The organism is Microbacterium rhizosphaerae (genome assembly GCF_034120055.1).
Lineage (GTDB): Bacteria > Actinomycetota > Actinomycetes > Actinomycetales > Microbacteriaceae > Microbacterium > Microbacterium rhizosphaerae.
Genome location: NZ_CP139368.1, coordinates 799,121 through 856,791 on the forward strand (window position 1 = coordinate 799,121; position 57,671 = coordinate 856,791).

43 protein-coding genes (2 of these 43 running past the window's edge) are annotated in these 57,671 nt (G+C 70.3%); 21 read left to right on the forward strand and 22 right to left on the reverse strand.

Annotation, left to right across the window (positions count from 1 at the left end):
• Nucleotides 1-5,352: the 3' end of a Calx-beta domain-containing protein gene (locus tag SM116_RS03545; RefSeq protein WP_320943088.1), read on the forward strand. The gene continues 27,684 nt to the left of window position 1, outside the view; the window shows 5,352 of its 33,036 coding nt (coding positions 27,685-33,036); its start codon lies beyond the left edge, outside the window; its stop codon occupies nucleotides 5,350-5,352.
• A complete protein-coding gene (locus SM116_RS03550; protein ID WP_320943089.1) occupies nucleotides 5,349-7,619 on the forward strand; it encodes a LuxR C-terminal-related transcriptional regulator in 2,271 nt (756 codons plus the stop codon). Before SM116_RS03545 ends, SM116_RS03550 begins: the two co-directional genes overlap by 4 nt.
• Nucleotides 7,620-7,666: 47 nt before the next feature.
• On the opposite strand, the gene SM116_RS03555 is transcribed toward SM116_RS03550, so the two are convergent.
• Together SM116_RS03555 and SM116_RS03560 are read right to left on the reverse strand one after the other, a co-directional pair.
• Nucleotides 7,667-8,509, reverse strand: a complete 843-nt coding sequence (locus SM116_RS03555; protein WP_320943090.1) for an LLM class F420-dependent oxidoreductase — start codon at nucleotides 8,507-8,509, stop codon at nucleotides 7,667-7,669.
• Between the two features lie 34 nt (nucleotides 8,510-8,543).
• The gene (locus SM116_RS03560) at nucleotides 8,544-10,256 is read right to left on the reverse strand and encodes a molybdopterin-dependent oxidoreductase (RefSeq protein WP_320943091.1); all 1,713 of its coding nucleotides are present in this window, start codon (nucleotides 10,254-10,256) and stop codon (nucleotides 8,544-8,546) included.
• 228 nt (nucleotides 10,257-10,484) lie between these two features.
• Between SM116_RS03560 and SM116_RS03565 the strand changes: the two genes are divergently transcribed.
• From SM116_RS03565 to SM116_RS03575, 3 genes are read left to right on the forward strand one after another with little or no spacing between them, the layout of a single operon-like run.
• Nucleotides 10,485-12,164, forward strand: a complete 1,680-nt coding sequence (locus SM116_RS03565) for a circularly permuted type 2 ATP-grasp protein (RefSeq protein WP_320943092.1) — start codon at nucleotides 10,485-10,487, stop codon at nucleotides 12,162-12,164.
• Nucleotides 12,158-13,090, forward strand: coding sequence for an alpha-E domain-containing protein (locus SM116_RS03570; RefSeq protein ID WP_320943093.1), 933 nt, complete (start codon nucleotides 12,158-12,160; stop codon nucleotides 13,088-13,090). Before SM116_RS03565 ends, SM116_RS03570 begins: the two co-directional genes overlap by 7 nt.
• A gap of 55 nt (nucleotides 13,091-13,145) precedes the next feature.
• Nucleotides 13,146-13,991 carry a transglutaminase family protein gene (locus SM116_RS03575; protein ID WP_320943094.1) on the forward strand — a complete coding sequence of 282 codons (846 nt, stop codon included), beginning with the start codon at nucleotides 13,146-13,148 and terminating at the stop codon, nucleotides 13,989-13,991.
• A gap of 4 nt (nucleotides 13,992-13,995) precedes the next feature.
• Here the strand turns inward: SM116_RS03575 and SM116_RS03580 are convergent, their stop codons facing one another.
• The 7 genes from SM116_RS03580 to SM116_RS03610 all read right to left on the reverse strand — a co-directional run bounded on the left by SM116_RS03580 (nucleotide 13,996) and on the right by SM116_RS03610 (nucleotide 22,184).
• Complete coding sequence (locus tag SM116_RS03580) at nucleotides 13,996-14,757, reverse strand: hypothetical protein (protein WP_320943095.1); 762 nt, start codon at nucleotides 14,755-14,757, stop codon at nucleotides 13,996-13,998.
• 138 nt (nucleotides 14,758-14,895) lie between these two features.
• Entirely contained in the window at nucleotides 14,896-16,155 is a 1,260-nt protein-coding gene (locus SM116_RS03585; RefSeq protein WP_320944088.1) for an MFS transporter, read from the reverse strand.
• Nucleotides 16,156-16,211: 56 nt separating this feature from the next.
• Nucleotides 16,212-16,646 carry a MarR family winged helix-turn-helix transcriptional regulator gene (locus SM116_RS03590; RefSeq protein WP_320943096.1) on the reverse strand — a complete coding sequence of 145 codons (435 nt, stop codon included), beginning with the start codon at nucleotides 16,644-16,646 and terminating at the stop codon, nucleotides 16,212-16,214.
• Nucleotides 16,647-16,761: 115 nt separating this feature from the next.
• Nucleotides 16,762-18,159, reverse strand: a complete 1,398-nt coding sequence (locus SM116_RS03595; protein WP_320943097.1) for a rhamnulokinase — start codon at nucleotides 18,157-18,159, stop codon at nucleotides 16,762-16,764.
• Between the two features lie 145 nt (nucleotides 18,160-18,304).
• Complete coding sequence (locus SM116_RS03600) at nucleotides 18,305-20,458, reverse strand: bifunctional aldolase/short-chain dehydrogenase (protein ID WP_320944089.1); 2,154 nt, start codon at nucleotides 20,456-20,458, stop codon at nucleotides 18,305-18,307.
• Between the two features lie 165 nt (nucleotides 20,459-20,623).
• Nucleotides 20,624-21,790: an L-rhamnose isomerase gene (rhaI, locus tag SM116_RS03605; protein ID WP_320943098.1), complete on the reverse strand. Its 1,167-nt coding sequence runs from the start codon at nucleotides 21,788-21,790 to the stop codon at nucleotides 20,624-20,626.
• A complete protein-coding gene (locus SM116_RS03610; protein ID WP_320943099.1) occupies nucleotides 21,783-22,184 on the reverse strand; it encodes an L-rhamnose mutarotase in 402 nt (133 codons plus the stop codon). The genes rhaI and SM116_RS03610 overlap by 8 nt, the downstream gene beginning before the upstream one ends.
• A 167-nt stretch (nucleotides 22,185-22,351) precedes the next feature.
• Between SM116_RS03610 and SM116_RS03615 the strand changes: the two genes are divergently transcribed.
• Complete coding sequence (locus tag SM116_RS03615; RefSeq protein ID WP_320943100.1) at nucleotides 22,352-23,134, forward strand: nucleotidyltransferase domain-containing protein; 783 nt, start codon at nucleotides 22,352-22,354, stop codon at nucleotides 23,132-23,134.
• Between the two features lie 24 nt (nucleotides 23,135-23,158).
• Here the strand turns inward: SM116_RS03615 and SM116_RS03620 are convergent, their stop codons facing one another.
• The 3 genes from SM116_RS03620 to SM116_RS03630 all read right to left on the reverse strand — a co-directional run bounded on the left by SM116_RS03620 (nucleotide 23,159) and on the right by SM116_RS03630 (nucleotide 26,397).
• Nucleotides 23,159-23,995: a carbohydrate ABC transporter permease gene (locus SM116_RS03620; protein WP_320944090.1), complete on the reverse strand. Its 837-nt coding sequence runs from the start codon at nucleotides 23,993-23,995 to the stop codon at nucleotides 23,159-23,161.
• 68 nt (nucleotides 23,996-24,063) lie between these two features.
• Nucleotides 24,064-24,996, reverse strand: a complete 933-nt coding sequence (locus tag SM116_RS03625) for a carbohydrate ABC transporter permease (protein WP_320943101.1) — start codon at nucleotides 24,994-24,996, stop codon at nucleotides 24,064-24,066.
• A gap of 72 nt (nucleotides 24,997-25,068) precedes the next feature.
• On the reverse strand, nucleotides 25,069-26,397 hold the full coding sequence (locus tag SM116_RS03630; RefSeq protein WP_320943102.1) for an ABC transporter substrate-binding protein: 1,329 nt from the start codon (nucleotides 26,395-26,397) through the stop codon (nucleotides 25,069-25,071).
• Nucleotides 26,398-26,645: 248 nt separating this feature from the next.
• On the opposite strand from SM116_RS03630, the gene SM116_RS03635 reads away from it, so the two are divergent.
• Both SM116_RS03635 and SM116_RS03640 read left to right on the forward strand, forming a co-directional pair.
• Nucleotides 26,646-29,288: a family 78 glycoside hydrolase catalytic domain gene (locus SM116_RS03635; RefSeq protein WP_320943103.1), complete on the forward strand. Its 2,643-nt coding sequence runs from the start codon at nucleotides 26,646-26,648 to the stop codon at nucleotides 29,286-29,288.
• A 51-nt stretch (nucleotides 29,289-29,339) separates the two neighbouring features.
• Nucleotides 29,340-30,341, forward strand: a complete 1,002-nt coding sequence (locus SM116_RS03640) for a LacI family DNA-binding transcriptional regulator (protein ID WP_320943104.1) — start codon at nucleotides 29,340-29,342, stop codon at nucleotides 30,339-30,341.
• Nucleotides 30,342-30,345: 4 nt separating this feature from the next.
• On the opposite strand, the gene SM116_RS03645 is transcribed toward SM116_RS03640, so the two are convergent.
• On the reverse strand, nucleotides 30,346-31,392 hold the full coding sequence (locus SM116_RS03645) for a LacI family DNA-binding transcriptional regulator (protein WP_320943105.1): 1,047 nt from the start codon (nucleotides 31,390-31,392) through the stop codon (nucleotides 30,346-30,348).
• 138 nt (nucleotides 31,393-31,530) lie between these two features.
• Between SM116_RS03645 and SM116_RS03650 the strand changes: the two genes are divergently transcribed.
• Nucleotides 31,531-32,553: a LacI family DNA-binding transcriptional regulator gene (locus tag SM116_RS03650; protein WP_320943106.1), complete on the forward strand. Its 1,023-nt coding sequence runs from the start codon at nucleotides 31,531-31,533 to the stop codon at nucleotides 32,551-32,553.
• Between the two features lie 7 nt (nucleotides 32,554-32,560).
• Here the strand turns inward: SM116_RS03650 and SM116_RS03655 are convergent, their stop codons facing one another.
• Entirely contained in the window at nucleotides 32,561-32,836 is a 276-nt protein-coding gene (locus SM116_RS03655; protein ID WP_320943107.1) for an alpha-L-rhamnosidase C-terminal domain-containing protein, read from the reverse strand.
• An 88-nt stretch (nucleotides 32,837-32,924) separates the two neighbouring features.
• On the opposite strand from SM116_RS03655, the gene SM116_RS03660 reads away from it, so the two are divergent.
• A complete protein-coding gene (locus SM116_RS03660; protein WP_320943108.1) occupies nucleotides 32,925-35,177 on the forward strand; it encodes a family 78 glycoside hydrolase catalytic domain in 2,253 nt (750 codons plus the stop codon).
• Between the two features lie 75 nt (nucleotides 35,178-35,252).
• On the opposite strand, the gene SM116_RS03665 is transcribed toward SM116_RS03660, so the two are convergent.
• Nucleotides 35,253-36,461: a sialidase family protein gene (locus SM116_RS03665; RefSeq protein WP_320943109.1), complete on the reverse strand. Its 1,209-nt coding sequence runs from the start codon at nucleotides 36,459-36,461 to the stop codon at nucleotides 35,253-35,255.
• A 501-nt stretch (nucleotides 36,462-36,962) separates the two neighbouring features.
• Between SM116_RS03665 and SM116_RS03670 the strand changes: the two genes are divergently transcribed.
• Both SM116_RS03670 and SM116_RS03675 read left to right on the forward strand, forming a co-directional pair.
• Nucleotides 36,963-37,886 (forward strand): aldo/keto reductase, encoded by a 924-nt coding sequence (locus SM116_RS03670; protein ID WP_320943110.1) that lies wholly within the window; start codon nucleotides 36,963-36,965, stop codon nucleotides 37,884-37,886.
• A complete protein-coding gene (locus SM116_RS03675; RefSeq protein WP_320943111.1) occupies nucleotides 37,883-40,891 on the forward strand; it encodes a glycoside hydrolase family 2 TIM barrel-domain containing protein in 3,009 nt (1,002 codons plus the stop codon). Before SM116_RS03670 ends, SM116_RS03675 begins: the two co-directional genes overlap by 4 nt.
• Nucleotides 40,892-41,008: 117 nt before the next feature.
• Here the strand turns inward: SM116_RS03675 and SM116_RS03680 are convergent, their stop codons facing one another.
• From SM116_RS03680 to SM116_RS03695, 4 genes are all read right to left on the reverse strand, one after another.
• The gene (locus SM116_RS03680) at nucleotides 41,009-42,514 is read right to left on the reverse strand and encodes an HNH endonuclease signature motif containing protein (RefSeq protein ID WP_320943112.1); all 1,506 of its coding nucleotides are present in this window, start codon (nucleotides 42,512-42,514) and stop codon (nucleotides 41,009-41,011) included.
• Between the two features lie 147 nt (nucleotides 42,515-42,661).
• The gene (locus SM116_RS03685; protein ID WP_320943113.1) at nucleotides 42,662-43,960 is read right to left on the reverse strand and encodes a four-carbon acid sugar kinase family protein; all 1,299 of its coding nucleotides are present in this window, start codon (nucleotides 43,958-43,960) and stop codon (nucleotides 42,662-42,664) included.
• The gene (locus SM116_RS03690) at nucleotides 43,953-45,236 is read right to left on the reverse strand and encodes a RuBisCO large subunit C-terminal-like domain-containing protein (protein WP_320943114.1); all 1,284 of its coding nucleotides are present in this window, start codon (nucleotides 45,234-45,236) and stop codon (nucleotides 43,953-43,955) included. The genes SM116_RS03685 and SM116_RS03690 overlap by 8 nt, the downstream gene beginning before the upstream one ends.
• Nucleotides 45,215-47,203, reverse strand: a complete 1,989-nt coding sequence (locus tag SM116_RS03695) for a glycoside hydrolase family 127 protein (protein WP_320943115.1) — start codon at nucleotides 47,201-47,203, stop codon at nucleotides 45,215-45,217. The genes SM116_RS03690 and SM116_RS03695 overlap by 22 nt, the downstream gene beginning before the upstream one ends.
• A 237-nt stretch (nucleotides 47,204-47,440) precedes the next feature.
• On the opposite strand from SM116_RS03695, the gene SM116_RS03700 reads away from it, so the two are divergent.
• The 5 genes from SM116_RS03700 (at nucleotide 47,441) to SM116_RS03720 (ending at nucleotide 51,995) form a co-directional block, all read left to right on the forward strand.
• The gene (locus tag SM116_RS03700) at nucleotides 47,441-48,781 is read left to right on the forward strand and encodes an ABC transporter substrate-binding protein (protein WP_320943116.1); all 1,341 of its coding nucleotides are present in this window, start codon (nucleotides 47,441-47,443) and stop codon (nucleotides 48,779-48,781) included.
• A gap of 72 nt (nucleotides 48,782-48,853) precedes the next feature.
• On the forward strand, nucleotides 48,854-49,735 hold the full coding sequence (locus SM116_RS03705; RefSeq protein ID WP_320943117.1) for a carbohydrate ABC transporter permease: 882 nt from the start codon (nucleotides 48,854-48,856) through the stop codon (nucleotides 49,733-49,735).
• A 1-nt stretch (nucleotide 49,736) separates the two neighbouring features.
• Entirely contained in the window at nucleotides 49,737-50,672 is a 936-nt protein-coding gene (locus SM116_RS03710; RefSeq protein ID WP_320943118.1) for a carbohydrate ABC transporter permease, read from the forward strand.
• A gap of 7 nt (nucleotides 50,673-50,679) precedes the next feature.
• Nucleotides 50,680-51,333 (forward strand): aspartate/glutamate racemase family protein, encoded by a 654-nt coding sequence (locus SM116_RS03715; RefSeq protein WP_320943119.1) that lies wholly within the window; start codon nucleotides 50,680-50,682, stop codon nucleotides 51,331-51,333.
• 89 nt (nucleotides 51,334-51,422) lie between these two features.
• The gene (locus SM116_RS03720; protein ID WP_320943120.1) at nucleotides 51,423-51,995 is read left to right on the forward strand and encodes a VanZ family protein; all 573 of its coding nucleotides are present in this window, start codon (nucleotides 51,423-51,425) and stop codon (nucleotides 51,993-51,995) included.
• A 51-nt stretch (nucleotides 51,996-52,046) separates the two neighbouring features.
• On the opposite strand, the gene SM116_RS03725 is transcribed toward SM116_RS03720, so the two are convergent.
• On the reverse strand, nucleotides 52,047-53,495 hold the full coding sequence (locus tag SM116_RS03725) for a helix-turn-helix transcriptional regulator (protein WP_320943121.1): 1,449 nt from the start codon (nucleotides 53,493-53,495) through the stop codon (nucleotides 52,047-52,049).
• Between the two features lie 106 nt (nucleotides 53,496-53,601).
• Here SM116_RS03725 and SM116_RS03730 point away from each other — a divergent pair, with 106 nt between their 5' ends.
• Both SM116_RS03730 and SM116_RS03735 read left to right on the forward strand, forming a co-directional pair.
• Nucleotides 53,602-54,255, forward strand: coding sequence for a hypothetical protein (locus SM116_RS03730; protein WP_320943122.1), 654 nt, complete (start codon nucleotides 53,602-53,604; stop codon nucleotides 54,253-54,255).
• A gap of 110 nt (nucleotides 54,256-54,365) precedes the next feature.
• Nucleotides 54,366-55,016: a cation diffusion facilitator family transporter gene (locus SM116_RS03735; RefSeq protein ID WP_320943123.1), complete on the forward strand. Its 651-nt coding sequence runs from the start codon at nucleotides 54,366-54,368 to the stop codon at nucleotides 55,014-55,016.
• A 59-nt stretch (nucleotides 55,017-55,075) separates the two neighbouring features.
• Here SM116_RS03735 and SM116_RS03740 read toward each other — a convergent pair whose 3' ends face one another.
• Nucleotides 55,076-55,672, reverse strand: a complete 597-nt coding sequence (locus SM116_RS03740) for a putative immunity protein (protein ID WP_425563295.1) — start codon at nucleotides 55,670-55,672, stop codon at nucleotides 55,076-55,078.
• Nucleotides 55,673-55,734: 62 nt separating this feature from the next.
• Here SM116_RS03740 and SM116_RS03745 point away from each other — a divergent pair, with 62 nt between their 5' ends.
• Together SM116_RS03745 and SM116_RS03750 are read left to right on the forward strand one after the other, a co-directional pair.
• Nucleotides 55,735-56,259, forward strand: coding sequence for a cupin domain-containing protein (locus SM116_RS03745; RefSeq protein ID WP_320943124.1), 525 nt, complete (start codon nucleotides 55,735-55,737; stop codon nucleotides 56,257-56,259).
• Between the two features lie 49 nt (nucleotides 56,260-56,308).
• Nucleotides 56,309-56,998: a hypothetical protein gene (locus tag SM116_RS03750; RefSeq protein ID WP_320943125.1), complete on the forward strand. Its 690-nt coding sequence runs from the start codon at nucleotides 56,309-56,311 to the stop codon at nucleotides 56,996-56,998.
• 54 nt (nucleotides 56,999-57,052) lie between these two features.
• On the opposite strand, the gene SM116_RS03755 is transcribed toward SM116_RS03750, so the two are convergent.
• Nucleotides 57,053-57,671 carry the 3' portion of a sugar-binding transcriptional regulator gene (locus tag SM116_RS03755; RefSeq protein ID WP_320943126.1) on the reverse strand. The gene runs 362 nt beyond the window's last position, so only the last 619 of its 981 coding nucleotides appear in the window; the start codon falls outside the window, past its right edge; it ends in the stop codon at nucleotides 57,053-57,055.

Below are 57,671 nucleotides of genomic sequence, written 5' to 3' on the forward strand. Positions count from 1 at the left end.
CCGGGAACCACGGCGCTGCGGATCGTGTCGATCACGGACGACAACGGCACGCCGGGCGATCCGACGGACGACTTCCATCCCGTGTACGTCTCCGGCGACGCCAACAGCAACGGCCTGATCGACCCGGGTGAGACGTGGCTGTACACCTCGGCCGGCGTCGCCGGCGCCCCCACGGCGGCCCTCTCGGGCACCCACGAGAACACCGTGACGGTCACCGCGCTCGAGCCCGTGACGAGCGTGCTCGTCGGCGCCGCCGCGCAGTCGAACTACACGGCATCCCCGGCGGAGCTGCAGCTCGGCAAGGACATCAACGCCGCCAACCCGCTCGCTCCGACGCTCACGGAGCGCGCAGACACGCAGGCCAACGCACCGCACCTGGCCGTCGGCGCCCCCATCGTCTTCACGTACCGCATCACGACCGTCTCGGCCACGGGCCTGACCATCGTCTCCATCACGGACGACAACGGCACCAACGCCGACACGTCGGACGACTGGACTCCGCTGCCGGTGCTCGTCACCTTCCTGGGCCAGCAGTACAACGCCGGCGACACCAACTACAACGGACTGCTGGATGCGGGCGAGACCTGGCTCTACACCTCGCGCGGCGCCGCCGGCGCCCCCACGACCGCCGCAGCCGGCTGGAACGAGAACACCGCGACCGTGGTGGCCACGGACGGCACCGACAGCTACTACGCGTACGACGCGGCGTGGTACTTCGGCACGACGGGCCTCGCGCTCGTCAAGGCCGTGAACGCCGTCGACCCGACGCATCCCACACTCGGCGAGGACGCGAACGCCGCACCGGGGCCGACCGTGGCGCAGGGCTCGACGCTCACGTTCACGTACCTCGTGATCAACTCGAGCGCGGCGCCGATGCTGATCCAGAGCATCGTCGACGACAACGGCACGCCGGCGAACACGGCGGACGACGTCTCGCTCGGCCACGGCATCGTCGCGGTGACGATGACGTGCAACGGCGGTCTCCACAACGTCGGCGACGTCAACTGCAACGGCTCGTTCGACGCGGGTGAGCAGTGGCTGTACCGCTACACGACCACCGCCCTGCTCGATACCCACACCAACACCGCGGTCGTGACGACGCTGACTTCTGCCGGCCGGACGCTCACGGCCACCGACACGGCGAGCTACACGGGTGCCGGCGCGCACGTCACGCTGCACACCGCGGTGAACGCGCTGCACCCGCAGACGCCGACCACCTACGAGGACGCCAACACGGCTCCGGGCGCGTACCTCACGCTGGGCGTGGCGGTCGTCTACACCTACCTCGTGGTCAACGACGGGTTCCTGACGCTGACCAACGTCGTCGTCAGCGATGTGACGAACGGGTTCGCCCCGAAGGCGGTGCTCGGCACGGACGGCGTCCACAACATCGGCGACACGAACAACAACGGTCTCCTCGACCCGGGCGAGTCGTGGCTGTACACCTCGTCCGGCGTCAAGTCGCTGACCGCGCTGACTGGCACCGTGCTCGACACCTCGTCGGTGACCGCCACCCCGGTGCTCGCCGGCGCGGGGAGCGTCTCGGCGACCGACCCGACCTACTACACGGGCACCAAGGTGGGCATCGTCATCCACAAGGCGGTGAATGCGGCCAAGCCGACCGCGCCGACCCTGGCGGAGGATGCGAACGACCCGCTCAACCCGCTGTACGTGCGCGCCGGCGGACCGGTCGTCTTCACCTACCTCGTCTCGACCGCGAACAACGCGACGTTCACGATGGCGTCGCTCACGATCACCGACGACAACGGCACACCGGGCAACCCGGCCGACGACTTCCACCCCACCTACGTCTCGGGCGACAACAACGGCAACGGCGTCCTCGACAAGAACGAGGTGTGGCTGTTCACCTCGTCGAGCATCACGGCGCTGCAGGGGCTGAACTGCAACAACGTCACCATCACGGCGCTCTCCGGCGGCACGACCTACGCGTCACAGGATCTCGCGTGCTACTTCGGCACCGTCGTCGGAGTGGTCGTGAAGAAGGCGACGAACGCCGCCGATCCGCTGCACCCGACGGCGGCTGAAGAGGCCGACACGACGAGCCCCGAGCAGTACCTGCCGATCGGCACGGCGCTCACGTGGACGTACCGGGTGACGAACCCGGGCAACACCCCGATCCGGGTCACCGGCATCGTCGACGACAACGGCACGCCCGGCAACGCCGCCGACGACTTCGCGCCGAAGTATCTGTCCGGCGACACCAACGGGAACGGCCTGCTCGACCCGGGCGAGATCTGGCTGTACACCTCGTCCGGTGTGGTCACCCGCGCCGCCGTGGCCGGCCAGTACGGAAACACCGTGACGGTGACGGCGACCGAACCGCACCTCGGCACGACCACGACCGCGACCGACCTGAGCCACTACTTCGGAGCCATCGACAAGATCGCCATCACGAAGGCCGTCAACGCGAAGGACCCGCTGAACCCCACCGCCTACGAGGACGCGAACTACAAGCCGGGTGTCATTCTGCAGATCGGCAGCGTCGTCACGTGGACCTACCTGGTCACGAACCTCGGCAGCACGCCGCTCGATGTGTGGGAGGTCGCCGACGACAACAACGGAGGCGTTCCGTTCGACGCCGCGCCGGTGATGTCCGCGGACGGCTTCGTGGTCGGAGACGTCAACCACAACGGCGTGCTCGACCCCGGTGAAACGTGGCTGTACTCCGCGACCGGCATCGTGGCGCGCGGCCAGTACACCAACACCGCGACGGTCTACGCCTCCGTGCTGGGAGAGCCCAACCCCGCGTCGACCTGCACGTCCAACCCCGCGGCGAACCTGTGCGCGAGCGACGTCGCGAACCTCTACGGCACGGACGCCGGCATCCAGGTCGTGAAGACGCTCAACGGCCAGGTCTCCCGCGACCCGGGCACCCCGATCCTCATCGCCCGCGGCGCGACCGGCACGTACACGTATCAGGTGAGCACGACCACGAGCACGCCCCTCACGAACATCACGGTCGTCGACGACAACGGCACTCCCGGGAACACGGCGGACGACTTCGTGCCGACCCCGGTGCTGTCGGGCGGCTTCAACGTCGGCGACGCGAACCACGACAACGTGCTCGACCCCGGTGAGGTCTGGATCTTCACCGCGACCCACACGGCGGCGTATGGTCCGTTCGTCAATGTGGTCCGGGTGAGCGGCACCTCGGCCGGCGGCACCGTGTGGGACGACGACCTCAACTACTCGCTCGGCGTCGTGCCCGGCGTGAAGATCGTCAAGGCCATCGACGCGCTCGACCCCTGGCACCCGACATCCATCGAGGATGCGAACACCCAGCCCGCCCGCGAGCTCCTCGTCGGCACGACCGCCGTGTGGACCTACCTCGTCACGAACACCGGCAATGCGCCGGTGAGCATCACGAGCATCACCGACGACAACGGCACCCCCAACAACACGGCGGACGACTTCCTCGCGCTGGCGGTGACGGATGCTGCGCACCCGTGCAACGTCGGCGACACCAACGGCAACTGCCTGCTCGACCTCACCGAGACGTGGCTGTTCAGTGCCACCACCACGGTTCAGGCCGGTGCCTACCTCAACACAGCGACGGTCCGCGCGATCCAGCCGACGACTGGCCAGACCGCGTCGAACACCGATATCGCCGGCTACTACGGCATGACCGGCTCCGGCCAGGGACTCACCCCCGGGTACTGGAAGAACCACCCGACCCTGTGGCCGACCGACAGCAGCGGTCGCCCGATCTTCACCAACGACCAGCTGGTGTCGTCGATCTTCGGACCGATGCCGAGCGCCGACGCGAACGAGACGCTCCTGCAGGCACTCGGCAACGGCGGCGGCGGCGTGGACGCACTGCTGCGCGCCGCGGTCGCCGCGCTCCTGAACACCACGAGCGCCCTGATCGACTACCCGTGGACGGCGAGCACGCTCGTCGCCGCCGTGAACGCCGCGCTCGCGAGCGGCGATGCCACGAGGATCAACAACCTGCAGATCGCCCTCAACGCGTGGAACAACCTCGGCGCCACCCTGACCGCGCCGGGCACGGTCGCCCCCTCGGCGAGCATCGGCAATGCGACGGTCACGCGGCCCACGTCCGGTCAGACGGCGGTGACCCTCACCGTCACGCTGTCCGGATCGGTGCCCGACGGCTCGACGATCGACTGGTCCACCGTGGCCGGCACCGCGACGCCGGGCCTCGACTATGAGATCGGTTCCGGCACGCTGACCTTCAGCGCCGGTCAGACCTCGGCGACCCTGACCGTGTATGTCGACGGCCGCACCGGAGTCTCGGGCAACCTCACCTTCAACGTCGTCCTCTCGAGCCCGGTCGGCATGTCGATCGGCACCGGCACCGGCGTCGTCACCATCGCCGCCGCCGTCGCCCCGACCGTCACGATCACCGCCACCGGCGGCTCGATCGCGGTGCCGACGAAGAAGAAGGGCGCCATCACCGTCACGGTGACGCTCGCGGCCCCGTCGGCCACGACGGTGACCGTGACTCTGAAGACGGTCGACGGCACCGCCAAGGCGGGCACCGACTACCAGTCGCTGACGACGACCCTCACCTTCGCTCCGGGCACGACGAGCCAGACCGTCAGCGTCACGATCCTCGCGCACGCGGCAGGATCGCTCAGCAAGTACTTCACCCTCCAGCTTTCGAACCCGACTCCGTCCGGCGCCACTCTCGTCAACGGGACCGTGACGATCACCGGCACGAGTCTGCTGGCCACGGCGGTGGCGGCACCCCCGACGACCCAGACGCTGGATGCGGCTGCCGCCGCTGCCGTGCTGCGTGAGGCCCGGGCGGCCTGGGTCGCGGCGGGGGCGAAGGCCGCCACCCTCGCTCCGGTGCGACTGGTCGTGACCGACCTGCCGGGCGCGGAGCTCGCGGACACCGTCGGCGACACGATCTATGTGGATGCGACGGCCGCCGGCTGGGGCTGGTCCACAGGCGCCGTCGTCGCGGCGGGACGGATGGACCTCCTCAGCGTCCTCGAGCACGAGCTCGGACACGTGCTGGGCCTCGAGCACGGCGCATCCATCCGCTACGGAGACGTCATGCTGCCGACGCTCGCGCCCGGCGTCCGGCGCGTGCTGCCCGTGGTCGCGGCTCCGGTGCCGGCCGGCTCCGCCCGCACGGCCGTGGCCGTGAACCCGGGGCCCGCGGCGATGGCGCTTCCGCTTCGAAGCGACGCGGTCGCTCTCCCGCAGACGAGCTTCGCCGTCTCTGCGGCATCCGGCAGGCCCGGACCGGCCGTGGGCGCACCTCTCGATGCCCTTCTCCCGGTCGCAGCCGCGATCTGCGCGCTGCTGCTGCTTCTCGCATCCGCCCGGCGTCGTCGCGGAGGTCCGGTGATGCCTTCGTGAGTCTTCTGATCGGCCGCGACGGCGACGTCGCGCGCGTGGAGCAGCTGCTCTTCGGGCCGGCGCCGGTCCCGATCCTGACGATCATCGGACCATCCGGCATCGGCAAGACCCGCTTCGTCCGCGAGGTCGTCGACCGGGCCGCTGTCGCTCGCGAACCCGTCGCGGTGCGCGACGCGCAGGATGACGGGGCGCCCGAGGGGGCGCTCCTCGTCGTGGACGAGCCCGACCTCAGCGTGTCGCGAGCCCGGCAGTTGACGAGCTGCACGCTGCAGCGCCGGCCCGGGGCTCAGGTGATCGTGACCTCCCTGGCCCCGCTGCGCATCCCCAGGGAGCGGCCGTACCGGCTCGAGCGTCTCGCCCCCGAACCGGATGCCGTCGCGCTCTTCACCGAAGCTGTGGCGCCGCAGCGACGTGCCGAGCTCGACCCCGTCCAGGTGGCTGCGCTGTGCGTCGAGTTGGGAGGGCTCCCGCTGGCCGTCCAGGCCGCGGCCGTGCTGTCGGAGGCCGTACCTCCCGAGCATCTGCTGCGACGTCTGAGCGAGGCACGCCTGCTCGACGTGCTCGGAGACGTGGTGCTGCCCGACGACCGCACGCTGCGCGGCGCGATCACGCGCACCTACAACGAGCTGTCGGACGTGGATCAGATCCTGCTGGCGAGCCTGTCCGCCCTGCCGCCGGGCTTCACGGTCGCTGCGGCGGTCGCCGTGCTCGGACGCAGCGAAGGGGCCGTGCTCACCGGGCTCGCGCGATTGACGACAGCGGGCGTGCTCACCCGGTCGGCGACCGGGATCGGCGGTCCGCGCTTCGCCGTTCCGCGCTCCCTGCGCGAGATCTCGCGTGAGACGATGACGGCGCCCCGCGCGGCGCGTACGGCAGCCGTCCGGCATTACCGGGCGCTCGCGATCGACAGCGCGCGACTCTCGGTGGCGGGGGAGGACCTGCGGGCACTGGCTCGCGTCCGCGACGACGAGATGGCGCTGCGCGACTCCGCGGTCCAGCTGTCCACGGTCGGCGACGCGGTCGGAGCGCTCGAGCTCGAGCTCGGGGTCGCTGTCGCGTCGCTGTCGCTCCGCTGGGATGCGGAAGCCTCCGCGCGACTGGAGCGGCGTCGCCAGGCGGCCGCAGACGCGGCCTCGCCGGCGCTCCGGCTGCAGGCGCAGCTGCGCTCGGGGCGGCTGGCCGTGGAGCACGCGGTCGACCTGCCGACGCCACGAGGTCCCCTGATCGGCCGCGCTCTCGACGGGGTCGCCGCGGCGCATGCCCTCGGCGATCCGGTACTCATCGCCCTGGCCGTCGGATTCGCCGTCGAGGCCGTCATGGATGCCGGCGAGCCGTCGGCGGCCGAGCGACTGATCGTCCCGGCACGGGGGCTGGATGCCGATCCTTCCGTGTGCGCCCCGCTGCACGCGTGGGAGGCGGTATTGCAGGCGCTGGATGGACAGACCGACGCCGCTCTCGACACCATGGCGCAGGCCCGCGAGCTGCTCAGGAACCCCGGCTCGTCCCGAGGACTGCTCGCCGCCGAGGTCGGCCTCGCCGCGCACGTGGCTGAGGCGTCGGGTCCGCTCGGCCTGCCCCGCCTGCTGGCGGATGCGCGCCGCCTCGGCGATCGCCACCTCGAGGCGCGGATCCTCACCCTGCTCGCCGGCTCCCTCCTGCATCGGGGCGAGACCGCGGAGGCGGTGCGCGTCGCGCGGGAGGTCTTGCAGCTCGTCGAGTCGCACGGAGGCTCCGGTGCCGCGACGGCGACCGTCGGGGCCCTCGCGACGATCGCGCACGGCGCGGCCGCGGGCGACGAGCTCTTCGCCGCCGTCCGGCTGCAGGAGGCGCTGCGCGGCGCCGCGCCGCGCGCGGCTGCGCTCGCGCTCGGACCCGCCGGCGACCGCATCGACCGTCGGCGCGAGACGCTCACCGCCCGCGACGTCGAGCGAGCGGTCCACGAGGCGTCCGCGTGGACGCTGGCGGATGCCGTCGGCGCGGGTCGCGCGCTGGCTGAGGCGCTCTCTCGTCCCGGCTCCGGTCCCGCGTCCGTCGCCCCCGATGCGTTCTCCGCGACGGGGACCAGCACGCTGACGCCGCGCGAACGGGACGTTCTGATCGAGCTGGCGCGTGGCGCCAGCAACAAGGCGATCGGCGACGCGCTCGGCCTGACGCCGAAGACCGTGATGCATCACTCCCAGGCGATCTACCGCAAGCTGGGCGTGCACACGCGTGCCGAGGCTGCTGTCGTTGCGGTGCGTCAGGGCCTCGTGCCCACCCGCGACTGACTCGTGCCCACCCGCGGCTGACTCGGGTCGGCCGAGACGGAACTCGGTCAGGCGAGTCGCAGCTCGGCGGCGATCGCGCGCAGGGCGGGGAGGGCGTCGTCGCGCGCGGGCACGACCTGCACCGACACGTGGTCCGCCCCGGCGTCCAGATGCTCCCGGATGCGTGCGGCGAGGGCCGCGGCATCCCCCTGTGCGACGATGGCGTCCGTCAGCCGGTCGCTGCCCGGGGGCTCGACGTCCTGCTCGCTGAATCCGCCGCGCCGCATCGTGGTGGTGTAGTTCGACATGCCCAGGTAGCGCGTGAGGAACGTGCGCGCGGACTCGCGGGCCCTCTCCTCGTCGGAGTCGAGCACCACCGTCTGCTCGGGCGCGACGAGCACCCCGTCGCCGAGCGCCTCGCGCTCCTGTGTGCTCTGGGCCGGGATCGTCAGGTACGGATGCGTGCCCGCGCTGCGCTCCGCGGCGAGCCGGAGCATCCGCGGCCCGAGCGCCGAGATCACCCGCCGGTGCGTCGGCACACCGTGCTCATCGAGCACGTCGAGGTAGCGGTTCGTCGCGTCGAGCGGACGCACCCGCTCGGGCGTCGCCTCGCGGTGCCCCGACCCGATGCCGAGCAGGAACCGCCCGGGATGCTTCGCGTCGATGCGGTGGAAGGATGCGGCGACCTCCGCCGCGTCGGCCTTCCAGATGTTCACGACGCCTGTCGCGAGGTGCAGCCGCTCGGTCGCGTCGAGCATCCGCTCCACGGCCTCGAGGTCGGCTCCCGGCGAATAGCCGAGCCACAGCGCGCCATAGCCCAGGCTCTCGATCTCGGACGCGAACGCGGCATCCACCTGCGTGAATCCCCGCCACACGCCCACCGTTCCGAGGGTGTCGCTCCATGTGCTCATCGCGCTCCTTCCGTCGTCGCCGGACGCGGCGCGGTCACACCACCGACACCGCGATCTGATGCCATCCTGACGCACCGTCGGGGGCCGGGGGCGCCTGCGTGCTGGTCTGCTGCTCGCCGGTCGCGCTCGTCGCCCGGCACCGTACGGTGTGCGAGCCGGACGCCGCCGACCACGGCAGCCGCCACTGCACCCACGTGTCGTCCGAGATCGCGGTGGCCAGCTCGGCCTTCTGCCACGGCCCGTCGTCGATCTGCACCTCGACTCCGCTCACACCGACGTGCTGCTGCCAGGCGACGCCGGCGAGCATCACGGTTCCGGCGGTGACCGAGGCGCCGTCGCGCGGCACGTCGATGCGCGACTCGAGCTTGATCGGGCCGCGCTCCGACCAGCCGCGCTGGGTCCAGTACGCGGAGGCATCGGCGAACCTGGTGACCTCGAGGTCCGTCACCCACTTCGTCGCCGACACGTAGCCGTAGAGGCCGGGCACGACCATCCGCACGGGGAAGCCGTGTTCGGCCGGCAGCGGCTCACCGTTCATGCCGACGGCGAGGATCGCGTCCCGCCCGTCGGTGAGCGCTTCGAGCGGGGTGGATGCCGTGAACCCGTCGATCGACGTCGACAGCACCATGTCGGCGCTCGAGGACACGCCGGCGCGGCTCAGCAGGTCGCGGATCGGGTACCCGAGCCACACGGCGTTCGAGATGAGGTTGCCGCCCACGTCGTTCGACACGCACGTGAGGGTCGTCGTGCTCTCCTGCAGCGGCAGCGCGATCAGCTCATCCCACGTGAGCGTCACCTCCTTGTCGACGAGGCCGTGGATGCGCAGCTTCCAGGTGGCGGGGTCGACCTGCGGCACGATGAGCGCCGTGTCGATCCGGTAGAAGTCGGCGTTGGGCGTGATGACGGGGGCCAGACCCGGGATGCGGAAGTCCGCGGTCGCCGGAATCGGCGCGGCGGTCTTCGCGGGCGCGGGCAGCTTCAGCGCGTTGCGCACGGCGGCCACCGAGCGCGAGCCGCCGCGCAGGACCGTGCCGCCCACGCCGGCGAGGATGCCGATCGCCGCCGCCGCGCCCGTCCACAGGAGGAACGTCCGGCGGGATGTCCCGTCATCGGGCCTCGGTCCCGGGGCGCTTCCCTCCGGTCCCCGAGCGCTTCCCTCCGGCCCCCGAGCGCTCCCCTCCGGTCCCCGAGCTTGTCGAGGGGTCGCATCGGGAGGCGGAGTCCGCGGGATCGCGGTCGACCCTACCCGCGACGCCTCGATGGGCTCGGCGAGGGAGGGAGCCGGAGCCACGGGGCGGGCAACAGGGATCCGGCGGAGGCGGATCACCAGCAGCCCGAGCACCCATGCCGCGAGGACGCCCGCCACGGCCGACGGGAGCCACGCGAGCAGGCCCGCGTCCGCACGTGTCAGCGCGGCGAGGACACCGGCGAGCCCGAAGACGAAGACGACCACGCGCCCCCACGGAGGGAAGCGCGCCTCGAGCACTCCCGCCAGGGCGGCGAGCCCCAGGACCACGATCGCGATGCCGGTGAGGAGGGCGGCCTTGTCGTTCGTGCCGAACAGCGAGATCGCGACATCCTTCGCCCACGGCGGCGCGAAGTCGATCAGTGCCGACCCGATCGCGGCGAAGGGGCTCGACGTCGGATCGATGACCGCAGCGACGAGCTCTCCGACGCCGGCGCCCAGCACGACGGACGCCACGCCGGCCACGGCGGCGAGGGGATACGACGGGTGCGAGTCGTCCACCCCGTCAGAGTATGACCGGTGGCTGTGGCTGGGCCCCGAGATTCGGTGACAGACCGGTGACAGGCGCCGATCCCATGGCGGTCGGCGTCGACGTCTCCGCCGGCCCCGCGCCCCTCACGAGGTGGCGCATAGTCGATCCACAGGTTGCGCAGCGGCGAGGAGTCGGTGAAGGTCAGGCGACGGATGCGAAACACCGCCGTCACACGCGCGCCAGTAGGCTCGTTCTCCATGGGTGACCTGTTCGACGGCTACGGCTCCACGCTGGCGCCGCGCAAGACCCCGCAGGGGATGCCCGCGTTCGACGAGATGTTCGGCGAGACCGCCGGAGCGGCCCCCGCGCGCGACGCGTACGAGGAGCTCTATCAGGCCCTCGCACAGATGACGCAGGAGGAGCTGCGCGGCCGCACGGAGTCGCTGGCCAGCTCATATCTCGCGCAGGGCGTGACGTTCGACTTCGCGGGCGAGGAGCGTCCGTTCCCGCTCGACGCCGTGCCCCGCATCATCGAGTACGACGAGTGGTCGCACATCGAGGCGGGCGTCACGCAGCGGGTTCGCGCACTCGAGGCGTTCCTCGACGACGCCTACGGGCGGCAGAACTGCGTGCGCGACGGCGTCGTGCCCGCCCAGCTGATCGCCTCGAGCCAGTACTTCTACCGGCAGGCCGCCGGCATCCACGCCGCCAACGGCGTGCGCATCCAGGTGTCGGGCATCGACCTCATCCGCGACGAGAACGGCGTCATGCGCGTCCTCGAGGACAACGTGCGCGTGCCGAGCGGTGTGAGCTACGTCATCTCGAACCGGCGGGTGATGGCGCAGACGCTCCCCGAGCTGTTCGTCTCGATGCAGGTGCGTCCCGTCGGCGATTACCCGAACAAGCTGCTCGCGGCGCTGAAGGCGTCGGCTCCCGCCGGCATCGAGGAGCCGACCGTCGTGGTCCTCACCCCCGGCGTGTACAACTCCGCGTACTTCGAGCACACGCTGCTCGCCCGCCTGATGGGCGTCGAGCTCGTCGAGGGCCGCGACCTCCTCTGCGTCGGCGGCAAGGTCTTCATGCGCACCACGCGCGGCCCGGTGCGCGTCGACGTCATCTATCGCCGCGTCGACGACGACTTCCTCGACCCACTGCAGTTCCGCGCCGACTCGATGCTCGGCGCCCCGGGACTCATGCTGGCCGCGCGCCTGGGCAACGTCACGATCGCCAACGCGGTCGGCAACGGCGTCGCCGACGACAAGCTGCTGTACACCTACACGCCCGATCTCATCCGGTACTACCTCTCCGAGGAGCCGCTGCTGCAGATCGTCGACACGTGGCGCCTGGAGGATCCCGCCGCGCTCGAGGAGGTGCTCGACCGCCTCGACGAGCTCGTCGTGAAACCGGTCGACGGGTCGGGCGGCAAGGGTCTCGTCGTGGGACCGGATGCGTCGCGCGCCGAGCTCGACGCGCTCCGCACCCGTCTGCTCGCGGATCCGCGCGGCTGGATCGCGCAGCCGGTCGTCATGCTCTCGACGATCCCGACGCTGGTGGAGGACGGGATGCGTCCGCGCCATGCCGACCTCCGCCCCTTCGCCGTGAACGACGGCGACGACATCTGGGTGCTGCCCGGCGGACTCACGCGCGTCGCGCTGCCCGCGGGCCAGCTCGTCGTGAACTCCAGCCAGGGCGGCGGGTCGAAGGACACGTGGGTCGTCGGCGGGATCGCCCCCGCCCACGTCGAGTACGGCCAGGGTCAGGGGCTCGCGGGCCTCGTCGCCGACCAGGCTTCGGTGCCCGGTTCGGAGTCGACGGACGAGGAGGACGCCGGCCATCCGGAGCCCGTGCGGCAGGTCGCCCACTCGCCGCAGGACCAGCCGGCGAAGAACCGTCGCCAGGAGGAGCAGCAGCAGCAGACGCGAGGTGCGTCGTGCTGAGCCGCATCGCGGAGAGCCTGTTCTGGATCGGCCGCTACATCGAGCGCAGCGACGGCACCGCCCGCATCCTCGACGTCCAGCTGCAGCTCCTGCTCGAGGACCCCTGGATCGACGAGGACAGCGCCTGCCGCTCCCTCCTCGCCGTCATGGGCGCGTCCCTGCCCGAGGGCGCGGAGCGCGTCACGCGCGACCAGGTGCTCGCGCGTCTTGCCGTCGACCGGATGACGCCGTCGAGCATCGCGTACTCGCTCACGTCGGCCCGTGAGAACGCGCGCCGCGCGCGCGAGATCCTCTCGACCGAACTGTGGGAGTGCCTGAACACGACGAGCGCCCGGATGCCGCGGCGCCTGCAGATCGACAAGGTGCACGACTTCTTCCACTGGGTGCGCGAGCGCGCCGCACTCGCGGTGGGCATCGTCGACACGTCGACGAGCCGTGACGAGGCGTGGCAGTTCTTCACCCTCGGGCGCGCGATCGAGCGGGCCGACATGACCGCGCGCCTGCTAGCCACCAGGACGCTGACGGAGGCGTCCGGGCCGTCGTGGACCACGATCCTCCGATCGTGCGGCGCCTACGAGGCGTACCTGCGCACCTACCGCGGCACGCCGAGCGCGCGCAATGCCGCGGAGTTCCTCCTGCTCGATCGCCTCTTCCCGCGCTCGATCATCTACTCCATCTCGCAGGCGGAGGGATGCATGAGCGCCATCGACCCCCGTGCCGACCGCGTCGGCCACTCCAACCAGGTGCTGCGGGCGCTCGGGCGCATCCGCAACGACCTCGAGTACCGCCCGCTCGCCGAGATCCTGAGCGAGCTGCCCGCCCACATGGATCAGGTGCAGAAGGTCACCCGCGAGGCGTCCGAGGCCATCCGACAGCGGTTCTTCCCGGCCCAGGCCGAGCCGAGCTGGATCGGAGAGATCTCATGACCCTTGTGCCGGTCGGTGAGCCCGTCGAACCACGCCGACCCGGGAGGCGGGAGCAGTGAAACGCTTGCGGATCGAGCACTCGACCGGCTTCTCGTACCCGGGCGACGTGTCGGCGTCGTACAACGAGGCGCGCATGCTGCCCGGCACGACCGACAGCCAGTTCGTCCTGAGCTCGGCGATCGACGTCGAGCCGTCGACCTCCGTCAACTCGTACGTCGACTATTTCGGCACCCGGGTGACGGCCTTCGACGTCATCGCGCCCCACAGCCTGCTGTCGATCACGGCGCGCTCGCTCGTCGAGGTGCGCCCGCGCCCCATCGAGCACGTCGGCATCACGTGGGAGGGCCTCGCCCGCGAGGCCCAGCGCTCGATCGCCACGGTGGAGCAGATGGCGCAGACGGGCCGCACGCAGCCGCATGAGGAGGTCGTCGAGATCGCGAGGTCGATCGCGTCTCAGCACGTCGACCCCGGCATGGCGGCCCACGAGATCTCGATGGCGATCGGGGATGCCGTGGAGTACATGAGCGGCGTCACCGGCGTGCGCACGACCGCGCACGAGGCGTGGGAGGCGCGCAAGGGCGTGTGCCAGGACATGGCGCACATCGCCATCGGCGCGCTGCGGGCGGTCGGCATCCCGGCCCGCTACGTGTCGGGATACCTGCACCCTCGCCCCAACGCCGAGATCGGCGTCGCCGTCGCCGGCGAGTCGCACGCGTGGATCGAGTGGTTCGCCGGTGAATGGCAGGGGTTCGATCCGACCAACAACATCGAGATCGGCGACCGGCACGTGCTGGTCGGCCGCGGCCGCGACTACGGCGACGTCCCTCCGCTGCGCGGCGTGTACGCCGGCCCGTTCAAGTCCAACCTCAACGTCAAGGTGACGATCACCCGCGAGGCGTAGTCCGTCAGGCGGTCGTCACCGCCGCGAGGTCGGCCTTCAGCTGCGCCATGTTGAAGCCCTCCGGGCTCTTGCCGCTCTTCAGGTACTCCGGCGAGATGTAGGCGTAGCTCTCGTCGTTGTACTTCTGGAGGAAGGCATCCGTCATCGGGTGCTCCTTGCCCCACGTGACGATGACGAGCATCCCGTTGCGACGTGCGACGGCGCTGATGTAGTGACCGCCCTCGATCTTCGAGCCGGGCACGACGTCCCACGGCTGGCCGGCGTTGAACTGGTCCATCGCGCTCTGCGGGAACTCGACTCCGACGCCCACGGCGCCGAACAGGTAGAGAGCCGTCAGGTGCTCCTGAACGTCGCCCGGCGTGAGGGCGAGGTACGCGCCGATCTTGTGATGCTTCCCGTTGGCGTCGACGATGCCGGTCTTGCGGCGGTAGCTCGCCGCCTTGGCCGGGTCGGTGCCCTGGTCGGTCGTGGGGTCGTTCGGGTTGTAGCCGGTGATCGCCGAGTAGTTCTTGATCGCCGCGTCCGTCGACACCGGGATCTCCGTGCTGCCGTTGGCCGTCCAGAGCATCGTCTCGTGCAGGGCACCGGCGATGACGCAGTCGCCGACGGTGTCGTTGCCGAGCATCTCCCACTGCGCGATCGGGGCGTCGTGCCCGAACTCGGGAGGCGGCGTGGGCAGCTGCGGTTTCTCGAGATACGTGGAGAGCTTGAGCTTCACGGCTCCCGGGACTGCGGGGAGCTTGCCGAGTTTGAATGTGCCGGGCATGTCGACCTCCTGCGGTCTGACGGATGGATTCCAACGCAGAGAAGAGGGCGACGCGACCCGCGGTGATACCGGCGGCGGGTGGGGGATGCGGCTGCGACCCCGTCCGGCGCGACCCCGTTGTCGCGTCGGCCGGGTGGCCTACTTCGTGACGACCCGCAGCGGGCGTGTCTCGTCGATCGCGACGCCGAATCGGGTCGAGCTGTCGCGGTGGACACGGCCCGACCACAGCATAGTCGTGAGACCGATCGCGCAGGCGACGAGGCCGGCGGTGGCGCCCAGCTGGATGGCCGCGCGCGGCCCGAAGGTCGTGGCCACCCACCCGGCGATGGGGGCGCCGATGGGCGTCGCGCCCATGAGGATCGCCATGTAGAGGGCGAGCACGCGGCCGCGCAGTTCGGGGTCGGTCGTCGTCTGGACGTAGCCGTTGGCCGTCGTGAGCATCGACACGGTGCTGAAGCCGACGAAGACGAGCATCACGGCGTACAGGCCGTACACCGGCATGAACGAGGAAATCATCGACGCGACGCCGAAGCCGCCGGCGGCGAAGGTCACGACCCGCATCCGGGCGCGCTCGCGCCGGGCGGCCATCAGGGCGCCGGCCAGGGAGCCGATCGCGAGCACCGAGCTGAGGAGCCCGTAGCCGTCGGCCTTCTGGCCGAACTCCAGCGCCATCGTCGACGCGAAGATCGGGAAGTTCATGCCGAACGCTGCGATGAGGAAGACCATGACGAACAGCACGACGAGGTCGCGCCGGCCCGCGACGTAGCGGAAGCCATCCGCCAGGCGCGCGGCGGTGTGACTGCGGATGCGGGGGATGAGCTCCGCCGGGCGGATGACGAGGAGCGCCACGATCATCGCGAGGAACGTCACGGCGTTGACGATGAACATCCAGCCGGTGCCGACGAGGACGATCATGACGCCGCCGACGGCCGGTCCGATGAGACGGGCCATGTTGAAGGATGCGGCGTTCAGCGCCACCGCGTTCGACGCGTTCTCGCGCGAGACGACGTCGGAGACGAAGGCCTGGCGGGCCGGGCCGTCGAAGGCGTTGGCGATGCCGAAGCAGAGGGCGAAGACCCACATGAGCGGCAGGGTCATCACGTGGGTGAGCAGGAGGACGCCGACGGTCACGGCGAGCAGCATGAGCGTCGACTGCGTCACCATGAGCAGCTTGCGACGGTCGAAGCGGTCGGCGACCCAGCCGGTGATGCTCACGAGCACGAGAGGAGGCCCGAACTGCAGCGCCATCGTGACGCCCATCGCCGTGGCGTCGTTGTGCGTCAGCTCGGTGAGGACCACCCAGTCCTGGGCGGTGGCCTGCATCCATCCGCCGATGTTGGAGATCAGCGCGCCGATGATCCAGACGCGGAAGTTGAAGAGCGAGAGCGACCGGAACATGGCGCTCCCGCGCCGGGCTCCGCGCGATGCGGCGGGAGGAGTGGGCGCGGGGACACTCACGCGTCGGCCACCTTCCGCATGATGACGGCCGCTTCGGCGAGGGCTGCGCGCTCCGCGTCGCTCAGCGCAGCGAGAGCCTGCTCGAGCCAGGCGTCGCGGCGGCGGACCGTCTCCTTCACGACGGCGAGACCCTCGGGCGTCAGCTCGATGTTGACCTTGCGCCGGTCGTCGGCGTCGGTGGTGCGGGTGAGGTAGCCGGCTTCCTCGAGGCAGTTGACCGTGCGGTTCATCGAGGGAGCGGTGACCCGCTCGCGCTCGGCCAGCTCGCCGAGGGTATGGATGCCGTGCACCTTCAGCGCGGCGAGGACGGCGAACTGTCCGTCGCTCATGGTGTCGACGGCGCGCTGCGCCCGCAGTCTGCGCGCGAGCCGGAAGGTCGCCATGCGAAGGTCGGCGGCTGTGCTGGTCTGCAGGTCTGTCGTCGCGCTCATACGATGCTTAGCATAGCTCATTAGTCTTGCTAAGTAAAAGTGACGCCGGCTCGCGAGGACGCTGCTCGCCTGTCACCTTCACGGGCTGCAGCCCATGAAGGCGACAGGTGAGCCGTCAGGCGCGCGGCAGGTAGACCTCGGGCTCGTGCGTGCGGGCCACGAGGTCGCGGAGGGCCTCGAGCGATCCACCGACGAAGCCCGCGGCGCGCGCCTGGACGAGCACGTTGCCGAGCGCCGTCGCCTCGACCGGACCGGCGGCGACCGGCAGACCCGAGCGGTCCGCGGTGCGCTGGCAGAGGAGGGCGTTGAGCGCTCCGCCGCCGACGATGTGGATCGAGCGCACGTCCACGCCCCCGATGCGCCCGGCGTCGGCCGCGGCATCCGCGAACGCCTGCGCGAGGGACTCCACGATGCTGCGGGCGTACTGCGCGCGCGTGCGCGGAGCCGGCATCCCATGCTCGGCGAACCACGCGTCGATGCGCGAGACCATGTCGCCCGGCGGCAGGAACCGCGGGTCGTCGACATCGAAGATCGGAGCCTGCACCTCTGCCGCCTCAGCGAGCAGCGACGGCAGGTCGATCGCATGGCCGTCGCGCTGCCACGTGCGGACGGTCTCGCTGAGCACCCACAGACCCATCACGTTGCGCAGCAGGCGGATGCGTCCGTCCACGCCGCCCTCGTTCGTGAAGCCCGCCTCGCGGGCGGCGTCGGACAGCACGGGCCGCTCGACCTCCACGCCGACGAGCCCCCACGTGCCGCACGAGATGTAGGCCGCGGCATCCGGTCGCATCGGAACGGCGACCACCGCGGACGCCGTGTCGTGCGATCCCACCGCGGTGACGGTGGCGCTGCCGCCGAGATCCGCGGTGAGGCCTGCACGCAACGGGCCGAGCGCCTCGCCGGGCGAGATCAGCTCGGGCAGGATGCGGCGAGGGATGCCGAGTGCGGCCACGAGCTCGTCGTCCCATTCGCCGGCGCGCAGCAGCCCGGTCGTCGACGCATTCGTGCGCTCCGCGCGCGCCTCGCCCGTCAGCCAGTACCCGATGAGGTCGGGGATGAGCAGCGCCGAGTCGGCGAAGGCCAGGATGTCGGGATCCTCCGCCGCGAACTGGTACAGCGTGTTGAAGGGCAGGAACTGCAGCCCGTTGCGGGCGAACAGCGCGGGGTGCGGCATCCGCTCGTGTACGCGCGCCACGCCCGCCGCCGTGCGGGGGTCGCGGTAGTGGTACGGCTCGCCAAGGAGGCGCCCGCTGCGCAGGAGCCCGTAGTCGACGGCCCACGCGTCGACGCCGATGCTCGCGATGTCGGCGTTCGCGCGGAAGGCCTCCCGCAGTCCTTCGGTCGCTCCCGCGTAGAGCGAGAGGATGTCCCAGTGCAGTCCGTCCGACGTCTGCACGGGCGTGTTGAGGAACCGTGCGACCTGCTCGGTCTGGAGGGTCTCGGCCCCGACGTGGCCGACGATGACCCGCCCGCTCGTCGCCCCCAGGTCGATCGCCGCGACACTGCCGCTCATCGCGGGCTCCCCGCATGGCTGAGGACCGGCCGTTGAGCGAGCGGAGCGAGACGAAACGTGGAAAGCGCGACCTCGTTTCGACTCGCTGACGCTCGCTCAACGACCCGCGAAGGGGAGACCCGGGATCGCAGCGCAGAGGGACGCATCATCGGAGGAAGGCGGCGGCGACGCCGGAGTCCACGGGGATGTGCAGGCCGGTCGTGCGGCTGAGCTCGGGGCCGGTGAGCACGTACACCGCGTCGGCGACGTTCTCGGGCACGACCTCGCGCTTGAGGATCGTGCGGTTCGCGTAGAACTGACCGAGGTCCTCCTCCTTGACGCCGTACGTCGCGGCGCGGTTCGCACCCCAGCCGGAGGCGAAGATGCCGGAGCCGCGCACGACGCCGTCGGGGTTGATGCCGTTCACGCGCACGCCGTGCTCGCCGAGCTCGACCGCGAGCAGGCGCACCTGGTGGGCCTGATCGGCCTTCGTCGCGGAGTACGCGATGTTGTTCGGGCCGGCGAACACGCTGTTCTTCGACGAGATGTAGATGATGTCGCCGCCCAGGCCCTGCTCGATGAGCGCCTTCGCCGCGGCCTTCGAGACGAGGAAGGAGCCCTTGGCCATGACGTCGTGCTGCAGGTTCCAGTCCTTCTCGGTCGTCTCCAGCAGCGGCTTGGAGAGCGAGAGACCGGCGTTGTTGACGACGAGGTCGACCCCGCCGAACGCGAGGAGCGTGGCGTCGATCGCCGCCTGGACGCCCTCGGCATCGGCCACGTTCGCGGCGACGCCGATCGCCACGTCGGCGCTGCCGAGCTCCGCAGCCGCCGCCTGCGCCTTATCGAGATCGAGGTCGGCGACCACGACGCACGCGCCCTCGGCCGCGAGGCGGGTGGCGATGGCCTTGCCGATGCCCGAGGCGGCGCCGGTGACGAAGGCGATGCGACCCTGGTGGGTCTTCGGCTTCGGCATCCGCTGCAGCTTCGCCTCCTCCAGCGCCCAGTACTCGATGCGGAACTTCTCCGCGTCCGAGATCGGGGTGTAGGTCGACAGTGCCTCGGCGCCGCGCATGACGTTGATCGCGTTGACGTAGAACTCGCCGGCGACGCGGGCGGTCTGCTTGTTCGCGCCGTAGGAGAACATGCCCACACCCGGCACGAGCACGATGAGCGGGTCGGCGCCGCGCATCGCGGGCGATGCCGGTTCGGCGGTCCCTGAACCTGTCGAAGGGGAGCCCGTCGAGGCGTGCGCGTCGTAGTAGGCGGTGTAGGCGGCGCGGTACTGCTCGTGCAGCTCCTTGAGACGGTCGATGGATGCCTCGACCGTCGCCGCGGCGGGCAGGTCGAGGATCATCGGCTTGACCTTGGTGCGCAGGAAGTGGTCGGGGCAGCTCGTGCCGAGCTCGGCCAGGGCCGGCGCCTTCTCGGACGCGAGGAAGTCGAGCACGACGTCGCTGTCGGTGAAGTGGCCGACCATCGGCTTGTCGGTCGACGCGAGTCCGCGGATCGTCGGGGCGAGGGCCGCGGCCTTCGCCCGCCGCTCAGCCTCAGGCAGGGCCTCGAAGCCCGGCCGAACTCCACCGAACGGCTCGGCCTTGCCGTGCTTCTCGATGTATTCGGCCGCGCTGGCGATGATCTGCGTGGAGTTCTGCTCCGCCTCCTGCGACGTCTCGCCCCAGGCCGTGATGCCGTGGCCGCCCAGGATGCATCCGATCGCCTGCGGGTTCTTCGCCTTGATCTCCGCGATGTCGAGGCCGAGCTGGAAGCCGGGGCGCCGCCACGGCACCCACACGACCTTCTCGCCGAAGATCCGCCGCGTGAGCTCCTCGCCATCGGCCGCCGTCGCGATGGCGATGCCCGAGTCGGGATGCAGGTGGTCGACGTGCGCTGCATCCACCAGTCCGTGCATCGCGGTGTCGATCGACGGAGCCGCGCCGCCCTTGCCGAACAGGCAGTAGTCGAACGCCGCGACCATCTCGTCGTCCTTCTCGTGCCACGGGCGGTCGGCGCCTGTGTAGACGTCGACGAGGGCGCGCAACCGGTCCAGGCGCAGGACGGCGAGACCCTCGGGCCTCAGGGTGCCGAGGTCGCCGCCGGAGCCCTTCACCCAGAGCAGCTCGACCGGCTCGCCGGTGACCGGGTCGATCTCGGTGCCCTTGGCGGACGTGTTGCCGCCGGCGTAGTTCGTGTTCCGCGGGTCGGCGCCCAGGCGATTCGACCGGGCGATGAGGTCGGCGGCGGTGGGGTTCGTCATTTCATGGTCCTTGTCATGCGTGCTTCGCCTGTCACGATCTCGGGGTGTCGCCCGTGTTCGTGACAGCTGAACGGTTGCTCTCCTGCTCGCCTGTCACGATCTCGGGGTGTCGCCCGTGTTCGTGACAGCTGAACGGATGCTCTCCTGCTCGCCTGTCATGATCTCGGGGTGTCGCCCGTGTTCGTGACAGGGGAAGCGGGATGCGATGGCGGATGCGATCGCCCGTGCGGGTCACGCGCCCCAGCCCGCCTGGACCCCGCCGACGCGGTCGGCCTCGATCTGCTGCTGGTAGCCGGAGGCGGCGTAGGCGGCCATGGGGTCGGCGGGCAGGCCGCGCGACTCGCGCCACTCGGCGAGGGCCGGGCGCACGTCGGTGTAGAACGCATCCATCAGCACGGCGTTCGCCGCGAGCACGTCGTTCGCCGTCTGCGCGGCCGCGAGCGCCTCGCGGTCGATGAGCAGTGCCCGCGCGGTCATCTCCTGCACGTTCAGCACCGAGCGGATCTGGCCGGGGATCTTGGCCTCGAGGTTGTGGCACTGGTCGAGCATGAAGGCCACGTCGGGGTTGTTCAGGCCGCCCCCGCGGATCACCTGGTCGATGATGCGGAACAGCTGGAACGGGTCGGCCGCGCCGACGATGAGGTCGTCGTCGGCGTAGAAGCGCGAGTTGAAGTCGAACGAGCCGAGCTTCCCCAGGCGCAGCAGCTGCATCACGATGAACTCGATGTTCGTGCCGGGGGCGTGGTGCCCTGTGTCGAGGCACACCATCGCCTTGTCGCCGAGCGCTGCGACCTGCGCGTACGACGTGCCCCAGTCGGGAACGTCGGTGTGGTAGAACGACGGCTCGAAGAACTTGTACTCCAGCACGAGGCGCTGGTGGTCGCCGAGCCGGTCGTAGATGGTGCGCAGCGAGTCCGCGAGGCGATCCTGGCGTGCGCGCAGGTCGTTCTGGCCCGGATAGTTGGAGCCCTCGGCGAGCCAGATCTTCAGGTCGCGCGAGCCGGTGGCATCCATGACGTCGATGCAGGCGAGGTGGTGGTCGATCGCCTTCCGACGGATGCGGTCGTCCTCGTGCGTCAGCGCGCCGAACTTGTAGTCGTCGTCCTGGAAGGTGTTCGAGTTGATCGTCCCGAGACGCACGCCGAGGTCTTCGGCGTGCCTGCGCAGGTCGTCGAACGAGTCGACCATGTCCCACGGGATGTGCAGCGCGACCGACGGGGCGAGGGCCGTGAAACGGTGCACCTGCGCCGCATCCGCGATCTTCTCGTACGGGTCGCGCGGGGTGCCCGCCGTCGGGAAGACCTTGAACCGGGTGCCGGAGTTGCCGAACGCCCAGCTGGGGAGCTCGATGGCCTGCTGCTCCAGTGCAGCGAGGTGGTCGGGGGTGAGGTCAGCCATGTGCGTCGCCTTCTCGTGTGTTCTCGGGGCTCTGGGGGGAGGGGGATGCCGCGGCCAGCTGGTCCGCGAGGTGGAAGATCTCGGTCAGGACCGGAGCATCCTGATCGGGGCGGCCGCCCAGGCCCGCGAAGAACGGGGCCATTTCGGCCTCCCAGCGGGCGGCGACCGCCGAGCTCGCGAGGTAGGCCTGGGCCGCCTCGTCGTCGTCGGTCTCGTAGTAGCCGATGAGCCGTCCCCCGTCGCCGAGGAAGATCGTGTAATTGCGCCGGCCGGCGGTCGCGATCTCGGCCAGCATCTCCGGCCACACCGCGCGGTGCCGCTGGACGTACGCGTCGATCAGGTCGGGCCGGATGCGCAGCTCGAAGCACACGCGCTGCGGTGACGTCGTCGTCATCGGTGTACCTCTCGTGGTTCGTTCGCGGCCTCCGCGGACGTCGCCGTCGTCGCGGAATGAATCGTTTCAACCCTAAACCTCGGCCAACGTTTCGTCAAGCCGCCGTATAACGTCTCCTTCGACGGGCGGGGCGACCGCCCGCGAGCGCGGGGCGCGAGGAGGCGTGGATGGAGCAGCAGCGCAGAGCGCTGGCGGCGTACGTGGATTCGGTGCGCGACGACCCCGAGGTGATCGCGGTCGTGCTCGTCGGCTCCGTGGCCCAGGGCCGCGAGCGCGCCGACTCGGACGTCGACATCTACCTCGTGGTCGCCGACGAGCGCTTCGCGCGCGAGACGTCCGCAGACCGCTTCGCATGGGTGGATCGCCGCGGCCTCGACTACCCCGGCTCGTACATCGACATCAAGCTCGCGAGCCCGTCGTACCTCGAGGCCGCGGCCGAGCGGGGAGACGATCCGACGCGGGCGTCGTTCCAGGGAGCGGAGGTCGCCTTCTCGCGACAGGCTGACATCGCGGCGGTGGTGCGCCGCATCCCACAGCTGTCGGACGAGGCGTGGGACGACCGTGTGCGCTCCTTCGTCGCGCAGGCTCGCCTCTACGGCGGCTACTTCCTGCGCCAGGGCGTCGAGCACGGCGATCCGTTCCTGGTGCGCCACGCGGCCGTCCACCTGACGCTCGCCGCCGCACGCGCCGCGCTCGCGAAGGCTCACGTGCTGATGCAGGGTCCGAAGTACGTGTCGCGGCTCGTCCGCTCGATCCCGACGCCCGACGGGTTCGTCGAGGCGTGGGACCGAGCGGTGAGCGAGCCGGGGACGGCGACGGCCGAGCCGCTGCTGCGCCTGCTCGACGAGTGGCTCGCGGACGGGATGGACGGGGACGAGGCCCTGTCCACCTTCATCCGCGACAACGAGCTCGCGTGGCTCCGCGGCGGGGTGCCCGTCGAGTTCTCCTGACGGTGGCACGGACGGTGGCACGGGTCATCCCTTGACGGCGCCGCTCGTCATGCCTGCGACGATCTGCCGGTTGAAGAAGATGTACATGATCAGCGGGGGGATCGTGATCAGCAGCATGTACATGAACAGCAGGTTGAACTGGCTGACGGACTGGCTCTGGAAGTTGTACAGGCCGAGCTGCAGGGTCGGGGTGTCGCTTCCTGGGAGGAAGTACAGCGGTCCCTGGAAGTCGTTGAACACGAACACCGACTGCACCACGATGACCGTGACGACGACGGGGCGCAGCAGCGGAAGGATCACCTGGAAGAAGAGCCGCATGGAGCCGGCCCCGTCGATGATGGCCGCCTCGTCGAGCTCCCGCGGGATCGTGGCGACGAAGGCGCGGAACAGCAGCACGGCGAACGCGAGACCGAAGGTCGCCTCGATGAGGACCATGCCCGGGATCGTCTTGAACAGCCCGACGCCCTGGAGCACCCAGATCGTGGGCACGACGGCCGGCGGGACGATGAGCGCGGCGAGCACGAAGAAGTTGACCACGGGGTTCCACCGCGACTTCTTGCGCTGCAGCAGGTAGCCCACCATCGCGGCGAGCACGACCATGATCGCGACGCTGAACACCGTGATGACGACGGTGTTGATGAACGCCCACACGACCTGGTAGTCGTTCGTCTGCAGGACGTCGACGAGGTTCTGGAAGAACTGCCACTGCGTCGGGAAGCTGAAGCCCATGAGGCCCGCCTCGCGGGGGTCCTTCGCGGCCTGCAGGACGATGAACGCGAACGGGAGCAGGAAGACCACGAACGACACCAGGATCGCGATGATGCCGATGAGGTATTTCCGCGCGAACCGGCGGGCGGTCATCGGGCGGCGGTCGTTCTTGAACTTCGGCGCGCCTTCGATGTCGGCGGTCGTGATGGCTCGGGTGACGCTCACAGCTCCGCCTCCCTTCTGTTGAGGAACCACGAGACGGGCCACATCACCGCGGTGACGACGACGAACAGGATGACGTTGCCCGCGGTGGACAGGCCGAAGAAGCCCGCCTGGTACTCCTTGTAGATCACCGAGGCGATGACGTCGCTGGAGAAGCCCGGGCCGCCGTTGGTCATGGCCCAGATGAGATCGAACGAGCGCAGCCCGCCGATGAGCGACAGGATGATGACGGTTCCCATGGCCGGGCGGACCAGCGGCAGCGTGATGTTGCGGAACACGGCCCAGGCGTGCGCGCCGTCGACCCGGGCTGCCTCGAAGTACTCGGACGGGATCGCGACGATGCCGGCCATGAAGATGAGGGTCGCGATGCCGACGCCCTTCCAGATGTCGACGCCGGCGATCGTCAGCAGGGCCAGGTTCGGGTCGGTGTACCAGCCGGGCTGCGGCAGGTGCAGGAAGCCGAGCACCGCGTTGACCGGTCCGTGGAACGGGTCGAGCAGCGCCTTGAACGTCAGGCCGACGCCGATCGTCGAGACGAGGACCGGGAAGAACACGACGGCCCGGAGGTAGCCGCGGCCGAGGATCGGGCTCGTCAGCAGCAGCGCGAGGGCGAGGCCGAGGACGACCTTGGCGGCCGAGGTGACGAAGCCGTAGATGAACGTGTTGACGAATGCCTGCGACAGCGCCGGGTCCTGGAAGAACTGGACGAAGTTGTCGAAGCCGATGAACTGCGTGGTGAACAGCGTCCATCGCGTCAGCGAGAAGTAGAACGACGCGAACGTCGGGACGGCGAAGAAGACGAGGAACAGCACGGCCGCCGGGATGTAGAACCAGGTCGGGTACGGGCTGCGGATGCCTTTGCGCTTCTTCGCCGAGCGCTCGGCGCGCTTGTCCCCCCGGACCGTGCCGGTGGGTGCGACTGCGGTGGTCATTTTCACTCCTTCGTGAAGAGGGGCCGGCGGCGACGCGCGCCGCCGGCCCCTGTGCTCCCGATCAGGTCGGGCTCACCAGCCCTTGATGCCGAGCTGCTGAGCCTGCTTCTTCACATCGGCGTCGTACTGCGCGGCGCCGTCCTTGGCCGGGGTGATGCCGGAGCCCACGGCCACGAGGATCGTCTCGAGGTTCGGGCCCTTGATCGGCGACAGGAACTCGAGCGCCGGGCTCGCCTTGCCGTCCGCGATGTACTTCTGGATGTCGCCGATCAGCGCCGGGACGTCGGACGGCAGCTTGCACGTGGAGATCGAGTACGGGCCGGCAGCGGCGCCGGTCTTGTTCTGCACGTCGCAGCCCTCGGGCGAGTTCACGAATGCCACGAACTTCTTCGCCGCATCCAGCTTGTCGCCGCTCGTCTTCGCCGACACGTAGATGCCGTTGGGCTCCCAGATCGTCAGCGAGGTGTCGGACGCGTTGGCGGACGGGATGGCGAACACGCCGATGTCGTTGACGGCATCCGGCTCGTTCTGCTCCACCGTCGCGATCGACGCCGACAGCATCGGATACTGCGCGCCGGTGCCCTTGGCCAGGGCGTCCATCGCCTGCGCGTTGGTCATCGAGGCGAAGTCCTTGTTGACGAGCCCCTTGCTCTTGATCTCGGCCGTGTGCTCGAAACCGGCGAACGCGGGCTCGTTGACGTATTTCGCGTCGCCCTTGTTGTTGGTGTAGTTGTCGGCCCACTTCGGGTCCTGCGCGTTGATGTTGGCGAAGTCGCCGAGCACGAGCAGCTGGCTCGTCCAGGTGTCGGCGTACGACTGCAGGATGGGGGCGACGTTCGGGTCGGATGCCTTGATCTTCTCGCTGTTGGAGATGAACTCGTCCCACGTGGTGGGCACCTTCAGGCCGAGCTTGTCGTAGATCTTCTTGTTGTAGAGGATCGCGCCGGCGAACGACGTCCCGACGGGAGCGCCGTAGACCTTGCCGTCGACGGAGACGACGCTCGTGAAGTTCTTGTCGAGGTCCTTCACCCAGGCCTCGTTCGAGAGGTCGGCCATCGTGGTCTTGGGGTTGAGCGCCTGGAACAGCGAGCCGGAGTTGTAGTGGAAGACATCGTCCATCGACCCCGTCGACAGCTTCGTCTTCATCAGGTTGTCACCCTGCGTGCCGCCCGGCTGGGTGTCCATCTTCACCGTGATGTTCGGGTACTTCTTCTCGAACGCCTGGATCAGGGCTTTGCCCTGGGCCGAGTTGGCCGCGTCGTTCTGGGTCAGGTAGCTGATCTGCACCTTGCCGCCCGAGCTGCTGCTGCCCGAGCCGCCGCTGCAGGCGGCGAGGGGAAGCGCGAGCGCGGCGAGCGCCGCGGTGGCGATGACCACTTTCCGCGTGGGGGAGCTGTTCATCCCGTACCTCCTTGTATGTCGGCGGTCCGTTCCGCCGATTCGGGTATGTCGTGCTGTCGAGGGGTATTGAAACCATTCAACTGACGCCCACCGTACGCGGAGGGCGCCGGATGGTCAAGGGGCGGATTGAAACGCTTCATCACGAATCGGTAACGCTGTCGCTGTGCAGCCGCGGACGATTGACATCCGCTAGTGAATCGTTTCAGGATGGGAGGGGGATGCGACGACGCCCCCCGGAAGGATCAACGATGCCCGCTCTTCCCGACCTCTCGACGGTCGACTCCTCCACCCGCGTGACCGGACTGCGCTCGCAGTACGGCGATCTTCTCGGAGTGCCGGCGCACGGCCTGCGGCTCGACTGGCGCCTCGTCGCGACCGATGCCGGCGCATCCGTCCGCCAGGTGGGCTATCAGCTGGCCGACGCGCCCGCGGGCGCATCCCTGCGCGAGTGCGAGCCGGTCGCCGACGGCTCGTCGATCGGGGTGCAGGCGGGCGATCTCGCCCCCGGGGAGCGCCGTGACGTCGCCGTCCGCGTGGCGACCGAGGCGGGCTGGACGCCGTGGAGCGACACGCTGACGCTGGAGGCGGGTCTCGCCGGCGCCGACCTCACCGCGCGGGTGATCGGCATCCCGAGCCCCATCGAGGGCCCGGTGCAGCTGCTGCGCCGCGAGTTCGCGCTCGACGGGGCGCCTGTCCGCGCCCGCCTGCGGCTCTCGGCTCTCGGACTCGTCGACGCGTGGGTCAACGGCGTCAAGGTGAGCAGCATCCTGACGCCCGGATGGACGTCATACCAGCGCCGGGTGCTCGTCGACACGATCGACGTCACCGATGTCGTCCGCCCCGGCGCCAACGTCATCGTGCTGGCGGTCGGCGACGGCTGGTACCGCGGCCGCTTCGGGTTCGCGAACCGCACGGAGATCTACGGCGACCGCTCCGGCGCCCTCGCCCAGCTCGAGACCGAGGACGGCATCGTCGTGGCGACGGACGAGACGTGGCGCGGCGGCTTCGGCGCCGTGCGCGGCGCGTCCCTCTACGACGGGACCACCGTCGATCTGCGCGAGACGCCCGAGGGCCTGCACAGTCCCGGCTTCGACGACTCGACGTGGATCGCGGCATCCGTCGTCCCCGCCGACCTGACCGTCTTCGAGCCCCGCGTCGCGCCGCCGGTGCGCGTCGTCGCGGAGCTGCCGATGGAAGCCACCGCGCGCAGCGGCGCCACCCGCCTGGACGGCGGCCAGAACATCACCGGCTGGGTACGCGCCACCGTGCGCGGCAAGGCCGGCGACACCGTGACCGTGCGGCACGCCGAGATCCTCGACCCGAAGAGCGGCGACCTCTTCACCGCCGCCCTGCGGACGGCGAAGGCGATCGACCGCTACGTGCTCGACCGCGACGGGGAGCACGTGCTCGAGCCGGTCTTCACGTTCCACGGCTTCCGGTACGCGGATGTCGAGGGGGCCGACGTCGTGTCGGCCAGCGCGATCGCGGTCTCGAGCGATCTGCCGGTGCGCAGCAGCTTCCGCAGCTCGCACGAGGCGCTGAACCGGTTCCACTCGAACGTGCTGTGGTCGCAGCGCGACAACTTCGTGTCGCTGCCGACCGACTGCCCGCAGCGCGACGAGCGGCTCGGCTGGACGGGCGACGCGCAGGCGTTCGCGCCGACGGCGAGCACGCTGATGGATGCCGAGACCTTCTGGATCTCGTGGCTGCGCGACCTCGAGATCGACCAGACCGACGACGGGGGCGTCGCATCCGTCGTCCCGAACATCATCGGGCCCGGCGACATGCACATGGGCGGCCGCGAGGAGACCGGCATGGGCCTGGCCGGCTGGGCGGATGCCGCCACGATCGTGCCGCTCGCCGTGTACGACGCGTACGGCAGCGACGAGGTGCTCGTGCGGCAGCTGAGCAGCATGCGGCGGTGGGTCCAGACGCTGCGCCGGCGCGCGGGCGAGGGCGTCGTCATGCCGACGCTGCCCTTCCAGTACGGCGACTGGCTCGACCCGGACGCGCCCGGCGACCGCCCGTGGCAGGCCAAGGTCTCGAGCGACTACGTCGCGAACGCGTTCTACGCGCAGTCCGCGCGACTGCTGGCGCGGGCCGAGCGGATCGTCGGAGACCCGGAGCACGCCCTGGAGATGGACGAACTCGCCGACCGCGTCGCCGCCGGCACGTGGGAGGCATGGGGCGAGGAGGCGGTCACCACCCAGACCGGCGCCGCGATCGCCCTCGAGTTCCGCATCGCGCCGGAGGCGCGTCGCGACGAGATCGCCGCGTCGCTCGCCGTGGACGTCCGGCGCACCGGCGGCCGCATCTCCACCGGCTTCCTCGGCACGCCGCTCGTGCTCTTCGCGCTGTCGCACGCCGGGTACCTCGACGAGGCGTATCGCATGCTGCTGCGGCGCGACGCTCCTTCGTGGCTGTACCAGGTCGACCGCGGAGCGACGACGGTGTGGGAGCGGTGGGATGCGATCCTGCCCGATGGATCCATCCACTCCGGGGCGATGGACACCAAGGAGGGCGACAGCATGCTGTCGTTCAACCACTACGCCTACGGCGCGATGATCGACTGGGTGTACCGGACCGTCGCAGGACTCGAGCCTGCCGAACCGGGCTACCGGACCGTGCGGATCGCGCCCCGGCCCGCGGTGGGACTGGACCGGGCGGATGCGTCGATCCAGACCCGGCTGGGCACCCTCTCGATCTCGTGGACGGCGACGGCCGAGGCGTTCGACGCCGAGGTGGAGATCCCGTTCGGCTCGCGCGGGCTGCTCGACCTGCCCATCACCGACGAGTCGACCGTCGAGGTCGACGGAGGCGGCGCCGCCCATGAGCTCGGCGCCGGGCGCCACCGCATCCGCGTCACGAAGCCGAGCCTTGCGCGTCCCTGAAGCCCGGGTCCTCGGGACGCCGGTATGGTGTAGCGCACGGGAGGGGATGTCGTGGGAGTGAGCGTGCGGGACGTCGCAGCCGCTGCGTCCGTCTCGGTGGGGACCGTGTCGAACGTGCTCAATCGCCCGGCCAAGGTGGCGCCGGCGACGGTCGAGCGGGTCATGCAGGCCATCGACGACCTCGGGTTCGTGCGCAACGACGCCGCCCGCCAGCTTCGGGCCGGCCGCAGCCGCAGCATCGGCATCGTCGTGCTGGACGTCGGCAACCCGTTCTTCGCCGAGGTCGTCCGCGGCGCCGAGACGCGTGCCGCGGAGGAGGGCATGTCGGTCCTCGTCGGAAACAGCGATGAGAACGCCGACCGCGAGGACGGCTATCTCGATCTGTTCCGGGAGCAGCGGGTCAACGGTGTGCTGATCACGCCGGCCTCCAGTGACGTCCCGCGGCTGCAGCGCGTTCAGGATGCGGGCATCCCGGTGATCCTCGTCGACAGCGAGATCGGCGACGGCAGCTTCGTCTCGGTCGCGGTGGACGACGTGCAGGGCGGCTACCTCGCCGCCTCGCACCTGCTCTCGAAAGGGCGCCGCCGCCTCGCGTTCGTCGCGGGGCCGCCGTCGATCCGACAGGTGTCGGATCGACTGGAGGGCGCTCGCCGCGCCGTCGGCGAGGTCTCCGGAGCGGAGCTCGAGGTGATCGAGACCGCCGCGCTCACCGTGCTGCACGGCCGCACGGCGGGGGAGGCCCTCGCCGCCCGGGACGCCGCCGAGCGGCCCGACGCCGTCTTCGCCGCGAACGACCTGCTCGCCGTCGGTGTGCTCCAGGCCTTCACCGCCGCGCCCGACGTCTCGGTGCCGGGCGACATCGCCCTGATCGGCTACGACGACATCGACTTCGCAGCATCCACGACGGTCCCCCTGAGCTCGGTGCGTCAGCCGGCGCATCTGCTCGGCTACACGGCGGTCGACCTGCTGATGAAGGAGCTCGACCACGCGTCGGGCGACCGGCACGTGCGCTTCCAGCCCGAGCTCGTCGCGCGGCAGTCGACCGCCGGCTGATCCGTCAGGAGTCCTGCGCGCCGCGGCCTGCGGTGCTCTCGCGGATGACGAGCTCCGGTGTCAGCACGATCCGCTCGTGCCGGTGCGCGGCGGCGGGCTCGACGAGCTCGCGCCGAAGGAGCTCGATGCCGCGCTCGCCCATCTCCTGACCGTGCATCGTCACCGAGCTGAGCGGCATCGCGCCGCCCCACGCCATCGAGTTGTGGTCGCAGCCGATCACGGCGATGTCATCGGGCACCGAGACGCCCGCCGAAGCGAAGGTGTTTATCAGGGCCATCGCCAGCAGGTCGGTCACCGCGATGATCGCGTCGGGGCGATCGGCGGGATCGAGGCGCAGGATGTCGCGCCCCGCCACAGCTCCGCTCGGCGGATTGAGATCCACCGTGTCGATCTCGATCAGCTCGACGCCCTGGTGCTCCGAGACGGCGCGCCTCGCGCCCGCGAGGCGCAGGGCGACCGGCTGGATGTCGTGCATGCCGCCGACGAACGCGAGGCGGCGACGACCGAGCTCGATGAGGTGGCTCGCCGCCAGGTACCCCACCTGCTCGTTGTCGATGACGACGCAGCAGTAGTCGGCATCCCTCGGCGCGTAGTTCAGCATCACGACGGGGATGCCGTCGCGCCTGAGCGCACGGACGGTCTCGTCCGGCTCATCCAGGTGGGCGAGCATGATGCCCGCTGTCTGCGCCGCGCCGAAGAAGCGCAGGTGCGCCTCCTGCTGCAGCGGGTCGTTGTCGCTGTCGGCGAGCTGGAGGTCGAAGCCGTGGCGTCGGGCTGCGCGCTGAGCGCCGCGCGCCATCTCGACGAACAGCGAGTTCATGAGGTCGATGACGACCAGGCCGACCGTCCGGCTCGTGCCGGAGGCCAGCGCGCTCGCGGCGCCGTTGCGCCTGAACCCCAGCTCGTCGATCGCACGGTGGACGCGCTGCAGCGTCTCCGGCGAGACCTTCTCGGGGTGGTTCAGGGCGTTGGAGACCGTGCCCGTCGACACGCCCGCCCGCGCGGCGACGTCGCCGAGCTTCGGCCGCGCGGGGTTGTCGGTGCGTGGCATGGACGAACTCTAGCGATCGGGCTGTTGCGCCGGCTGCCGGTCCCGGCTCTTCGCCGCCCGCGCGCCGCCCGCTCACCGGCCTGTCGCCGAGCCGGGATACTGGAGGAGGGCGTGCCGGCACGCCCCCGAGGAGGCGTGGTGGCGAGTACGCGGGTCGCTCTGCGAGATGTGGCCGAGCACGCGGGGGTCTCCGTGGGTGCGGTGTCGCACTACTTGAACCACCCCGAGCGCGTCGCGGCGGCGACCGCGGAGCGGATCGGCGAGGCCATCGACGCCCTCGGCTACGTGCCGAACATCGCGGGACGTCACCTGCGCCGCGGGGTCAGCGACGTCATCGGCTTCGTCGCGCCCGACCTGAGCAACCCCCACTTCCTCGAACTGTCGACGAGCATCGAGGACGTCGCCCAGGAGCGCGGCATCCGCGTGTTCCTCGCGAACTCGCGCGGCGTCACCGAGCGCGAGAACATCTACCTCTCCCTCTTCGAGGAGTACAAGGTGCGCGGCATCGTCATCGCCTCGCACCAGCCGATCGAACACCGCTTGGCGGCGCTCCGCCGCCGGGGCACCCCCACGGTCCTCGTCGGTCAGCGCGCCGAGGCGCCCGAGCAGATGTGGGTGTCGACGGACAACATCCGCGGCGGTGAGCTCATCGGGCGCCATCTCGTCGAATCGGGACGCCGGCGCGTGGTGTTCGTCGGCGGGGCTGCGGACGTCCCTCAAGTCGCTGATCGGCTCACCGGCCTCCGGCGCGCGCTGGACGGCACGGCGACGCACCTCGAGGTCGTCTCGGTCGACGACCGCACCGTGGATGTCGGCAGCGAGGTCGCCACGAGCATCCTCTCCCGTCCCGAGAGCGAGCGGCCGGATGCCGTGGCCTGCGCCAACGACCTCCTGGCGCTGGGCTTCCTGCGGACGACGATCGCCCGCGGCGTGCGGGTGCCCGAGGAGCTCGCGATCACGGGGTACGACGACACCGTGTTCGCCCAGGCCTCGCTCGTGCCCCTCACGAGCGTCGGCCAGGACTCCCCGGCGGTCGCGAGTCGGGCCGTCGCCGCGCTCCTCGACGGGGCGCCCGAATCGAGGTTCGGCCAGCTCACCGAGCCTCGGCTCGTCCTCCGGGAGAGCTCGGTGCGCCAGGGCTCACGACGAGCCGCGGACTGATCCTTCGTCAGCGCGACCGGACGGCGCCGATGACGTGCCGGCCCGCGGCCAGCACGGTGGCATCCGTCGTCCAGCCCGCGGGGAGCGCGACCTCCGCGGTCGTCCCCACCGGTACCTCGACATCGATCGTCGCGCTGTCGCCGTCGCGGCGCCACCGCACGGCGAGCCGGCCGTGGGGCGTGTCGACGTGCGCCGCGCAGCGATCGAGCGACCCGTCGAGGTCGGGTGCGATCGACGAGCGCGCGTAACCCGGCTCGACCAGGGCGAAGGATGCGGCATACATGTTGTGAATCGATTCAATGCCGACTAGCGTGAGACGTGACCCACACCGGCGCGCGGCGCCGCCAACGTTCGAAGGAGAACACCCGGCCATGACCGACACCGATCCCCGCGCAGCCCTCGAGGACGCGAGCTTCCTCACCGCCGACGCGCCGCGCCCGGCCGCCGTGCGGTTCTCGACCGAGGCCGCGCTCGACCGGCCCCGCAGCGAGGTCTCCTCCGCCGTGCTCGTCGCCACGGCCCACGGGGTGTACGAGGCCCGCATCGACGGGGAACCCGCATCCACCTCGGTCCTCGACCCGGGCTGGACGTCGTACGAGTGGCGCCTGAACGTCCAGCGGCACGACGTCACGGCGCTCGTGCAGGGCGGCGAGGGCGACGTGCGGATCGATCTGCTGCTCGGAAACGGGTGGTACCGCGGCGACCTCGGTTTCCGCGGCGCCGATGCGAACTACGGCACCGAGATCGCGGTCGCAGCCGTGCTCGAGGTGTCGTTCGCCGACGGCTCGACCCAGCGCATCGCCACGTCGCCGGACTGGACCGCGGAGACCACCGAGATCACGCGCAACTCGCTCTACAACGGCGAGACGATCGACGCGCGCCTGCGCGGCCGGGCCGGCGAGAGCCTGACCGTCCGTGAGACCGACATAGACCGCGCCACCCTTGTGGAGCAGAGCGGCCCGCCGATCGTCCGCCACGAGGTCCGCGCGGTCGAGAAGAGCTGGGCGGCCCCGAGCGGCGCCACCCTCGTCGACTTCGGGCAGAACCTCGTCGGCTGGATCCGCGTGACGGTGCAGGGGCCCGCGGGCACCGAGATCACGATCCGCCACGCCGAGGTGCTCGAGCACGGCGAGCTCGGCACGCGCCCGCTGCGCGGCGCCGAGGCGACCGACGTGTTCATCCTCTCCGGCGGCGTCGACGTCTTCGAGCCCACGCTGACGTTCCACGGCTTCCGCTACGCCGAGATCACCGGGTGGCCCGGCGCATTCGACCCGTCGGCGCTCGAGGCCGTCGTCGTGCACTCCGAGATGCGGCGGACCGGCACCTTCCAGTGCTCGGAGCCGCTCGTCGACCAGCTCATCGAGAACTCGATCTGGGGGCAGAGGGGCAACTTCCTGAGCGTCCCGACCGACTGTCCGCAGCGCGACGAGCGCCTCGGCTGGACGGGTGACATCGCCGCCTATGCCGCCTCGGCATCCTTCCAGTTCGACACATCCGCTTTCCTCGACAACTGGCTGCGCGACGTGCTCGCCGAGACCCGCGGGTCCGAGAAGGGGATCGTGCCGATCGTCGTGCCCGATGTGCTGAAGTACGCGCACTTCGAGGAGGGCTTCCGTCACCCCGAGCTCGGCGCGACCGCCGTCTGGGGCGACGCCGCCGTCTGGGTGCCCCAGGCTCTGTGGCAGGCCTTCGGCGACCGCGAGCAGCTCGCCGAGCAGTACCCCGCCATGGTCCTGCACCTCGAGTCCGTCGAGAAGGCGCTGTCGCCGAACGGACTGTGGGACACCGGCTTCCAGTTCGGCGACTGGCTGGACCCGGATGCCTCGCCCCACGACCCCGCCGCGGCGAAGGCCGACCCGCAGGTCGTCGCGACGGCGTGCCTCTACCGCAGCGCGTCGTTCGCGGCCGAGGTCGCCCGCATCCTCGGCGACGATGAGGATGCGGCGCGCTGGAGCGCCCTCGCCGACCGGACGCGTGCGGCCTTCAACGAGCACTACGTCACGGGCGGCCGGGTGCGGTCGGACTGCACGACCGTCTACGCGCTCGCGATCTCGTTCGATCTGCTCGACGAGGACGACCGCGCTGCCGCCGGCGACCGGCTCGCCGAGCTCGTGCGCGAGCGCGACTTCCGCGTGACGACCGGCTTCGCGGGCACGCCCTTCATCACGTGGGCGCTGACCGACACCGGACACGTCGACGAGGCCTACGGCCTGCTGCTCGAGCGGGAGTGCCCGTCGTGGCTGTACCCCGTCACGATGGGGGCGACCACGGTGTGGGAGCGCTGGGACTCGATGCTCCCGGACGGGACCATCAACCCGGGCGAGATGACGAGCTTCAACCACTACGCGCTCGGCGCCGTCGCAGACTGGATCTACCAGGTCGTCGGCGGCATCCGCCCCGCTGCCCCGGGCTACGCGCGCGTGCGCATCCAGCCCGTCCCCGGCCCGGGCATCGACTGGGCGACGACCTCGTACGAGTCGAGCGCGGGGACGATCTCCACGTCGTGGAAGAAGGATGCCGACGGGTTCACGCTGGACGTCGAGCTGCCGCACGGTGTGCCGGCGCAGGTCGTGCTGCCCGACGGGTCGGTGCACGAGGTGGTGGGCGGGTCCCACTCCTTCTGAGGCGTGCGGTGTGCGCCCGGTCCGGTTCGGACCGGGCGCACACCATCTCCGGCGGGCCCGCTGAGCCGGTCAGGCTCAGCCGGTCACCGAGACGATGCCCGACGTGATCGGGGTCGACGTCCCGTACGGCGCGCCGGTGATCACGAACACGAGGCCGCGGTCCTGGGGGCTGCCCGGTCCGTCGAGCGGGATCGTGAACCGGCTGTACCCACGCGGCATCGGCGACGACAGTCGCGTCCACTTGGCAGGATCGCCCAGGTCGCGGTTGATGAAGAAGTCCGCGTCATCGTTGTCCGTGACCACGATGGCTCCATTGGTGTCGCCCGTGTCCGACCACGACACGATCGGCGCCGCGTTCGGGGCGTAGCCGTTCGGGTCGAGCAGCGGGATGGTCTCGGAGAAGCGGAACGACTCCGGGTCCGCTGCCAGGCGGTAGTGCACGTGGTAGGTGTAATCGGCCTGGTTCGGATTCACCGGGTCGACGGGCTGGCCGTACTCGAAGGTCATGATCCACAGGTCTCCCCGCAAGCGTGCCACCGACGTCATGCCGGGACGCTCCGCATACGTCGTCCCCGTCACGTCATCGACGACCGGACCCCAGGTGACCAGGTCTGTGCTGGTCTGGTGGGACAGCTTCTGTCCGAAGTTCGGGTCACGCTGATCCGAGTAGTAGCAGATCAGCACGTCGTTGTGGAGCAGCAGGAACGGCTCCCAGACCGGCGTGGCGCCGTTGGTCGTGTTGGCCGGCCCACCCTGAGCCACCGTGCTGAGGAACTTCCACGTGAGCCCGGCGTCCGTGCTCGCGTAGAGCTGGATGTTGGTTCCGACTCCGCCGAGCTGATTGCACGAGAAGAGCAGTGCGCCCTTGGGCAGGCCCGCGAACGCACGGGGCAGCTCGTACAGGAAGGGCTGCAGGGCGAATCCGGTGGTGGGGATGCTGCTGTACGGCGCCCAGGTCTGGCCGTTGTCGTCGCTCCGGTAGACCGTGAACCCACGTCCGCCCTGATAGGTGGCGAGGATCGTCTGCGCCTGGCCCGCAGGGGCCGAGGCAGTGAGTCGCACGGCGCGAGCGTACGACCCGCGCGCCGTGCCCACCGGAACGGGACCGAAGGTGCGGTCGCCCGTGGACGGTGAGCCGGGAACGCCCGTGTCCGCGAACGCCGGCATCGCCGACAGCCCCAGGCTCGCGCCGGCGACCACAGCGGCGCCCGCCCCGAGGAACGCGCGCCGTGAGAGCCGCGAGCTGCGTGTCGTTTCGTCTTCCTGAGATGCGTGGTCTTGCATGGTTCCTCCTCTTTGAAGTACCCCGGCCGACAGACACCGTCGTGTGGTTCGCATTGGGTCGGGGAAAACGTTGGAAGGTTATCCCGCGGTAAATTTCGCGCGCAATCTTTTTGGAAAGGTCTGATTCTCAGAAGCGTTCGCGCCACCCCCACAGGTTTCGAAAACAGGATGTGAATGGGGATTTTCTCGGCACCTTGCGTGCAATTCATATGAGGGAACGTGAGATCCGGCCGAGTTCCCCTGTGTCGGAACAGACGGCGAGAGCCGGCGAAACACCCGCCGTGTTCTCCATCGTTGTACAGCTGCGCTCGAGGTTGCGCCTGCTCGTTGTGACTTCTCGGGCAGGGGATGCGGCTGCGCGGTCGATGCCCTCGTCGCCGCCCAACTGCAGTGTCGCTCGGCTCGGCTCGGCTCGGCTCGGCTCGGCTCGGCTCGGCATTGTCATCGGAGCACCGCGCAGCATAGGATGAAAGCGGATTCATTATAGAATGGATATGCAGGATGCTCATCGGTGACGTCTCGCCTCTCACTCTCGGCTCGTCCGGCCTCGGCCGAGATGCGGATGCCTCGGGTGACGCCGTTGACACGGCTCGCGCGATGCTCGCCTCCGGCCTGCTCGTCGACACGTCGAACGCCTACACGGGCGGGCGTTCGGAGCAGACCCTGGGCCGGGTGCTCGCCGAATCGGCGGACGCGGAGCGAGCGGATGCGGCATCCCGCATCGTGACGAAGGTGGATGCCGACCCCCGGACGCACCGCTTCGACCGCGACCGGGTGCTGCGCTCGGCGGAGGAGAGCCTGAGCCGGCTGGGGGTTGATCGTGTTCCGCTCTTGCACCTCCACGACCCGTACTCGGTCTCGTTCGAGGAGGCGATGGGCCCTGGCGGAGCAGTCGCCGGGCTGATCGAGTTGCGCGAGTCGCACGTCGCGGGCGCGATCGGAATCGCGGCCGGTCCGGCGCCGCTCGTCGCGCGCTACGTCGACACCGGCGTCTTCGACGCCGTGCTCGTGCACAACCGGTACACGCTGGTGGACCGCAGCGCGAGAGCCGTCTTCGAGCGGGCGGCCGCGCGCGGAATGACGGTGTTCAACGCCGCGCCGTTCGGCGGCGGCATCCTCGCCCACGGCGCCGCGTCCGGTGCCGGTTACGGCTATCGCCCCGCGACCGACGAGCTGCGCGCCTGGGTCGCCGGCGTCGAGCACCTCTGCGAGCTGCGCGGCGTGACGCTGCCCACGCTCGCCCTGCACTTCTCGCTCGGGGCGCCGTTCGTGCACTCGACGGTCGTCGGGGTCTCCTCGCCGCGGCGCTTGGTCGAGCTCGAGGCGATGGCCGCCGCATCCATTCCCGACGAGCTGTGGTCGGAGCTCGAGCGGCTCCCGCCCGCGCCCACCCCGATCGACGACGAGCAGGACGGCAGCCGATGACGGCGTACTGGGAGAGCACCGAGCCGGGCGCCGGCAGACGAGCGCCCCGCGCGCAGGCGCCGGGCGATGCCCGCGTGCTGAGCCTCAACGGCGTGTGGCGGTTCCGGCTCTCGCCGACGGCCGCGGGGACGGGCGACGACTTCCTGCGCGCCGACTTCGATGATTCCGGCTGGGATGAGATGCGCATCCCGTCGCACTGGGTGCTCGAACCCTTCACGCCCCTGGCCGGCGGCTCCGCGCGCTCCCTGCGCGGGACGACGGAGGGACCGCTCTACACCAACACGTCGTACCCGATCCCGCTCGACCCGCCACGGGTGAGCACCGAGAACCCGACCGGCGACTACCGGCTCGTCTTCGAGGGGCCGGATGACTGGCATGCCGCGGTGCTGCGATTCCAAGGGGTGGACTCGTGCGCGAAGGTCTGGCTCAACGGCGTGGAGCTCGGCTGGTCGACAGGCAGCCGCCTGCCCTTCGAGTTCGACGCGCCCGTGCGTCGGGGGCGGAACGTCCTCTGCGTGCGCGTGCATCGTTGGTCGGCCGGGACGTACCTCGAAGACCAGGACATGTGGTGGCTGCCCGGCATCTTCCGCGACGTCGAGCTGCTCGAGCGCCCGGAGGGGGCGATCGACGACTTCTTCGTCCACGCCGACTTCGACGCCGAGACGGGGCTCGGCACGCTGCGGGTCGAGGCATCCGCCGATGCAACCGTCGAGGTGCCGGAGCTCGGCCTGCGCATCCCCGCCGGAGAGACGGTCGTCGTCCCCGTCGAGCCGTGGAGCGCCGAGTCTCCGCGCCTCTACCGCGGCACCCTCGCGGGCCCGGGCGAGACCGTCGATCTGCGCATCGGCTTCCGCCGCATCGAGGTGCGCGACGGCGTCCTGTACGCCAACGGCGCTCCGCTGGTCTTCCGCGGCGTCAACCGGCACGAGCATCATCCCGACCGCGGTCGGGCGCTCGACCGCGAGACGATGCTCCAGGACGTGCTCATGATGAAGCGCGCGAACATCGATTCCGTCCGCACGAGCCACTACCCGCCGCATCCCGACTTCGTGCGCCTGTGCGACGAGTACGGCCTGTGGGTCGTCGAGGAGTGCGACCTCGAGACGCATGGCTTCATCTTCGCGGGATGGGAGGGCAACCCGCCCTCGGAGCCGGCCTGGCGCGACGCCCTCCTCGATCGCCTGCACCGGATGGTGGAGCGCGACAAGAACCACCCGAGCATCGTCGTGTGGTCGCTCGCGAACGAGAGCGGCAGCGGCGCGACCTTCGGCGAAATGCGCCGGTACCTCGACGAGCGCGACCCGGCACGCCCGGTGCTCTACGAGCGTGACCCCTCGTACCGCGACTCGGACTTCTACTCGCTGATGTACCCGACGCTCGACGAGCTCGACGCGATCGGGCGGCGCGAGGAGCGGCGTCCGGAGGGCGTGACGGATGCCGACGACGCCCGTCGCCGCGCACTGCCCTTCCTGCTGGTCGAGTACGCGCACGCCATGGGCAACGGGCCGGGCTCGCTGCAGGACTACTGGCGCATCATGACCGCGCACGACCGCATCTGCGGAGGCTTCGTGTGGGAGTGGATCGACCACGGTTTCACCGCCATCGACGAGGACGGCCGGCCGTTCATCATGCACGGCGACGATGTGGCGGGCTACGAGCCGCGTGGCGGCCGCTTCAGTCTGCACGGACTCGTCTTCAGCGACCGCACCCCGACGCCTGGGCTCACGGAGCTCACGCGGGCGTACGCTCCGCTCGAGATCTCGGTGGATGCCGGTTCCCCGGGGCCCGCGACCGTCCGGGTGCGCAACACCCGCCACGGCGCATCCACGGCCGATCTCGCCTTCTCCTGGTCGGTGGAGGCCGATGGAGTGCGCTTCGACGGCGGGGCGCTCGCGGTGCCTGCGGTCGCGGCGGGGGATGCCGTGTCCGTCGTGCTGCCTCGCTGGGCGGAGCCCCCGCGGGGCGAGGTCGTCGCGACGGTGGAGGCGGCGCTCGCCGCGGATGCCTCGTGGGCGCCCGCCGGGCACGTCGTCGCGTGGGGGCAGGCCGTCATCGCACGCTCTGGGGAGGCTGTCGTGCCGGAGGGCCGTGAGGTCGGTGCACGGTCCTTCGTGCGCGGTGGCAACACGGGTGCGACTCGCAGCACCCAACCGTCGCCCATCCTGGACGTCGGACCTGCCCGCTTCGACGCCTCCACCGGGGTGCTCGTCGAGCTGGGCGGCGTCGAGCTCGACGGGCCGTGGCTCGACCTGCACCGCGCTCCCACCGAGAACGACCACGGTCAGGGTGCGCTCAACGACGTCGCCTCCGTGTGGGCCGCGACGGGCATGAACCGCATGCTGCACCGCATCGACGGCATCGAGCACGGAGACGGATGGCTGCGGACGACCGGCCGCACGGCACCCACCTCCCATCCGCACGGCGTCGCGTGGACGATGCAGTGGACCGCGGACGGTGACGGAGTCCTGCTCGAGGTCGAGGCCGACTTCGTGGGGCCGTGGAGCGATACGCCGTATCAGCAGCGGGACATCTGGGTGCCTCGGCTCGGGCTGCTGTTCGCACTCCCCGGCGGCAGGGTGCGCGAAGGAATGAAGACGGTCGAGTGGTACGGCCGCGGGCCGGGTGAGACCTACGTCGACTCGTACGAGGGCTCACGCATCGGGCGGTTCTCGGCATCGATCGATGCGTTGCAGACCCCGTATCCGGTGCCTCAGGAGAACGGGAACCACGTGCAGACGCGCTGGCTCGAGGTGAGCGGCGATGGCGACCGCGCCCTGCGGGTGACCGGTCGCCCCGCATTCGACTTCACCGTCCGTCGCTGGACGTCCGTCGACCTCGAGCGCGCGACCCGCCCGTCGCAGCTCGTCGATTCGGGACGTGTGTGGCTGAACATCGACCACCGCCAGCAGGGGATCGGGTCGGCATCCGTCGGTCCCGCCCTCCCGGAGCACGACCGCGTTCCGCGCGAGCGAACCGCATGGCGCGTTCGGCTCTCGACATCCTGAGCGCATCCCACCGCGCCCACCTCCCACTGCGCCCACCTCCCACTGCGCCCACCTCCCACTGCGCCCACCTCCCACTGCGCCCACCTCCCACTGCGCCCACCTCCCACCACGCCCACTTCATGCGGCGGGATGGAATCTTCGGGGCGGTGGCTGAAGGTCGCCGAAGGCGTACCGGCGTGCCAGTCGGGCGGGCAGAGGCGTCGGCGGCGCACCCGGGGTGTGGAGCATGAAGTCGCCCTTGCCCTCGCGGGTGATGCGCCACCCGTGGTGGTGGAGGTTCATGTGATGGAAGCGGCACAGGAGGACGCCACGGTCGATGTCGGTCCGGCCTCCGTGCTCGGCGCAGTGGTCGATGTGGTGCGCCTCGCAGTACGACGCGGGACGGTCGCAGCCGGGAATGCGGCATCCGCCGTCCCGAATCGCGAGCGTCACCCGCTGCTTCGTCGAGTAGAGCCGCGCTTCGCGCCCGAGATCGAGCGGGTTGCCGCGGTCGTCGAACGCGGCGGAGCGCGTGCCCGTGTCGCAGGTGTGCGTGGCGATCAGCCAACCGGGAAGAGCCGTGTCGGCGTCCTCGAGCAGCGCAACGGCAGGAAGCCCGTCGAGTGCGTCGCGGTGGGCGGCCGTCGTGGTGACGAGCCGGATGCCGGCCTGGCGGGTGCCGAACACGGCCTCGGCGTCGGCGACCGCACCGGCCCGCAGGACGTCCATGATGAGGTCGTACGTCAGCTGGTCGTTCGTGCGCGGATCGTTCACCAGCTCGTCGGCCCGTGCCCTCTCGGCCGAGTCGACGAACCTCGGCCCTCCGCGGCGAGGGCGGAGCGCCGTTGCGATGATGGCGTCGACCCAGGCGCCCCCCTCGTCATCGAATGCGAAGCTTCCACGGCGCGTGCCGTCCCGGTCGAGCCAGGTGCGGAAGGCCCGGCCCTGGAACCGTTCCTCGAACCGCCGTTCGGCGCCGACCGGGTCGAGCAGATCGCGGATGGTCCGGGCCGCCGAGGCCAGTTCTTCCACCGTGCGCACGCCGGCCTCGTCGATGAGCTGACCGGCGGCCGATTCCCATGCGGCGACGACCTCGAGGTCCGGCCGCACGCCATCGAAGCGCGAGGTCGGCGGCTCGCCGAGCCCGCGGTAGACGGCGTCGTGCTGCGCCGAGGTCTGCGCCCCGGTCATCAGCGCGTCGCCGAGGACTGTGTGCCAGGGGCGCGGCGCAGACGCGGTGCCAGCGGCATCCGTACTCGACGGCGCGCCGGTTGCGTCGCGCCCATCCGACGCGTCATCGAGCCCCAGAGCGAGCGACTCACCGAGTCGCACGTGCTTGGCGGCGTCGGCGCGCGTCGTTCCTGTGAGGTCCTGGATGAGCGAGACCGTGGATCGATGCCCGCGCTTCTGCGCCAGTCCGCCATGCCCGGCGCCTCGGCCGGATCGCACCGCGACGGCACCGGTCGCCGCGATCCGTATCGACTCGCCGGCGCGCACGAGCACCGAAGCCTGCTCGATCAGCGAGAGCAGTTCATCGTCGGTGAGCCGCTGCACGGCGGCCGGTGCATCGGTCGCCTCCACGTCGTCGCCGAGCGCGGCTCGAAGCGCGTCGAGCGCCCGGTCGAGATCGGTGAAGAATGCCATGGTCCATCATCGCATGCCGGTCGGACATTCGAAGATAAAGGCGAGGAATGTGGATGACCGGAATGGTGTGGGTCGCTTCGTCTCGCTTCGCTCGCTCAACGACCGGGGTGCGGGATGACGACGGTCGCTTCGACGCGCTTCGCTCGCTCAACGACCGGGGCGCCCACCCTCGCGCAGGCGATCGTGTCCGAGCGCCGCGACGTCGGTGAAGAGGGTGTCGACGCCGACCTGACCGCCCTTGAGGAGCAGCTCGACGCCGTCCAGCGGTGAGCCCGGCGCGTGCGCGCGCAGGAGCACGACGTTGCCCCACGGGTTTGCGGCGATCGACAGGGACTCGACGCCCAGCAGCCTTGTGACGCGGCTCGAGGTGTCACCGCCGGCGACGATGACACGCTGCGCCCCCGCGACCCGCACCGCGGCGTCGACGAAGGCCGCCGACGCGGCGGCGATCTCCGCCAGCGCGCCGACCACAGGCAGGTCGGCGTCGTCCGAGGTGAGCGCGACGCTCGTTCCCGCCCGCAGCAGTTCGACGACCGCGTCGAGGGATGAGTCGTCCGCCGGCACGGGCAGCGGCCGGACGTGCCAGCCGGCGCGGGCCGCCGCATCCGCCTGCCGGCGCGTCTGCGCCGACCGGCTGCCCGACACGACCAGCACCGGGCCGGGTGTGGGCGTCGACGTCGGCAGGGCGACGGGCTCCGCGTCGAAGGCCCTCGCGAGCCCGAGGCTGAGGCCCCCCGATCCGATGGCGAACACGGGAGCGGGCAGCCGGGCGACGGCACGGCCGACGAGCGCGACGTGTTCGTCGTCGAGCGCGTCGAGGACGACGGCAGCCGACCCCTGGGAGACGAGGAGGTCACCCAGCGCCTCCGCGGAGGAGTACGCCGTGAACGGGATCGCACCGATGCCGAGCTCCGTCTGCCGGGCGAGGTGCACCGCGAGCTCCGACTCGGTCATGGGCGTCGCGGGATGGTGGGACATCGTCGGCTGGCGGTCGAGCCGGTAGATGTGCCCGGCCTCCGCCGCGAAGTGGTGGCCGAACACCGTGTACCGGCCGAAGTCGGGCTGCGCGAACAGCAGCGGCACGACGCGGGCGCCGGTGATCTGGCGGCCGAGCTCGATCACGCGGCCCAGGTTCCCGATCTCGGGGGACGAGTCCGCGGTCGAGCACGCCTTGTACTGGAGGATGCCGGGCTCCAATGCGGCGAGCGCCTCGAGCGCCGGTCGCACCTCGTCGTCCAGTGCCTCGCCGCCGAGCGAGCGGGCGATGCCCGCGATGCCGACGACATCGACCTCGGCCGCGGCATCCACCAGGACGTCGCGATCGGGCACGCCCACGAACAGCCGCACCGTCCACCCGCGCCGCGCGAACTGCAGCAGCGCGTCGACGCTGCCGGTGAAGTCGTCTCCGTAGAAGGCGACACGAGCGGCCGAGGGCTCGTCAGACACGCGCCGGCCCGAAGAGCTCGGCCGCCCTGCGGAGCGGCTCCGAGGAGGCCAGCGCATCCTCGAGGGTCTCGCCACGTGCGGCCGATGACCACGCCGTCCGCATGCTCTCGACGCCTGCGCGCGCGCCGTCCGGGTGTCCGTGGATGCCGCCGCCCGCCAGCACGAGCAGGTCGGTCGTGCCGACAGCCGCATACGTGGCGTGCGCGAGCCCGCCCCACTGTCCCGACGAGAGCACCGGCACGGTCGAGTTCAGCCCCAGCAGGGGCGTCCGCACAGCGGCGATGGATGCGAGCACCTCGGCGTCCGTCTCATAGAACTTGTTGCTGATCCCGTTCGTGTGCAGGTGATCGGCGCCCGAGAGCCGCGCGATCTTCTGCCATGCCTGGAACGCTATCCCGATCTGGGACGAACGGCCCAGCGCGCCGAACATCGCGCGGTGCCCGTGGATCGGAACGACAGACCGTCGGCGCAGGTACTCGAGTCCAGCGAGCCCGATGAGGTTGATGCACGCCATGACGCACGTGCCGCCTGCGGCGACGACGAGGTCGTGATTCGCCTCCAGCCGGTCGATGTCGTCGGTGATGTTGAAGGCATACATCGGCTTGTGCCCAGTGCGATCGGCATGCCGCTCGATGACCGGCATGACCGCCTTCACCCGCTCGGCGAGCGGCGCCGTCGGCCCGTTGCCCTGCAGCTCGTCGTCCTTGATGAAGTCGGTGCCCGCGTCGCACAGCTCCTGTACGACGTCAGCGAGGTCGCCGGGGGAGAGGCCGATGCTCGGCTTGATGATCGTGCCGATCATGGCGCCGTCGGGCCGGTCCACGAGGCGGCGGGTGCCCTCGACGCCGAACTGCGGACCCGAATAGCGCAGCGCGAACGCCGGCGGCAGGTCGAGGTCGACGAGGCGGATGGCGGCGAGCTCCTTGATCTCGAACAGGTTTCCCGCGACAGCGGCGAGGAGGTTCGGCAATGAGGGCCCGAAGTTGTCGAGGGGAAAGCGGATGCGCAGGCGCGCGCGGCGGCGGTCGGCCGGGTCGCCGACCGACCCCGGCAGCGGGGCGAAACCGCTCGCCGGCAGCTCCTCGACCGACTCCACCTGCGCGGCGAAGCGGGCGCGGACATCGTCGGACTCGCGCTCGACCCGCACGAAGGTGCCCGTCGACTGCTCCCCGGCGAGCACCTCGGCCGCCTGCGCCAGCGGGACGGACGTCTCGATCTCGTACGTGGCGATCACGTGCTCTGCGGTCATCGCGATCACCACACCGTCGGCAGCCACACCGACATCTCGCCCGCGCCGCGGTTGCCCCACGCGAAGTAGGGCACGAGCCGGGTGCGCACGGCCTCGACCGGCGCGTCCGGGAGGTCCTCGTAGAGCCGGCCGTCGCCGCCCGCGGGCAGCAGCGCGAGCTCGGCCTCGAGGGCGATCACACGGGTGCCCGCGATCTCGGTCTCGACCGGCGTGAACGCGGTGCCGCGGCGGATCGCCACCCGCTCGATCGGCAGGCCGACAGGAAGATCCGCGCTCTCGAGGCAGTACACGACCGGCCCGCGCTGCACCGCGACCTGGCCGGTCACCTCCTCGGCGAGCCGGTGGCCGCGCAGCATCCGCACGGGCATCGGCAGCTCGAGCTCGATCACGTCGCCGACCCGCCAGTCGCGCTCGACACGCACATACCCCGAGCCGTCGAGGGGCGCGGCCTCGCCGGCGACGGTGAGCGACGCATCCTTCGCCCAGTCCGGGATGCGCACGTGCACGGGCACACCGCCCGCCATGGCCGCGGTGACCTCGAAGCGGATCGTGCCGCTCCACGGGTAGTCGCTGTGCTCGTGCAGCGCCAGGACCCGGTCACCCGAGACGGTGCGGACCTCGCCGCCGCCGTAGAGGTGCAGGTAGAGGCCGTCGTCGCCGACCGAGGCGGCGCGCTCGTGGAACCGAGCGAGCGTCCGCGCGGTGTTCGGCGGGCAGCAGAAGCAGCTGAGGTACTCCTGGCGCAGTCGGGCGTCCGAGGGCGGTGGGGCGGGGACCGGATGCAGCGCCGTGTCGCCCGGGCGTCGCAGCGGGTAGGGGAGGTCGCGCACCTGACGCAGCGGGTTCGTGTAGAAGTAGTCCGCGCCGGAGAGCCCGATGCCGGCGAGCAGGCTGTTGAAGGCCACGCGCTCGATGACGTCGGCGTATCGCGCGTCCGCCGTGAGCGCCAGCATCCGCTCGCTCCACAGGATCATGCCGATGTTCGCGCACGACTCGTTGTGAGCCGTTGTGTGAGGCAGCTGGTAGGCACGCCCGTATGCCTGGTGCACGCGGCTGATGTCGCCCTGCCACGGCGATCCGTCGGGTGAGGCGCCGTCGTAGAGGGCGCCGCATCCGCCCGTGATGGCGAGCTTGGTGTCGACGACATCGCTCCAGAGGGTCTCCAGCACCGCCCGCAGCTCCGGGTCGCCGGTCTCGGCGACCAGATCGGCGAGACCCGCATAGAGGTAGTTCGCGCGGACGGCGTGCCCGGCCGCGACGCGCTGCTCGCGGACGGGGATGCGGTCCTGGTTGTCGTCGCCGCCCTCCTCGAAGTCGTCGCGCACGCGCAGGAACGCCTCGGCGAGTTCGAGGTACCGCCGGTCGCCGGTCGCGCGGTAGAGCTCGACGACGGCCATGTAGTGCGACGGGCAGATCGCGCTGCGCGCGAGCTCCCGCGGCTTGTTCACGGCGAGGTCCTCGAGGAACCCGGCTGCCTTGCGCGCCGCGTCGAGCAGGATCTCGCTGCCGGTGACCTCGTAGTGGCGGACGCCGGCGGTGATGAGGTGGCCGAGGTTGTAGGTCTCGAACGCGAAACGGTCGGCGAGGGCGGCGGCATCCCCGTCGTGGCGCGCCGCGATCAGCGTCGGCGTGTGCACGTACCCGTCCTCCCGCTGCACCGAGGCGACCAGCCCGGCGACGTCGTCGACGATCGCGCGCAGCTCTGGCGTCGGGTCGGTCTCGAGCTGCGCGATCGCCGCCTCGAGCCACTTGTAGACGTCGCCGTCCATGAACGGCGGGCCGCTGTGCTCGCCCTCCTCGAGCCCCGCGGCGATGCGGAAGTTCCGGATGCCGGGGCTCACCTCCGGGTCGTCGAGCATGTCCCACATGCGGGGGATCGTGACCTGGTGCGTGCGCGTGGTCACGTCTGCCCAGAACCCCGATGCCCAGCGGGCATCGCGGGCGCCGAGCTGCTGGAGAGGGGCGTGCGCGCGCGGCGGGGAGTTCGTGGACATGGGGTTCCTCTCGAGTTCGATCAGTCTGATGCGCCTCGCGGTCGACGGCAACGGCGCCGCTCAGGAGCACGAATGCAAGTTCTCGCAGTACTGCATGCTCATGCAGTGTAACCGAGGTGCGGCGCAAGAGTGAATAGAATTTCAGTACCAACTATTGACACACCAGGGGTTGAAACCTTACAGTCGTGGCATACCCCGTCATCGAACACCCGCAATGACGTCGTCAAGGAGGACGCTATGATCACCCGCCGAACCCGCCACAGCATGCTTGCGGTCGGCATCGCGCTCGCCACAGCCGGCACTCTCGCCGCCTGTTCCTCGGGCGCGGGGTCGGGCTCCAGCACCGCCGGAGGCTCCGCCGCGACCGGCAAGGATCCGTCGTCGTTCACGGTGCTGACCGCCAACGAGAACCCGACGCTGGCCAAGGAGCTCGACGCGCTCGCCGCCAACCAGTGCAAGGCCGAGAACAAGGCCCTGCCGCTCTCTCACCAGACGACCGCTCAGGCGGACGTCGTGCAGAAGGTCACTCTGCTCGCCAGCCAGGGCTCGCTGCCCGCGCACTTCATCGCCGGCACCGCCATGGTCCGGCCGGACGGAGACCTCGGCAAGGGCAAGCTCGTGCTCGACTACAAGAAGGCCCTGACCGACCTCGGCGCGTGGGACGACGTTCTGCCTGCGGCGTCATCCACCGTGCAGAGCGTGTACGGCCAGATGGTCTCGCTCCCGTACCAGTACAACGTCGAGGGCATCTGGTACAACAAGGAGATCTTCTCGAAGCTCGGCCTCACGCCGCCGCAGACGTTCGACGACCTGCTCGCCGATGCGAAGAAGGTCAAGGATGCCGGCTACACGCCGTTCGCGATCGACGGCAAGGACGCGTGGCCGATCACGCGCCTCATCGGCATGTACATCTTCCGCAACGTGGGGCCCGACGCCATGAAGGACATCCAGTCCGGCAAGGCCAAGCTCACCGACGCCGCCTACGTGAAGGCCGCCACCCAGGTCCAGCAGATGGCGAAGGACGGCTACTTCGGCGAGGGCTTCATCTCGAAGGATGCGGCGACCGCCAACAACGACTTCCTCACCGGCAAGGCCGCGATGAAGTACGACGGCTCGTGGCTGCTCGCCAACATCAACGACAAGACCCAGAACAAGATCGGCGCCGACAGCATCGGCCTGATGCCGTTCCCCGCCGTCAGCGGCGGCAAGGGCAGCATCGACCAGTGGGCCGCGAACGCCGGCGCCGCGATGGCGATGAGCACCAAGTCGTACGGCCCGAAGGTGTCGGCCTGGCTGAAGTGCATCACGCAGAACTACGGCTCTCAGGCCCTGCAGGACGCGGGTGTGATCTCCGGCTTCAAAGTGAACAAGGCTGTGACCGACATCCCCGCACCGACGAAGATGGTTCAGGAGAAGGTCGCCGGCATCAAGCAGACCGTGCTCTGGTTCGAGGCGCTGATGGATGCCAAGTCCACGGCCCTCGCGCAGTCCAACGTCTCGCTGCTGACCACCGGACAGATGTCGCCGCAGGACTACATGTCCCAGCTGCAGTCGAGCGTCGACGCCAACAAGCAGTAGAGGACGTCATCCGATGATCGCGTCCGGACCGTTCCTCGGGACGGTCCGGACGCGGCGGATCCGGGAGATCCCATGAAGCGCGTATTCGGAGATCGCAAGACGATCCTCATCCTGCTCGCACCCACGCTCGTCATCTACGTGCTGCTGAAGCTCGTGCCGGTCGCCTGGTCGCTGGGGCTCTCGTTCTTCGAGGGCAACACCCTGCGCGGTTTCGAGTTCGTCGGCTTCTCGAACTTCACCAAGTTCTTCACCGACCCGGCGGCGATCCAGTCGCTGTGGGTCAGCATCATCTTCGCCGTCCTGGCCACCGTCGGACAGGTCGTGCTCGGCTACCTTCTCGCGCTGCTGTACGTCTTCGTCCTGCGCAACGGCTCGGCGTTCGTGCGTACGGCGGTCTTCTTCCCGATGGTCCTGCCGACCGTCGCCGTGGCGCTCCTGTTCCGCAATCTCGTCTCGGTCGGGTCGAACCAGGGGCCGATCAACGCGATCATCAACTTCTTCGGCGGGCAGAGCGTCGAGTTCCTCGCGTCGACGATCGGCACGATGGTCGTCGCCCTCGTCATGACGTACTGGAGCTCGATGGGCTTCTACGCCGTCCTGCTCTACACCGGGCTGCTCGACATCCCCGACGAGATCATCGAGTCCGCGCGCCTGGACGGCGCGAGCGGCGTCCGGCTCGTGCGGCACATCGTCATCCCGCTGTCGATGCCCATCCTGATCTCGTCGATCATCTTCAGCTTCAACTCGACGCTCAAGGTGTTCGACAGCCTGCTCGCCCTCAACAACGGCGGGCCGGGCACGTCCACCTCCCCGCTCACCCTCTACATGTACCGCACGGCCTTCCAGTACGCGGAGTACGGGTACGGCAGCACGATCGCGCTCATGCTGACGCTGCTGTGCCTCGTCTTCACCCTCGCCGTGTTCCGCTCGTCGACCCGGAAGGTGGATGCCTGACATGACCGCCACCCAGGCCGCCGCCCACAACGCAGTCCAGGCGCGCACCGAGTCCCGGAAGGTGGATGCAGGCGTGCCGCCGGTCCGGCAGACGTCGCGTCGCAGGACCGGCCGCATCCTGCGCCGCCTGCCCATCTGGATCGCGGTCGGCATCCTCCTGTTCGTCGTGCTCTACCCGCAGTTCTGGGTGATCATGGGCTCGTTCAAGTCGCAGACGGAGTTCCTGTCGAATCCGACCTGGTCGCTGCCGCAGAGCTGGGACGTCAGCAACTACGTCGAGGCGCTCACGCGCGGAAACGTGGCGGTGAACTACCGCAACAGCATCCTCGTGACGATTCCCGCCGTGACGATGATCGTGCTCCTCGGCGTCGCGGCCGGCTACGCGCTCGAGGTCATGATCTGGCGCGGGCGCAAGGCCACCCTGCTCCTCATCCTCGGCGGAATCATGGTGCCGGGGCAGATGATCCTCGTGCCGCTGTTCACCGCGTACTTCCAGATCGGCATCACCGACACGCTGTGGCCGATGATCATCACCTACACGGTGATGGGCATCCCGCTGACGACGTTCCTCATGGCGGCCTACTTCCGCTCGGTGCCCCGCGAGATCTTCGAGGCGGCGACGGTCGATGGATGCGGACCCCTGCGCTCGTTCTTCTCGATCGGCCTGCCGCTCATGCGCAACGCCATCCTGACCGTCGCGCTCGTGCAGTTCTTCAGTGTGTGGAACGACCTGCTGATCGCGCTCACGTTCACGACCGATCCGTCTCTGGCGACCATCCAGGTCGGCCTTCTCAGCCTCAACGACGAGTATGGTTCCACGCAGTACGGACCCCTGTTCGCCGCGATCTCCATCAACATCGTGGTGCTCGGGATCATCTTCGTATTCCTCAACAAGAAGATCATGGCGGGCCTCGCATCCGGCTCGCTGAAGGGATGATGTCGTCGTGACCGGCCTGAACCGCATCGCGTTCCTGCACACCGGAGCGGTGAACATCGCTCCGTTCGGCGAGCTCGCCGCCGAGCTGCTTCCCGGCATCACGGTGGTCAACTACCTCGACGACCGCATCGTCGCCGACCTGGGAGACCCGGACCGCACCGACTCGGTGGCGGGGCGTGTCAACGATCTCGTGCGCGCCGCCGCGGCGGGCGGGGCGGATGCCGTCATGCTCACGTGCTCGTCGATCTCGGAGCTGGCCGCGCCCGCCGCGGCGGAGGCCGGCATCCCGGTGCTGCGCGTCGATGAGGCGATGGCGGATGCTGCGGTCCGGGCCGGGAGCCGCATCCGCGTGCTCGCGACCCTGCCGACCACGTGCCGTCCGACGCTCGCCCTCGTCGAGGAGCGCGCCGCGCTCGTCGGAGCGCACCCCGAGCTGTCGAGCGAAGTCATCGAGGGTGCCTTCGCCGCGGTGTCGTCGGGCGACCGGGCGACGCACGACCGGCTCGTCGGCGAGGCGATTCTTCGCGCGGCCGCCGAGTCGGATGTCGTGGTCCTCGCGCAGGCGTCGATGGCGTCCGCGGCCTCCGCGGTCGATGTCGATGTGCCGGTGCTGACGAGCCCCCGGCTCGGGGTCGAGCGCCTCGCCGCCTTCGCTGCGTGAGTTCGGGGCACCCCTGGCGTCCTGACGCTATGGGTGGGGCGCGTGGCGACCCGCAGCATGCGGACAGGCTCAGCGTGTACGGTGCGGGGATGACTGAGCAGTCACTGCGCGAGGTGGTCGCGGATCGGTCGAGCTGGCGGCTCATGACGACCCGCGCGAAGATCGAGACGGTCGTCATCTGTGCGGTTTTCGCCCTCTACGTCGTGTTCGCGCTGAAGCTTCTGCTGTTCTCGCGTACACCTGGCGCGGAGCGATCGTTCAACCTCGTCCCCTTCGCGAGCATCGCGGACTACCTGTTCAGCGGTTCCTCCGAGCTGAGGAGGTTCGCATTCGGCAACATCGCCGGCAACGTCTTGCTCTTCATCCCGCTCGGGGCGTACGTGTCTGTCCTGACGACGTGGACGATGGCGAGGACGATGCTCATCGTCGCCTCGGCGAGCGTGGCGGTGGAGATCCTCCAGGGCGTGTTCGCCTTGGGGGCATCGGACATCGACGACGTCATCCTGAACTGCCTCGGAGGGTTCATCGGCATCCTGCTGTTCCTCCTGCTCAGGGTGATCCTGCGAAGCCGAGACCGCGTGCGCACGGTCGTCGCGGTGCTGTCGGTCGTCGCGCTCCCGATCCTGTCCTTCTTCCTGTTCGTCATCAGACTGCGCATGTGAGTCCGGCACGCCCGGTCGCTCGGGGATGCCGGAACTCCCGCCGCACCCGGTTCAGCGCTGCTCGACAACCCATGCGGCGACAGCGGCCCGGTTCGGCAGTCCGAGCTTGTGCAGGATGCTGCGCACGTGCTGTTCGACGGTGCGCTCCGACAGGAACAGCATCGTCGCGATCTCCCGGTTCGTCCGTCCCTGTGCGACGAGCCGGGCGATCTCGTCTTCCCGCGTCGACAGCGGGGGCAGGGCATGCGGCCGTGCGGCGGCGAACTCGCGGGCGGCGGTCGCGTGCCAGGGGGCCTGCATCGCCTCTGCCCGAGCGAGGGCATCGGCGGCGAAGCGCCCCACGGCATCCTGGTCTCCGAGCACGGCGGAGAGCTTCGCAAGCGGCAGTGCGACGGGGCCTCCGTAAGGGGTCGTCGCGGGGCCGGCCGCGTGCAGGTGAGCGGCCGGGAGCAGCAATCCGCGCAGTCGCGCCGCCCCGTCGCGGTCGTCGAGGGCGACCGCGATCTCGGCGAGGGTGACATGACCGACCAGCCATTCGTGCACGTCCGTCGGCATCTGATCGAGGCGGCCCATGAGCATGCGGTAGATCGTCTCGACCTCGTCCATGCGGCCGAGCGCGAGGAGCAGTTCTGCGCGCCAGCCTTGCGCGAAGTACGGAGCATCGGCGATCAGCAGCCGCACCTCCTCTTCGACGCCGGCGACGCCGGACCCCGTGCGCACCGCGACGACGCCGCGCAGGATGAGGTCGAACAGATCGGCATCGGCGACGCCCGCGTTGCGCCCCTCGGCGAGCGCCCGGCGCGCGAGCGGAGCGACGTCGGCGATCCGACCCTCGAGGAGGGCGATGTTCGCGTGGATCGCCGTGAGCCGCCAGTGCCAGACCGGCGACGCGGCGCGCTCCACGACGGCGGACAGTTCGCGGACGGCATCCAGGAAGTCCGCCCGCAGACCGAGCTGCTCCAGCGCGTCGGCTCGCCAGTGCCATCCCCATGCCTCGATGTGATCATCGTCGGCGGCACGGCCCAGCCGTACGGCCTGGTGCGCCAGGACCAGCCGATCGAACACGCCTGAGATGCCGAGCGAGCGCAGATAGGCGGTCTGCAACTCCGCGAATCGGAACGAGGCGTCTGGAGGCGCATCCCTCGACAGGTCGCCGCGGTGCTCCGCCCAGCCGGTCGACAGCCCGTCGAGGTGAGCCCGCACGCGTCGGCGCCACTGCGGGAGGGTGGGTGCCTCGTCAGCGGTCGGGGCTCCGAGCAGCCCGAGCGCCTCGAAGCAGAGCGCCTGGCGCGCACCGGTGCGGGTCCACATCAAGGTCGGCTCGGACAGGACGGTCGCGGCCTCCGCGAGCAGCTCGGGGTCGGGCATGCTGCGGGCGATGGCCGCTGCGGCCAGGCACTCCTGCCACCCGCGCTCGAGCGAGCCGTTGCGCACCTCGTCGCGCGCCCGGTCGAGGTGCAGCCGGGCGGCGCCCCCGCTCTCGTCGCGTGCCGCGGGCACCCTACCTCCCCGTTCGGTGGATCCCAGGCCGATTGCGTGGTTCCACGGATGTCTCCAGAGTGTCGCAGATTCTACTGTCGGCGGTAGGTGAGCAGGAGGAGAGGCCATGGAAACGGGACGGGTCGAACAAGCCGGCGCACGCGCAGGTGCTCTGAGCGCCCCGACCGTGCGTCTCGGTGCGTCGATCGCCGTGGGCGCCATCGCCGGCGCGGCGTGGTCCGCCGCGCTTCGGGCCTACATGGCGGAGATCGCGGGGTCTGAGAGTCACGTCGACTGGCTCCGGACCTTCGTCGGGATTCTGCTGCCCGGGATGCTCGTCGGAGCGGCCATCGGCGCGTCTGCGGGGCTCGACCCGTCCACGCGACGCGGCCGCGTCGCGTTGCGATGGTGCTCGCTGTCCGTGCTCCTCCTCGCCCTCGTGCCGATGCTGCTTCCCGGGCAGCTCTGGGCGCTGCTCATGACCGGACTCGGCGGGGGTGCGGTCGCCGTCGCGCTCGGGGGACTGGCGGGCGGCTATGCCCTCGGCGGCGGGCGGCGCTGGCTGAGGTTGGTGTGCATCGTCCCCGCCCTGGTGCTGGTCGTCGGGATTCCGGCATCCGTCCCCGCCATCGGGGGAGACGCGTTGGCGCCGACGTCACCGCGGGGCGTGTGGGTCATGCTGCTCGCGGCGACTCTCATGGTCGTCCTGATGGCTGCCGTCGCGATTCCGTTCCGTCGGCTGCGCGCGATCCCGTCGTCCACGGTGCGCACGGCACCCTGAAGTCCCCGTCTCGGGAGCCGTCGGTGTCGCGCCGACAGCTGCCCCGACGCTGCGCGTCGTAGGCTGACCATCGGCAGCCTGATCGACGCACCGTGAACGGAGGCGGACACGTGGATGCGGCCCCCGGGACGACACAGCGCACTCAGCGCCGACGCATCCTCATCGTGCTGTGCCTGAACGCGGCGCTGATCGTCGGCCTGGTGGTCGCCGGGTTCGCGGCGAACTCGGTCAGTGTGCTCGCGGCCGCGGGCGATACGGTGGCGGATTGCTTCGGCCTGATCGTGGGTCTGATCGCGATCGGGATGCGCGACCGGGATCCCGAGGATCCGCGGGCCCAGCGGCCGATCGCGGTCGCCGCGCTCGTGAACGCGACGCTCCTGCTCGTGGTCGTGGTCACGATCGTGCTCGAGGCGGTGTCCCGTCTGCTGGCGGGCTCGCCGCCGGTCGAGGGCCTGCCGATCGTGATCGTGTCCGTGATCACGATGCTGGTGATGCTCGCCGGAGCGGTCGTGCTCGGGCGGTCCGCTGCGAGCGAGGACCTGCACATGCGATCCGTGCTGCTGGACTCGCTGGCGGATGCGGCAGCGGCTGCTGCGATCGCGGTGGCCGGCGTGGTCATCCTGCTCACGGGCGGACTGTACTGGCTCGATCCCGTGCTCGCCCTGGTGGTGTCGGTCGTGGTCGCCGTCGCGGCTCTTCGGCTGCTGGTCAAGGCGATCGCCTCGTTGCGCGGTGAGGACGTCGACTTCGACGACGACTGACCGGTGCCGGCGGCGCCGGTGGCGCATGCTCGCCGGCGCCACAGCGGCGGTCGGGTCGATCAGTCCGTGCCGACATCATCGCCGGCGGTGGTGAGGCTCGCTTGGATGCGCCTGATGTGCTGTCCGAGGTCGCCGGAAGCAAGACGACCCGGCCCGAGAGGGCCGGCGGAATCCTCGCCGACCGGCGGAAGTTTCCGGAGCGCGGCTGCGATCTGCGGCGTCACCTGCTGAAGTTGCCACGTGAGTTCATCGGCGGCGTCGGCGGCGCTGTCGCGGGATGCCAAGCCGGCCGCCGTCGCCGCGTACGCGGCCGCACCGAGCGCATGCGCGCCCATGTGGGCGACACCGGCCGCTTGCGCGGCAGCCCGCGCCGCGGCGCCGCCCGCTGGCGACGTTGCCGAGTGCGCCGCACGACCGGCCACGAAGCGACGCCGGATCTCACCGGCCGTGGAAAGCTCGCCACGCGCGAAGGCCCGTGCCCGCTCGATGGCGTCCCGCGGTCGGTCGTCTGCGGGGGCCTCGGCCTCGAACAGCGGAAGTACGCGTTCGGCGCAGTCGGCTGCCCACCCCGCGACCAGCCGACGATCCTGTTCGCTCAGTGATTGCGGGGACAGCACGCCAGCACTCTGCCACAGACGCCACGCGCCGGCATCCACCTGCGGGGTCGAGGGACCTTCGGCCCTTGGCGCGGGCCGCGATGCGCACGTAGACCGATGCCATGGGATATGAGATCAGCAGGATGACGGAGGAGAAGAGCACCATGAAGGACATCGGGCCTCGCCCCAACGCGTTCGACATCGAGGATGCCACCCGCCGCAACGAGACCTACCGCACCGTTGCGTGGACCGGGCGATATCTGCAGGTCACCCTGATGACGATTCCCGTCGGCGAGTCGATCGGCCTGGAGGCCCATCCGGCGACCGACCAATTCCTCCGACTCGACTCCGGACGCGGGAGGGTGGTCATGGGCCCCGCCGAGGACGAGCTCGACTTCGAGCAGGACGTCACCGACGGGTGGTCCATCCAGGTTCCCGCCGGCACATGGCATGACGTGATCAACGTCGGAGACGAACCGCTGCGGCTCTACACCGTGTATGCACCGACGCACCATGCGCCCGGAGTGGTGCAGAAGACCCGTACGGATGCCGCGCACGACGAATCGTCCGGCGCGGACGAGCCGCCCGCGTGGACGGTGCAACCAGAAGAGAGCCACCCCGACCAGCACGCCCCGGACGCGGGTTGAGCTCTGAGCCGCGCCTGAGTCCATCGGGCCGTATGGCAGGATCTGGTCGGTGACCACCCCACCGGCTCGGCGCATCCTCGCCCTCCTCATCGCGGCCTGCTGTGTGACGGTTCTGGCGGGCTGCGCCAGCGTCGACGGTGCGCTCGGCGCCTATTTCGCGGCGGACCCGCTGACGACTCACCCGCTCAGCGGGGCCACCTCGTCACCGGCGGTGGCACCGACGTCGCCGGGGGGAATCCGGGTGGTGCGCACTCCCGGGGTCGTGGTCGACGACATGCACCTGGCAGCCGCGGCGTGTCACGCGCGGGTGCGGGATGCGGCGGCTGGGCTGGTGCTGCCGGATGCGGCGTGCACGCCCGGCGGTATCGACCCGGCCGTGACGCAGGCGAACATCCATCAGACGATCTGCGCGACCGGCTACACGAAGACGGTACGTCCCCCGGTGCGGCAGACGGATGCGCCCAAACATCGGCTACTGGTCGCGTACGGGCAGGCGTACGAGCGGAGCACCGAGGAGGATCATCTGATCAGCCTGGGGCTGGGCGGCTCCAGCAGCACCTCCAATCTGTGGGTGGAACCCAACAGGCCCGGGGCGACATCGACGCGCAACCCGAAAGACGACGTGGAAGACGTCCTTCATCAGGCCGTGTGCTCCGGCCGGGTGACGCTCGAGGCGGCGCAGCACGCGATGGCCACCGATTGGACCACCGCCGAGCGGAGCGTGGGGCTCACTCCGTGACCTGAGAAGACTGCGCGCCGGTCCGCAGCCGCACCTGGAGCGCGAAGGGGCGGATCAGGCCTGCTGTCGGTCGATCAGCGCCTCGGCGGTGTGCACGTCGGTGACGAGCGCGTTCACCCACCCGCCGGCCACGGCGCCGTGGATGGCCTCGAGCTTGCGGGGGCCGCCGGCGACCCCGACGCGGCGCGGGATCCGGCGCAGGTCGTCGGCCGGGATGGCGATGATGCGGTCGTCGAGGGCGCCCAGGACGGGGGTCCCGTCGGCGCGGAAGATGCGGTGACAGATGTCGCCGACGGCTCCGGCCTCGATGAGGGATGCCGTCTCCTCCGCCGAGAACGCGTTGCCGCTCGAGGCGAGGAGGTCGGAGGGCTCGACGCTGCCGATGCCCATGATGGCCATGGTGAGCTCGCGCCAGCGGCGCGTCACCTCGCCGAGCGCCCCTTCCAGGATGCTGTCGCGGATGTCGGGGCCGGCGACGACGCCGGGCGCCTGCACGTACACAGCCTCGGCGCCGAGCATGCGGGCGAGCTCGCCGAGCAGCCGGTTGGAGTGGCTCTGCACCTCGGCGACGCCGATGCCGCCCAGCAGCTGCACCACCTCGGTCGCGCCACGGACCGTGAACGGGCGCATGCGGTCGACCATGGCGAGGAGGGTCTGGCTCCATGACGAGATG

What these genes read in the sequence shown, in the direction of transcription:
- SM116_RS03580 (WP_320943095.1), bottom strand. Translation starts at nt 14,757, where the DNA reads ATGCCCGGCACATTCAAACTCGGCAAGCTCCCCGCAGTCCCGGGAGCC.
- SM116_RS03630 (WP_320943102.1), bottom strand. Translation starts at nt 26,397, where the DNA reads ATGAACAGCTCCCCCACGCGGAAAGTGGTCATCGCCACCGCGGCGCTC.
- SM116_RS03595 (WP_320943097.1), bottom strand. Translation starts at nt 18,159, where the DNA reads ATGAGCGGCAGTGTCGCGGCGATCGACCTGGGGGCGACGAGCGGGCGG.
- SM116_RS03695 (WP_320943115.1), bottom strand. Translation starts at nt 47,203, where the DNA reads ATGTCCACGAACTCCCCGCCGCGCGCGCACGCCCCTCTCCAGCAGCTC.
- SM116_RS03700 (WP_320943116.1), top strand. Translation starts at nt 47,441, where the DNA reads ATGATCACCCGCCGAACCCGCCACAGCATGCTTGCGGTCGGCATCGCG.
- SM116_RS03710 (WP_320943118.1), top strand. Translation starts at nt 49,737, where the DNA reads ATGACCGCCACCCAGGCCGCCGCCCACAACGCAGTCCAGGCGCGCACC.
- SM116_RS03670 (WP_320943110.1), top strand. Translation starts at nt 36,963, where the DNA reads ATGCTCATCGGTGACGTCTCGCCTCTCACTCTCGGCTCGTCCGGCCTC.
- SM116_RS03720 (WP_320943120.1), top strand. Translation starts at nt 51,423, where the DNA reads ATGACTGAGCAGTCACTGCGCGAGGTGGTCGCGGATCGGTCGAGCTGG.
- SM116_RS03645 (WP_320943105.1), bottom strand. Translation starts at nt 31,392, where the DNA reads ATGCCACGCACCGACAACCCCGCGCGGCCGAAGCTCGGCGACGTCGCC.
- SM116_RS03625 (WP_320943101.1), bottom strand. Translation starts at nt 24,996, where the DNA reads ATGACCACCGCAGTCGCACCCACCGGCACGGTCCGGGGGGACAAGCGC.
- SM116_RS03675 (WP_320943111.1), top strand. Translation starts at nt 37,883, where the DNA reads ATGACGGCGTACTGGGAGAGCACCGAGCCGGGCGCCGGCAGACGAGCG.
- SM116_RS03635 (WP_320943103.1), top strand. Translation starts at nt 26,646, where the DNA reads ATGCCCGCTCTTCCCGACCTCTCGACGGTCGACTCCTCCACCCGCGTG.
- SM116_RS03665 (WP_320943109.1), bottom strand. Translation starts at nt 36,461, where the DNA reads ATGCAAGACCACGCATCTCAGGAAGACGAAACGACACGCAGCTCGCGG.
- SM116_RS03730 (WP_320943122.1), top strand. Translation starts at nt 53,602, where the DNA reads ATGGAAACGGGACGGGTCGAACAAGCCGGCGCACGCGCAGGTGCTCTG.
- SM116_RS03565 (WP_320943092.1), top strand. Translation starts at nt 10,485, where the DNA reads ATGGGTGACCTGTTCGACGGCTACGGCTCCACGCTGGCGCCGCGCAAG.
- SM116_RS03555 (WP_320943090.1), bottom strand. Translation starts at nt 8,509, where the DNA reads ATGAGCACATGGAGCGACACCCTCGGAACGGTGGGCGTGTGGCGGGGA.
- SM116_RS03590 (WP_320943096.1), bottom strand. Translation starts at nt 16,646, where the DNA reads ATGAGCGCGACGACAGACCTGCAGACCAGCACAGCCGCCGACCTTCGC.
- SM116_RS03680 (WP_320943112.1), bottom strand. Translation starts at nt 42,514, where the DNA reads ATGGCATTCTTCACCGATCTCGACCGGGCGCTCGACGCGCTTCGAGCC.
- SM116_RS03585 (WP_320944088.1), bottom strand. Translation starts at nt 16,155, where the DNA reads ATGTTCCGGTCGCTCTCGCTCTTCAACTTCCGCGTCTGGATCATCGGC.
- rhaI (WP_320943098.1), bottom strand. Translation starts at nt 21,790, where the DNA reads ATGGCTGACCTCACCCCCGACCACCTCGCTGCACTGGAGCAGCAGGCC.
- SM116_RS03655 (WP_320943107.1), bottom strand. Translation starts at nt 32,836, where the DNA reads ATGTATGCCGCATCCTTCGCCCTGGTCGAGCCGGGTTACGCGCGCTCG.
- SM116_RS03620 (WP_320944090.1), bottom strand. Translation starts at nt 23,995, where the DNA reads ATGACCGCCCGCCGGTTCGCGCGGAAATACCTCATCGGCATCATCGCG.
- SM116_RS03610 (WP_320943099.1), bottom strand. Translation starts at nt 22,184, where the DNA reads ATGACGACGACGTCACCGCAGCGCGTGTGCTTCGAGCTGCGCATCCGG.
- SM116_RS03660 (WP_320943108.1), top strand. Translation starts at nt 32,925, where the DNA reads ATGACCGACACCGATCCCCGCGCAGCCCTCGAGGACGCGAGCTTCCTC.
- SM116_RS03705 (WP_320943117.1), top strand. Translation starts at nt 48,854, where the DNA reads ATGAAGCGCGTATTCGGAGATCGCAAGACGATCCTCATCCTGCTCGCA.
- SM116_RS03615 (WP_320943100.1), top strand. Translation starts at nt 22,352, where the DNA reads ATGGAGCAGCAGCGCAGAGCGCTGGCGGCGTACGTGGATTCGGTGCGC.
- SM116_RS03745 (WP_320943124.1), top strand. Translation starts at nt 55,735, where the DNA reads ATGGGATATGAGATCAGCAGGATGACGGAGGAGAAGAGCACCATGAAG.